At 69.3% G+C, this 55095-nt stretch carries 54 protein-coding genes (1 of these 54 running past the window's edge); 24 read left to right on the plus strand and 30 right to left on the minus strand.

Translation table 11 applies throughout. The features are described from left to right. The 5 genes from AC3A6G_RS10650 to mltG all read right to left on the minus strand — a co-directional run. A partial coding sequence (locus tag AC3A6G_RS10650; protein ID WP_487873613.1) for a TatD family hydrolase occupies positions 1-568 on the minus strand: 568 nt, incomplete at its 3' end. 126 nt (positions 569-694) lie between these two features. Continuing rightward, positions 695-1090: a PilZ domain-containing protein gene (locus tag AC3A6G_RS10655; RefSeq protein WP_487859108.1), complete on the minus strand. Its 396-nt coding sequence runs from the start codon at positions 1088-1090 to the stop codon at positions 695-697. Continuing rightward, entirely contained in the window at positions 1087-2109 is a 1023-nt protein-coding gene (locus AC3A6G_RS10660; protein WP_487859107.1) for a DNA polymerase III subunit delta', read from the minus strand. The genes AC3A6G_RS10655 and AC3A6G_RS10660 overlap by 4 nt, the downstream gene beginning before the upstream one ends. A gap of 73 nt (positions 2110-2182) precedes the next feature. Continuing rightward, positions 2183-2854: a dTMP kinase gene (gene tmk / locus AC3A6G_RS10665; RefSeq protein ID WP_487859106.1), complete on the minus strand. Its 672-nt coding sequence runs from the start codon at positions 2852-2854 to the stop codon at positions 2183-2185. Beyond that, on the minus strand, positions 2851-3888 hold the full coding sequence (mltG, locus tag AC3A6G_RS10670) for an endolytic transglycosylase MltG (protein WP_487859105.1): 1038 nt from the start codon (positions 3886-3888) through the stop codon (positions 2851-2853). The genes tmk and mltG overlap by 4 nt, the downstream gene beginning before the upstream one ends. 131 nt (positions 3889-4019) lie before the next feature. Between mltG and ygfZ the strand changes: the two genes are divergently transcribed. Both ygfZ and AC3A6G_RS10680 read left to right on the plus strand, forming a co-directional pair. Then, on the plus strand, positions 4020-4946 hold the full coding sequence (gene ygfZ / locus AC3A6G_RS10675; RefSeq protein WP_487859104.1) for a CAF17-like 4Fe-4S cluster assembly/insertion protein YgfZ: 927 nt from the start codon (positions 4020-4022) through the stop codon (positions 4944-4946). A gap of 152 nt (positions 4947-5098) precedes the next feature. Beyond that, positions 5099-5950 carry a hypothetical protein gene (locus AC3A6G_RS10680; RefSeq protein WP_487859103.1) on the plus strand — a complete coding sequence of 284 codons (852 nt, stop codon included), beginning with the start codon at positions 5099-5101 and terminating at the stop codon, positions 5948-5950. A 6-nt stretch (positions 5951-5956) separates the two neighbouring features. On the opposite strand, the gene AC3A6G_RS10685 is transcribed toward AC3A6G_RS10680, so the two are convergent. Both AC3A6G_RS10685 and AC3A6G_RS10690 read right to left on the minus strand, forming a co-directional pair. Beyond that, positions 5957-6841: a YbgC/FadM family acyl-CoA thioesterase gene (locus AC3A6G_RS10685; protein WP_487859102.1), complete on the minus strand. Its 885-nt coding sequence runs from the start codon at positions 6839-6841 to the stop codon at positions 5957-5959. Continuing rightward, entirely contained in the window at positions 6838-7812 is a 975-nt protein-coding gene (locus AC3A6G_RS10690; protein ID WP_487859101.1) for an alpha/beta hydrolase, read from the minus strand. Before AC3A6G_RS10690 ends, AC3A6G_RS10685 begins: the two co-directional genes overlap by 4 nt. Positions 7813-7879: 67 nt before the next feature. On the opposite strand from AC3A6G_RS10690, the gene AC3A6G_RS10695 reads away from it, so the two are divergent. The 7 genes from AC3A6G_RS10695 to AC3A6G_RS10725 all read left to right on the plus strand — a co-directional run bounded on the left by AC3A6G_RS10695 (position 7880) and on the right by AC3A6G_RS10725 (position 17161). Continuing rightward, positions 7880-9019: an iron-containing alcohol dehydrogenase gene (locus tag AC3A6G_RS10695; protein ID WP_487859100.1), complete on the plus strand. Its 1140-nt coding sequence runs from the start codon at positions 7880-7882 to the stop codon at positions 9017-9019. A 396-nt stretch (positions 9020-9415) separates the two neighbouring features. After that, positions 9416-11758 carry a type VI secretion system Vgr family protein gene (locus AC3A6G_RS10700; protein ID WP_487859099.1) on the plus strand — a complete coding sequence of 781 codons (2343 nt, stop codon included), beginning with the start codon at positions 9416-9418 and terminating at the stop codon, positions 11756-11758. Between the two features lie 24 nt (positions 11759-11782). Then, the gene (locus tag AC3A6G_RS10705) at positions 11783-12220 is read left to right on the plus strand and encodes a hypothetical protein (RefSeq protein ID WP_487859098.1); all 438 of its coding nucleotides are present in this window, start codon (positions 11783-11785) and stop codon (positions 12218-12220) included. Then, positions 12217-14883, plus strand: coding sequence for a DUF2169 family type VI secretion system accessory protein (locus AC3A6G_RS10710; RefSeq protein ID WP_487859097.1), 2667 nt, complete (start codon positions 12217-12219; stop codon positions 14881-14883). Before AC3A6G_RS10705 ends, AC3A6G_RS10710 begins: the two co-directional genes overlap by 4 nt. Continuing rightward, entirely contained in the window at positions 14880-16031 is a 1152-nt protein-coding gene (locus AC3A6G_RS10715) for a pentapeptide repeat-containing protein (RefSeq protein ID WP_487859096.1), read from the plus strand. Before AC3A6G_RS10710 ends, AC3A6G_RS10715 begins: the two co-directional genes overlap by 4 nt. Beyond that, positions 16028-16744 carry a DUF3540 domain-containing protein gene (locus AC3A6G_RS10720; protein WP_487859095.1) on the plus strand — a complete coding sequence of 239 codons (717 nt, stop codon included), beginning with the start codon at positions 16028-16030 and terminating at the stop codon, positions 16742-16744. Before AC3A6G_RS10715 ends, AC3A6G_RS10720 begins: the two co-directional genes overlap by 4 nt. A 30-nt stretch (positions 16745-16774) precedes the next feature. Continuing rightward, entirely contained in the window at positions 16775-17161 is a 387-nt protein-coding gene (locus AC3A6G_RS10725) for a DUF4150 domain-containing protein (RefSeq protein WP_487859094.1), read from the plus strand. Positions 17162-17171: 10 nt separating this feature from the next. Here AC3A6G_RS10725 and AC3A6G_RS10730 read toward each other — a convergent pair whose 3' ends face one another. From AC3A6G_RS10730 to AC3A6G_RS10745, 4 genes are all read right to left on the minus strand, one after another. After that, positions 17172-18161, minus strand: a complete 990-nt coding sequence (locus AC3A6G_RS10730) for a tripartite tricarboxylate transporter substrate binding protein (RefSeq protein WP_487859093.1) — start codon at positions 18159-18161, stop codon at positions 17172-17174. 100 nt (positions 18162-18261) lie between these two features. Next, positions 18262-19341 (minus strand): patatin-like phospholipase domain-containing protein, encoded by a 1080-nt coding sequence (locus tag AC3A6G_RS10735; RefSeq protein WP_487859092.1) that lies wholly within the window; start codon positions 19339-19341, stop codon positions 18262-18264. Then, on the minus strand, positions 19338-19745 hold the full coding sequence (locus tag AC3A6G_RS10740; protein ID WP_487859091.1) for a PIN domain-containing protein: 408 nt from the start codon (positions 19743-19745) through the stop codon (positions 19338-19340). The genes AC3A6G_RS10735 and AC3A6G_RS10740 overlap by 4 nt, the downstream gene beginning before the upstream one ends. 8 nt (positions 19746-19753) lie before the next feature. Beyond that, on the minus strand, positions 19754-20011 hold the full coding sequence (locus AC3A6G_RS10745) for a type II toxin-antitoxin system Phd/YefM family antitoxin (RefSeq protein ID WP_487859090.1): 258 nt from the start codon (positions 20009-20011) through the stop codon (positions 19754-19756). A 198-nt stretch (positions 20012-20209) separates the two neighbouring features. On the opposite strand from AC3A6G_RS10745, the gene AC3A6G_RS10750 reads away from it, so the two are divergent. Both AC3A6G_RS10750 and msrA read left to right on the plus strand, forming a co-directional pair. Beyond that, positions 20210-21394 (plus strand): hypothetical protein, encoded by a 1185-nt coding sequence (locus AC3A6G_RS10750; protein WP_487859089.1) that lies wholly within the window; start codon positions 20210-20212, stop codon positions 21392-21394. 89 nt (positions 21395-21483) lie between these two features. Continuing rightward, positions 21484-22002: a peptide-methionine (S)-S-oxide reductase MsrA gene (msrA, locus tag AC3A6G_RS10755; RefSeq protein ID WP_487859088.1), complete on the plus strand. Its 519-nt coding sequence runs from the start codon at positions 21484-21486 to the stop codon at positions 22000-22002. A gap of 15 nt (positions 22003-22017) precedes the next feature. On the opposite strand, the gene AC3A6G_RS10760 is transcribed toward msrA, so the two are convergent. Beyond that, entirely contained in the window at positions 22018-24393 is a 2376-nt protein-coding gene (locus AC3A6G_RS10760; protein WP_487859087.1) for a Tex family protein, read from the minus strand. A gap of 155 nt (positions 24394-24548) precedes the next feature. Between AC3A6G_RS10760 and AC3A6G_RS10765 the strand changes: the two genes are divergently transcribed. The 3 genes from AC3A6G_RS10765 to AC3A6G_RS10775 all read left to right on the plus strand — a co-directional run bounded on the left by AC3A6G_RS10765 (position 24549) and on the right by AC3A6G_RS10775 (position 27017). Beyond that, entirely contained in the window at positions 24549-24926 is a 378-nt protein-coding gene (locus AC3A6G_RS10765; RefSeq protein ID WP_487859086.1) for a GIY-YIG nuclease family protein, read from the plus strand. Positions 24927-25023: 97 nt separating this feature from the next. Then, complete coding sequence (locus AC3A6G_RS10770; RefSeq protein ID WP_487859085.1) at positions 25024-25605, plus strand: DUF2239 family protein; 582 nt, start codon at positions 25024-25026, stop codon at positions 25603-25605. Then, positions 25602-27017 carry an MATE family efflux transporter gene (locus AC3A6G_RS10775; RefSeq protein WP_487859084.1) on the plus strand — a complete coding sequence of 472 codons (1416 nt, stop codon included), beginning with the start codon at positions 25602-25604 and terminating at the stop codon, positions 27015-27017. Before AC3A6G_RS10770 ends, AC3A6G_RS10775 begins: the two co-directional genes overlap by 4 nt. Positions 27018-27051: 34 nt before the next feature. Here AC3A6G_RS10775 and AC3A6G_RS10780 read toward each other — a convergent pair whose 3' ends face one another. The 12 genes from AC3A6G_RS10780 to AC3A6G_RS10835 form a co-directional block, all read right to left on the minus strand. After that, on the minus strand, positions 27052-27528 hold the full coding sequence (locus AC3A6G_RS10780; protein ID WP_487859083.1) for a VOC family protein: 477 nt from the start codon (positions 27526-27528) through the stop codon (positions 27052-27054). 64 nt (positions 27529-27592) lie between these two features. Further along, positions 27593-29182 (minus strand): MFS transporter, encoded by a 1590-nt coding sequence (locus AC3A6G_RS10785; RefSeq protein WP_487859082.1) that lies wholly within the window; start codon positions 29180-29182, stop codon positions 27593-27595. Positions 29183-29323: 141 nt separating this feature from the next. Continuing rightward, entirely contained in the window at positions 29324-29974 is a 651-nt protein-coding gene (locus tag AC3A6G_RS10790; protein ID WP_487859081.1) for a PqiC family protein, read from the minus strand. Further along, positions 29974-31623 carry a PqiB family protein gene (locus AC3A6G_RS10795; protein WP_487859080.1) on the minus strand — a complete coding sequence of 550 codons (1650 nt, stop codon included), beginning with the start codon at positions 31621-31623 and terminating at the stop codon, positions 29974-29976. Before AC3A6G_RS10795 ends, AC3A6G_RS10790 begins: the two co-directional genes overlap by 1 nt. After that, positions 31620-32267, minus strand: a complete 648-nt coding sequence (locus AC3A6G_RS10800; protein ID WP_487859351.1) for a paraquat-inducible protein A — start codon at positions 32265-32267, stop codon at positions 31620-31622. Before AC3A6G_RS10800 ends, AC3A6G_RS10795 begins: the two co-directional genes overlap by 4 nt. Before the next feature lie 62 nt (positions 32268-32329). Continuing rightward, positions 32330-32962 carry a paraquat-inducible protein A gene (locus tag AC3A6G_RS10805; RefSeq protein ID WP_487859079.1) on the minus strand — a complete coding sequence of 211 codons (633 nt, stop codon included), beginning with the start codon at positions 32960-32962 and terminating at the stop codon, positions 32330-32332. A 20-nt stretch (positions 32963-32982) separates the two neighbouring features. Then, entirely contained in the window at positions 32983-34338 is a 1356-nt protein-coding gene (locus tag AC3A6G_RS10810; protein ID WP_487859350.1) for an MFS transporter, read from the minus strand. 83 nt (positions 34339-34421) lie between these two features. Further along, complete coding sequence (locus AC3A6G_RS10815) at positions 34422-35612, minus strand: multidrug effflux MFS transporter (protein ID WP_487859349.1); 1191 nt, start codon at positions 35610-35612, stop codon at positions 34422-34424. A gap of 122 nt (positions 35613-35734) precedes the next feature. Then, positions 35735-36325, minus strand: a complete 591-nt coding sequence (locus AC3A6G_RS10820) for a methylated-DNA--[protein]-cysteine S-methyltransferase (RefSeq protein ID WP_487859078.1) — start codon at positions 36323-36325, stop codon at positions 35735-35737. Beyond that, entirely contained in the window at positions 36322-37494 is a 1173-nt protein-coding gene (locus tag AC3A6G_RS10825; RefSeq protein WP_487859348.1) for a YbfB/YjiJ family MFS transporter, read from the minus strand. Before AC3A6G_RS10825 ends, AC3A6G_RS10820 begins: the two co-directional genes overlap by 4 nt. Before the next feature lie 38 nt (positions 37495-37532). Next, positions 37533-40595, minus strand: coding sequence for an FAD-binding and (Fe-S)-binding domain-containing protein (locus AC3A6G_RS10830; RefSeq protein WP_487859077.1), 3063 nt, complete (start codon positions 40593-40595; stop codon positions 37533-37535). 10 nt (positions 40596-40605) lie between these two features. Then, positions 40606-41298 carry a GntR family transcriptional regulator gene (locus AC3A6G_RS10835; protein ID WP_487859076.1) on the minus strand — a complete coding sequence of 231 codons (693 nt, stop codon included), beginning with the start codon at positions 41296-41298 and terminating at the stop codon, positions 40606-40608. Between the two features lie 121 nt (positions 41299-41419). On the opposite strand from AC3A6G_RS10835, the gene AC3A6G_RS10840 reads away from it, so the two are divergent. The 3 genes from AC3A6G_RS10840 to AC3A6G_RS10850 all read left to right on the plus strand — a co-directional run bounded on the left by AC3A6G_RS10840 (position 41420) and on the right by AC3A6G_RS10850 (position 44631). Continuing rightward, complete coding sequence (locus tag AC3A6G_RS10840; RefSeq protein WP_487859075.1) at positions 41420-42667, plus strand: pyridoxal-phosphate-dependent aminotransferase family protein; 1248 nt, start codon at positions 41420-41422, stop codon at positions 42665-42667. Between the two features lie 105 nt (positions 42668-42772). Next, the gene (locus AC3A6G_RS10845) at positions 42773-43750 is read left to right on the plus strand and encodes a Bug family tripartite tricarboxylate transporter substrate binding protein (protein ID WP_487859074.1); all 978 of its coding nucleotides are present in this window, start codon (positions 42773-42775) and stop codon (positions 43748-43750) included. Positions 43751-43860: 110 nt separating this feature from the next. Next, complete coding sequence (locus AC3A6G_RS10850; protein ID WP_487873614.1) at positions 43861-44631, plus strand: fumarylacetoacetate hydrolase family protein; 771 nt, start codon at positions 43861-43863, stop codon at positions 44629-44631. On the opposite strand, the gene AC3A6G_RS10855 is transcribed toward AC3A6G_RS10850, so the two are convergent. Beyond that, positions 44580-45542 (minus strand): LysR family transcriptional regulator, encoded by a 963-nt coding sequence (locus AC3A6G_RS10855; protein ID WP_487859072.1) that lies wholly within the window; start codon positions 45540-45542, stop codon positions 44580-44582. The two genes, AC3A6G_RS10850 and AC3A6G_RS10855, sit on opposite strands and share 52 nt — an antisense overlap. Before the next feature lie 90 nt (positions 45543-45632). On the opposite strand from AC3A6G_RS10855, the gene AC3A6G_RS10860 reads away from it, so the two are divergent. Then, the gene (locus AC3A6G_RS10860; RefSeq protein WP_487859071.1) at positions 45633-46823 is read left to right on the plus strand and encodes an MFS transporter; all 1191 of its coding nucleotides are present in this window, start codon (positions 45633-45635) and stop codon (positions 46821-46823) included. 52 nt (positions 46824-46875) lie between these two features. Beyond that, complete coding sequence (locus AC3A6G_RS10865) at positions 46876-47922, plus strand: aldo/keto reductase (RefSeq protein WP_487859070.1); 1047 nt, start codon at positions 46876-46878, stop codon at positions 47920-47922. A gap of 12 nt (positions 47923-47934) precedes the next feature. On the opposite strand, the gene AC3A6G_RS10870 is transcribed toward AC3A6G_RS10865, so the two are convergent. Further along, complete coding sequence (locus AC3A6G_RS10870) at positions 47935-48651, minus strand: FMN-dependent NADH-azoreductase (protein ID WP_487859069.1); 717 nt, start codon at positions 48649-48651, stop codon at positions 47935-47937. A 100-nt stretch (positions 48652-48751) separates the two neighbouring features. On the opposite strand from AC3A6G_RS10870, the gene AC3A6G_RS10875 reads away from it, so the two are divergent. The 4 genes from AC3A6G_RS10875 to AC3A6G_RS10890 all read left to right on the plus strand — a co-directional run bounded on the left by AC3A6G_RS10875 (position 48752) and on the right by AC3A6G_RS10890 (position 50988). Beyond that, a complete protein-coding gene (locus AC3A6G_RS10875) occupies positions 48752-49678 on the plus strand; it encodes a LysR substrate-binding domain-containing protein (RefSeq protein ID WP_487859068.1) in 927 nt (308 codons plus the stop codon). Between the two features lie 91 nt (positions 49679-49769). After that, positions 49770-50060, plus strand: a complete 291-nt coding sequence (locus AC3A6G_RS10880; RefSeq protein WP_487859347.1) for a nucleotidyltransferase family protein — start codon at positions 49770-49772, stop codon at positions 50058-50060. Next, positions 50057-50443 carry a HepT-like ribonuclease domain-containing protein gene (locus AC3A6G_RS10885; protein WP_487859067.1) on the plus strand — a complete coding sequence of 129 codons (387 nt, stop codon included), beginning with the start codon at positions 50057-50059 and terminating at the stop codon, positions 50441-50443. Before AC3A6G_RS10880 ends, AC3A6G_RS10885 begins: the two co-directional genes overlap by 4 nt. Beyond that, on the plus strand, positions 50440-50988 hold the full coding sequence (locus AC3A6G_RS10890; protein ID WP_487859066.1) for a GNAT family N-acetyltransferase: 549 nt from the start codon (positions 50440-50442) through the stop codon (positions 50986-50988). The genes AC3A6G_RS10885 and AC3A6G_RS10890 overlap by 4 nt, the downstream gene beginning before the upstream one ends. Here the strand turns inward: AC3A6G_RS10890 and AC3A6G_RS10895 are convergent, their stop codons facing one another. Continuing rightward, on the minus strand, positions 50989-51630 hold the full coding sequence (locus tag AC3A6G_RS10895) for an ABC transporter ATP-binding protein (protein WP_487859065.1): 642 nt from the start codon (positions 51628-51630) through the stop codon (positions 50989-50991). A 54-nt stretch (positions 51631-51684) separates the two neighbouring features. Further along, on the minus strand, positions 51685-52590 hold the full coding sequence (gene gcvA, locus AC3A6G_RS10900) for a transcriptional regulator GcvA (RefSeq protein ID WP_487873615.1): 906 nt from the start codon (positions 52588-52590) through the stop codon (positions 51685-51687). Positions 52591-52716: 126 nt separating this feature from the next. Here gcvA and AC3A6G_RS10905 point away from each other — a divergent pair, with 126 nt between their 5' ends. Beyond that, entirely contained in the window at positions 52717-53388 is a 672-nt protein-coding gene (locus tag AC3A6G_RS10905) for an FMN-dependent NADH-azoreductase (RefSeq protein WP_487859063.1), read from the plus strand. A gap of 12 nt (positions 53389-53400) precedes the next feature. Here AC3A6G_RS10905 and AC3A6G_RS10910 read toward each other — a convergent pair whose 3' ends face one another. Together AC3A6G_RS10910 and AC3A6G_RS10915 are read right to left on the minus strand one after the other, a co-directional pair. Further along, positions 53401-54306: an SDR family oxidoreductase gene (locus AC3A6G_RS10910; protein ID WP_487859062.1), complete on the minus strand. Its 906-nt coding sequence runs from the start codon at positions 54304-54306 to the stop codon at positions 53401-53403. A 110-nt stretch (positions 54307-54416) separates the two neighbouring features. Then, positions 54417-55095, minus strand: partial view of a glutathione S-transferase family protein gene (locus AC3A6G_RS10915; RefSeq protein WP_487859061.1) — the 3' portion only. 260 nt of this gene lie beyond the right edge of the window; only the last 679 of its 939 coding nucleotides appear in the window; the start codon falls outside the window, past its right edge; the stop codon is at positions 54417-54419.

Below are 55095 nucleotides of genomic sequence, written 5' to 3' on the forward strand. Positions count from 1 at the left end.
TCAGGATGCCCGAGAACGAAATGTAGAACCCCAGATCGAGTGCCGCGCGAGCGACCTCGGCCGTCTCGGTGAAGCAGTGGAACACGCCGCCCGCCGCCCTGCCGCTGCCGTCCTCGCCCTCCTCCTTGAGGATCGCGAGCGTGTCGACCGACGCCTCGCGCGTGTGGATCACGAGCGGCATGCGCGTCTGCTGCGCGGCCCGGATGTGCACGCGGAAGCGGTCACGCTGCCATTCCATGTCGGCAATGCTGCGACCGCCCTTGCGCGCGTCCATCTGGTAGTAGTCGAGCCCGGTTTCGCCGATGGCCACCACGCGCGGCATGGCGGCGCGCCGCACGAGATCGTCTACCGTGGGCTCGGCGATGTCCTCGTTGTCCGGGTGCACGCCCACGCTGGCCCAGAAGTTGTCATAGCGCGCCGCGAGAGCCTGCACGTCGTCGAATTCCTCGAGCTTGGTGCAGATGCACAGCGCGCGGTCGACCCGCGCTTCGGCCATGGCGGCACGGATCTGCGGCATCTGGTCCGCGAATTCGGGAAAAGTGAGGTGGCAGTGGGAATCGGTGAACATGAAATATCGGAAGCCAAGACGGCCAATGCCAGGAATACCGCGGAACCGGCTCGGCCGGGCCGCTGGTATTGCCCCCGGTAGGGGGAGGGAGAAGCGACACGAAGTGCGCGCAGCCTGGGGGCGAGCCTAAATCGTTTGGGTCGGCCGGTCGGAGGCCATCGAGCCGCCGAGCGCCGCTTCGATGCGGGCCTTGAGCTGGCGCGACTTTTCGTCGGACGGAAAACGGATGCCCACGCCCGGCGCCCGGTTGCCGGCGGCGCGCGGCGGCGTGATCCAGGCGACCTTGCCGGCCACCGGATAGCGCTGCGGATCTTCGGGCAGCGTCAGCAGCACGTAGACGTCGTCGCCGAGCCGGTATTCGCGCGTGGTCGGAATAAAGATCCCACCCTCGGCAAACAGCGGGATGTAGGCCGCATAGAGCGCGCCCTTTTCCTTGATGGCGAGCTGGATCACGCTCGGCCGGGGCGGCATCGCGGCAGCAGCAGGTGCGGCGGGTCCAGCGGGGGCGGCAGGTTGGTTCATGGGCGGCGAGCGGCAGAGTTTAGGGTGGTTCGCGCTTCGCTCACAAGCGCTTCGAGCATGAGCCCCGCGTTGAAGGGGTGTTCGGCGGTACGCGCCGCGCTCGCGAGCGACTTCGACCAGCGCGCGAGCGCCAGGTGCGAAGGCACAGCGGGCGGCAGGTCTACAGCCTCGAAGAACCGAGGCGCGGCGCCGCTGCCGACCGCCATCAGGTCGTGGCACAGCTTCTGCAGTGCGCCGATCGCCTGGGCCGGCGCCTGGTCGGCGAGCGCGGCCACGTCGCCGCGTGCGATGGCCTTGGGCAGCAGCGACCAGGCCTTGGGCGACTGTCCGGCGCGCGCGAGCCGCAGGGCGTCGCTGGGCCGGCCGCCGGCCGCGCGGAGCAGCGCAGGGGCATCGGCGGCGGGCACATCGCGCGCGGCGAGCCAGGCTTCGGCCTCGGCGGTCGCGGGCCACGGCATCGTGAAGCCCAGGCAGCGGCTGCGGATGGTGGGCAGCAACTGCCAGGCCGCCTCGCTCGCGAGCACGAAGCGCACGTCGCCGACGGGTTCCTCGAGCGTCTTGAGCAGCGCGTTGGCCGTGATGTTGTTCATGCGCTCGGCCGGGTACACCAGCACCACCTTGCCGCGGCCGCGCGCACTGGTGCGCTGGGCAAAGCCGACGGCCTCGCGCATCGCCTCGACGCGGATCTCGCGGCTCGGCTTGCGCTTCTTGTCGTCGATGTCGGACTGAGCCTTCTCGTCGAGCGGCCAGCCCAGCTCCTGCATCGCAACTTCCGGCATCAGCACACAGAGGTCGGCATGCGTGCGCACCGCGATCGCATGGCAGCTCGGGCAATGGCCGCAGGCGCTGCCGCCCTCTTCCGCCGGCTGTTCGCAAAGCCAGGCGGCCGCGAGCGCGAGCGCCAGTTCGTACTGGCCCAGCCCCGAAGGGCCCTGCAGCAGCCAGGCATGGCCGCGCTGGCGCAGCAACTCGGCGAGCGGCCGGCGCAGCCAGGGCGACAGTGCGGAGGGAGCGCTCATTGGTGCACCCTTGGCGCTGCGCGCCTTCCCGCCAAGCGGGAGCGAGCTTGCTTGGGGCGGCCCGGCGCAGCGCTCATCGCCCGACCCCCACCGATGCCGGCGCGAACACCCCGCGCGCCACGAGCAACGCCTCGACCTGCTGCCAGACCTGGTCGCGGGTCTGGCTGGCGTCTATGCGGGCAAAGCGCGCCGCATCGGCGGCTGCGCGGGCCGCGTAGCCGGCGGCCACGCGGCGAAAGAACTCGACCGGCTGCGATTCGAACTTGTCGGGCAGCCGCGCGCCCGCGAGACGCTCGGCCGCGATTTCGGGCGCGAGGTCGAACCACAGCGTGATGTGCGGCTGCAGCAGCTGCCCTGCCGCTCCCCTGCCCCCCTGCACCCACTGTTCGAGCGTCGAGAGCACGGCGGCGTCGAAGTCGCGCCCTGCGCCTTGGTAGGCAAAAGTGGCGTCGGTGAAGCGGTCGCACAGCACCACATCGCCGCGCGCGAGCGCCGGCACGATCACCCGCACCACGTGGTCGCGGCGTGCAGCGAACACCAGCAGCGATTCGGTCAGCGGGTCCATCGGCTGTTCGAGCACCAGGCCCCTCAGCGTTTCGGCCAGCGGCGTGCCGCCCGGCTCGCGGGTGCGCACCACCGCGCGACCCTGGGCCCGGAAACGCGCCTCGATGGCGTCGAGGTGGCTCGACTTGCCGGCGCCATCGATGCCCTCGAGCGTGAGAAAAAGTCCTTCCCCGCGGCTCATTGGGGGGCCTTCGGCGGCTTGGGTTCGACACTGTTGCCACCACCCCCGCGCTGGTAGCGGTTGACGGCGCGGTTGTGCTCGTCGAGCGAATGGCTGAACTGGCTGGTGCCGTCGCCGCGCGAGACGAAGTAGAGCGACTTGCTCGACGCCGGCTGCACCGCGGCCAGCAGCGCGGCCTTGCCGGGCATCGCGATCGGCGTCGGCGGCAGGCCGCCGCGGGTGTAGGTGTTCCAGGGCGTGTCGGCCTGCAGGTCTTTCTTGCGCAGGTTGCCGTCGAAGGCGGTGCCCAGGCCGTAGATCACCGTCGGATCGGTCTGCAGCGGCATCCCGACGCGCAGCCGGTTCGCGAACACGGCCGAGATCTCGGCGCGATCCTGGGCCTTGCCTGTCTCCTTTTCGACAATACTGGCCAGAATCAGCGCGTCATCGGGCGATTTCAGCGGCAGGTCGGACGCCCGCGCCGCCCAGGCGGCTTCGAGCTTCTTGTCCATGGCCCGCATCGCGCGCTGCAGCAGCGCGATGTCGGTCGAGCCCTTCGAATAGGTGTAGGTGTCGGGAAAGAAGCGGCCCTCGGGATGCACGCCGGGCCGGCCGAGCCGGGCCATCAGTGCGTCGTCGGGCAGGCCGACGGTCTCGGGCTTGAGCTGTTCGGCCTTGGCGAGCGCGGCGCGCACCTGGCGGATGTTCCAGCCTTCGACGAGCACCACGCTCCGCGTGGCCTCTTCGCCGCGTACCAGCACGCTGAGCAGCGTCTGGGGCGTGATGCCGCGCGCCAGCTCGTAGCTGCCGGCGCGGATCTGCCGGTCTTGCCCCGAAAGACGGAACCAGAGGTAGAGCAGTTGCGGCTCCACGTCGGCGCCCGCATCGGCCACGGCCTGCGCGACGCCGCGCGGCGTGGTACCGGGTTCGACCGACAGGTCGAGGCTGGGCGCGGACAACTTGAGCGGCTGGTGCACCCACCAGAGGCCGGCGGCACCAAGGCCGAGCACGGTGAATGCGGCCAGCAGGAAGAGCGTGAGAAAGAAGCGGCGCACGGGTCCGTTGCAGTAGCGGGAGTTGGAAGAATGGGCGAGCGGATCGGAACCAATGGCCAGTGGCCTTGCGGAAACCGGGGCGGGATTCCCTGCAGGCGCGACGAAACGGCCGCGACCATGATAATTCAGCGATGACCCCTGTCGTTCTCAATGGTGTTACCGCTCTTTCACACCTCGGCGTGATCCGCGCCGAGGGTCCCGATGCCGCGAGCTTCCTGCACGGCCAGCTGACGCAAGACTTCGCGCTGCTCGGCCCCACCGAGGCCCGCCTGGCGGCGCTCTGCACGGCCAAGGGACGCGCGATCGCAAGCTTCATCGGCATCCGGCCGCAGCCCGACCTGGTGCTGCTGGTCTGCAGCCAGGACATCCTGGCGGCCACGCTCAAGCGCTTGTCGATGTACGTGCTGCGCGCCAAGGCCAAGCTCAGCGATGCCACCGGGCAGTTCGCGCTCTACGGCGTGGCGGGCACCGCGTTGGCGGCCAACGGCCTCGACGCTGCAGCCCTGCCCGGCCAACGCTCCGCGGTGGGCGAGGATGCGAGCGCGGTCTCGCTCTACCCGGCCGACGGCGTGCCGCGCGCGCTCTGGATCGCGCCGGTGGACAGCCCCGCGCCCACCGGTGCGCCGCTGGACGCCGCGCTCTGGCTCTGGAGCGAGGTTCGGAGCGGCATCGCGACCCTGACCACGCCGGTGGTCGAGGCCTTCGTGCCGCAGATGATCAATTACGAATCGGTCGGGGGCGTCAATTTCAAGAAGGGCTGCTACCCGGGCCAGGAGGTGGTAGCGCGCAGCCAGTTTCGCGGCACGCTCAAGCGCCGCACCTACATCGTGCGGGCTGATGCGCCGCTCGGCGCGGGCCAGGAAGTGTTCGCCGCAGGCGACGCCGAACAGCCCGTCGGCACCGTCGTGCAGGCCGCCGAGGCGCCCGCCGGCGGCTGGGCGGCGCTGGTGTCGGTCCAGATCTCGGCACTCGAGGCCGGCGGCCTCCGCGCGGGCGGTGCCGACGGGCCGGCACTCACGGTCGAACCGCTGCCCTACCCGCTGCTCGAAGACATCTAACTTCAGGAATGTTCCCGCGCATCCTTGCGCGATGCGATGGCTGGCGCTGCCCCGACAAGGCAGCGCCATTTTTTTTGCCTGCGCCTTGACCCCGTCTCGATCCCCGGCCCGTAGAAGCCGGACCGATCCACTACGGCCCAAGGAAATCCACCATGAAACGCAGACGCCTGCTTCCGATCGCCCTCGCCATTGCCATGGCCCCGCTTGCCGCCTCGGCCGAAAGCCCCCTGTGGCCGTACCCGGCGCCACCGGTTGCCCACCGCCTGGGCGCGCTGATGCAGGTCAGCGTGATCGACCGCGCCAGCGGCCGCGAACTTCCGCTGTACCGCCACCGGGGCGACCACTGGGTCGCCGGCCGGCCCGGCGCGCGCTATGCGATCCGCGTGCGCCATCCAGGCGGCGAACGCATCATGGCCGTGATGTCGGTGGACGGCATCAACATCGTCACCGGCGAAACCGCGGGCGTGCTGCAGAACGGCTACGTCTTTTCGGGCGGCAAACGCAGCGACATCGCGGGCTGGCGCAAGAGCGACTCGCAGATCGCGGCCTTCGAGTTCACCTCGGTCGGTGCGTCGTACGCGAGCCGCACCGGCCGGCCCGACGACGTGGGCGTGATCGGCGTGGCGATGTTCCGCGAGCGCGTGCCGCATCCGCCTGTGCCGGACGAGCCCGTCGTGCCGCAGGCCCGCGCTGCCGACAGCGCGGCGGAAGCCGCAATGCCGGGCGCCTCGGCCAAGGGCGGCCTCGCGCGGCAGGCGGCACCTGCTCCCAGCCTCGGCACGGGGCACGGCCGGCGCGAGGCCTCGCACGTGGGCCACACCACCTTCGAGCGCGCAGGTCCGTCGCCCAACGAGATGGTGCGCATCCGCTACGACAGCCGCGAAAACCTGGTGGCGGCCGGCATCATCCCCGTGCCGCCGCCGCGCTGGCCGCGCCCAGAAGGTCCGTCGGCCTTCCCTAGGTCGGACACGGGCTACGTGCCCGATCCGCCGCCGCGGTACTGAGACTTCTCAGTTCAGCGCCCGCCGCATCTCGATGTGCGGGATGCCGGCTTCCTCGAAGGGCTCGCCATGCACCTGGTAGCCCCGCCGCGCATAGAAGCGCTCGGCGCGGCGCTGCGCATGCAGGCCGATCTCGCGGTCGCCCCGCGCGCGGGCGGCGTCCTCGAGCGCCTGCATGACGGACGCGCCATGGCCGCCGCTGCGCAGCGTGCGGTGCACCGCCATGCGGCCGAGCATCGCGGTGCCGTCGACGGCGTCGAGCAGGCGGCCGGTGGCGATCACCTGGCCGAGCCGGTTGCGCACCACCGCATGCAGCACCACTTCATCGTGCGCGTCCCACTCGAGCTCCTTGGGGATGTTCTGTTCCTCGATGAAGACCGCGCGGCGCAGCGCGCCCGCACCTTCGCCGAGCGTCTTCCAGTCGCCGGTCTCCACCGTGCACATCGGCTCGCCGGCCTCGAAGCCCAGCAGCGTCTCACGCAGCGCCGCGGGCACCGGCTTCGAGGTCTGCGTGGCCGGATCGGCGAACACGTAGACCAGTTCGCAGCCGACCAGGTACTGGTCCTGGCGGAACAGCGCGCCCTCGAACACCATCGACGAATTGCCGACACGCGCGCATTTCATGCCCACGTCGATCACGTCGTCCATGCGCGCCGAGGCGCGGAAGTCGATCGTCGCGCGGCGCACGTACAGGTCGCCGCCCAGCGCCTGCATGGCCTCCTCGTACGGCAGCGCGAGCGCGCGCCAGTAGTCGGCGACGGCGGTGTCGAAATACATCAGGTAGTGCGCGTTGAATACGATCTTCTGCATGTCGACCTCGGCCCAGCGCACGCGCAGCCGATGGAAGAAGCGGAAGTCTTTTCGCTGGGGAAGGGTCGTTGTTGTCTCGGTCATGGTTTCAATGCTTCTCGGAGTGCGCGCGCGGCATCGTCCTGCGCCTGCAGTGCCTCGGGAATGGCACGCCCCATCTTAAGAAATTCGTGGATGACGCCGCGGTAGATCTCGAGGTCGACCGGCACGCCGGCCGCACGCAGCTTGTCGGCATAGGCGATGCCTTCGTCCACCACCGGATCGCATTCGGCCAGCCCGATCCAGGCCGGCGCCACGCCGTCGACGTCGTCGGCCAGCAGCGGTGCGAAGCGCCAGTCGTCGCGCTCGGCCGGTGTGTTCACGTACTGGCCGAAGAAGTAATCGATCATGGCCTTGGTCAAGAGCGGCCCGTCGGCGAAGCGCCGGTGCGAGTCGGTGTCCTGGTGCGCCGTGGTGCCCGGGTAGATCAGCATCTGCAGCGCGAGCGGCAGCCCCGCGTCGCGCGCGAGGATGGCGCACACCGCCGCCAGCGTGCCGCCTGCACTGTCGCCGCCCACGGCGAGGCGGCCGGTGTCGAGGCCGAGCCGCGCGCCCTCCTTCGCCACGAACGCGAAGGCGTCCCAGGCATCGTTCGAGGCGGTCGGAAACTTGTGCGCGGGCGCGAGCCGGTAGTCGACCGACACCACCGCGCAGCCGCTCTTCACGCTCAGCACGCGGCACAGCGTGTCGTGCGTGCGGATGCTGCCCACGGTGAAGCCGCCGCCGTGAAAGTACACCAGCGCCGGGAGCTTCTGCGCCGACGGCATTGAAGGTGCATAGAGCCGCGCCGGCAGTTCGGCGCTGTCGCGCGCGGCAATCGCGAAATCCTCGATGCGCGCCAGCTCGGGCTTGGGCACCTCGAGCACGCCGGCGCCTTTCTCGTAGGCGGCTTTGGCCTCGTCGGGGGCGAGCTGGTCCAGGCTCGGGTGGCCGGCACGCGCCATGCGTTCGACGACGCTGGCCATCTTGGCGGTCAGCGATGTGCCCGACGCGACAGCGCCAAGGGTTTTGTTCATGTGCAAGACTGGCTGCTCTTGATAGATTCGATGGTCGGCAATCGTACTGCCCCACGCACTCACGCCCATGGCCCTGATCCAATACCTCACCCAGATCCAGTTCGAATTCGGCGCGATCAAGCTGCTCGCCAGCGAGTGCGCCCGCATCGGCATCCAGCGCCCGCTGATCGTCACCGACGCCGGTGTGCGCGCGGCCGGCGTGCTGCAGAAGGCGCTCGACGCCCTCACCGACATTGAAGACGTCGCCGTGTTCGACCAGACGCCCTCCAACCCCACCGAGGCCGCGGTGCGCGCTGCGGTCGAGATGTACCGCAGCGCGCGCTGCGACGGGCTCATCGCCGTTGGCGGCGGCTCGGCGATCGACTGCGCCAAGGGCGTGGCGATCGCGGCCACGCACGACGGCCCGCTCAAGACCTACGCCACCATCGAAGGCGGCTCACCGAAGATCACCGAGCGCGTGGTGCCGATCGTCGCGGTGCCCACCACCAGCGGCACCGGCAGCGAAGTGGCGCGCGGCGCGATCGTCATCGTGGACGACCACCGCAAGCTCGGCTTCCACAGCTGGTTCCTGATGCCCAAGGCCGCAATCTGCGACCCCGAGCTCACGCTCGGCCTGCCGCCCCGGCTCACGGCCGCCACCGGCATGGACGCGATCGCGCACTGCATGGAAACCTTCATGTCGGCGGCCTTCAACCCGCCGGCCGACGGCATCGCGCTCGACGGCCTGGAGCGCGCCTGGGGCCACATCGAGCGCGCCACCAACCACGGCAGCGACCGCGAGGCACGCCTCAACCTCATGAGCGCGTCGATGCAGGGCGCCATGGCGTTCCAGAAGGGCCTGGGCTGCGTGCACTCGCTGAGCCACAGCCTGGGTGGCGTCGACCCGCGGTTGCACCACGGCACGCTCAACGCCCTCTTCCTGCCCGCGGTGATCCGCTTCAACGCGGGGGCCGAGTCGGTCCAGAAAGAGCAGCGCTTGCAGCGCATGGCGCAGGCCATGCACCTCGATTCGGCCGGCGACCTGGCCGAGGCGATCCGCGACATGAACGCGCGCCTGGGCATGCCCAAGGGCCTGGCCGAAGTGGGCGTGACGCCCGCGATGTTCGAGAAGATCATCGACGGCGCCATGGCCGACCACTGCCACAAGACCAATCCGCGGCTCGCGTCGCGCGACGACTACACGGCGATGCTCGAAGCGTCGATGTAAGCGTTTTGTAGCTGCGCTGTTCGGGGCGGCTGTTCAGGGCGGCGACCACGCCGACGGGGTACCTTGCTCCGCGAATGTCCCCCGGGCTTCGCCCTCCTCCTTTATTTCGCTGCGCAAGGCACCCCATCGGCGTGATCGTTGCACGGAGCGGGGGTTGATCAGCGATGCACAACGAGCGTGCCCTGTGCCCAGGGTACCGGGTGCTCCCCGCAGCGAAATAAAGGAGGAGCCGAAGGCGGGGGACATTCGCGGAGGGGAGTACCCGGTACCCTGGGCACCCGCCCTGAACGACAGCCATCACCAAAGCCCGCACGTCATCCACATGACATAAGCATTTCCTAGACTGTTTCCGAAGGCCTGCAACCGCAGCAGCCCCAGGTAGCCAGGGAAATCCGAATGACGCGTACCGTCCAGGTCCACACCGCACTGACCGCCGAGCAGCTCAGGTTCCGCGCGATGCGGGGACGGGAAGGCCTCTCGCAGCTGTTCGAGTTCGAGGTCGACATGGTCAGCCCCAGCTTCAACCTCGATTTGAAGAAGCTGCTCGGCACCTCGCTCACCCTCGAGATCACCGATGGCGCCACGCCGCGCCACCTCAACGGCATCGTGGTGCGCTTCGAGCTCGTGGGCCGTGCCAACGAAACCGGCCGCCACTACGTGTACCGCGCGCTGGTGCAGCCGTGGCTCTGGTTCCTCACGCGCACCACCGACTGCCGCATCTTTCAGAACAGGAGCGTGCCCGAGGTGCTCGACGAGGTGCTCGGCAAGTACGGCTTCGAGTTCGAGAAGCGCCTCACGGGCAGCTACCGCCCGTGGGAATATTGCGTGCAGTACCAGGAGAGCGATTTCGCGTTCGTGAGCCGGCTCATGGAGCACGAAGGCATCGCCTACCACTTCGAGCATTCGCGCAACACCCACATGCTGGTGCTGGCCGACGACACCGGCAGCTACGGCAAGCTGCCGGCCTACCCGCGCATCGCCTACCGCTCGCGTGACCGCGTGCTGCATGCGATGGAACCATGCATCGACAAGTGGCGTGTCGCCGAGCAGATCACCGCGGGCCGGGTGATGCTCGACGACTTCGATTTCAGGAAATCGCGCGCCTCGCTGCAGAGCGTGCGCCAGGACCCGAAGGGCCACGACCATTCGAGCTACGAAGTCTATGAATGGCTCGGCGGCTACAGCGAACACCAGCAGGGCGACACCTACGCCAAGATCCGGTTGCAGGAGCTGCAGGGCGCGCACGAACTCGCCGCGGGCCACACCAACGTGGTCGGCATGGCACCGGGCTACCTGTTCGAGATGACGCACTGCCCGCGCGAATCGGACAACCGCGAATACCTCGTCACCGAGACGCGCTACGACCTGCAGGAACCCGACTATTCCACCGGGACCACCGAGTCGATCTGCCAGTTCGACTTCACCGTGCTGCCGTCGAGCGTGCCCTTTCGCCCCGCGCGCAAGACACCGAAGCCGCGCACCAACGGCCCCCAGACCGCCACCGTCGTCGGCCCCGAAGAGATCTGGACCGACCGCTTCGGCCGCGTGAAGCTGCAGTTCCGCTGGGACCGCTACGGCCAGGCCGACGAGAACAGCTCGTGCTGGGTGCGGGTGTCGAGCAGCTGGGCCGGCGCCAACTTCGGCACCATGCACATGCCGCGCGTGGGCCAGGAAGTGATCGTCGATTTCATCGGCGGCGAGCCCGACCGGCCGATCATCACCGGCCGCGTCTACAACAACGACCAGATGCCGCCCTGGGAACTGCCCGCCAACGCCACGGCCAGCGGCATCCTCACGCGCTCCAGCAGCGGCGGCGCGGCCAACCAGGCCAACATGCTGCGTTTCGAGGACCGCACGGGCGCCGAGCAGATCCTGCTGCATGCCGAGCGCAACCTCGACGTCGAGGTCGAGGCCGACGAGACGCACACCACCGGCGGCACGCGCACCACGCGCATCGAGGGCCACGAGTCGTCCACCTACCTGAGCGGCGAAACGCGCGACATCACGGCCGGCGCCAAGGAGACCATCACCGGCGGCGACACCCGCGACGTGACCGGCGGCTTCAGCGAGACGGTGAGCGGCGGCGTCACGCAGAGCATCACGGGCGGCAAGACGCGCACCCTCAGCGGCGGCCTGAACGACACCATCAGCGGCGGCGTGAACCTGGCGATCTCGGGCGGCTTCAACGGCACCATCGACGGCCAGGAAATCCGCTTCGTGAGCGGCGGGCGCAACGACACGGTCAACACGATCAACAACGTGACCGTCAACGGCCCGTCGAACACGGTGGTGACCGGGCCCACGGTGCACACCTCGCCCGACGTGATCTTCAACACCACGAACCACATCCACAACACGACGCAGCACGTCATCAACACCAACGTCTACAACACCACGTCGAGCACCTACAACAACACGACGAACAACTACACCAACAACTCGACTGTCTACAACAACAACTATGCGACCAGCGGCGACTGGCGGCTCCATCGCATGGGTGGCGTGGGCTTCCGGTTGAGCCTGGTCGGCATGTCGCTCGACGTGTGGGGCGCGCGGCTGCAGTACTACGCGGCGCTCAACGCGCAGATCGCCACGGTCAAGATCGATGTCGCGCTGTTCTCGCTCAAGAACGAGCCGCTCGAGGTCACCGCCAGGGGGCTTTCGATCGCGAACAAGGGCATGCTCATCGCTACCGGCGGCCTGGCGGCGAAGTTCAAGGTCCTGACCTTGGTGGCCTGAGAGGCCTGGAGCGAATCGGCAACGATGGAAATCATTCTCTGGATCGTCTTCGCGGTGCTGATGGGATCGATGCTCGCGGTGGCGGCCTCGGTGGTGATCGTGGCCACACACGAGAACCGCATCTATTCGGCCGAGGCAAAGACCTGGGAGCGCCTGGCGCAGACCGGCGTGCCCGCCGAGGCCGTGGTCGAGTCGCTCAAGCGTTCCGAGAACGAGCTGACCCGCGGCGGCACGCAGGGGCAGAAGGTGTGTGCCGTCGAGCTGGCGTTGCGGCTGGTCGACAACGATGCGGCCTGGGCCGAACGGCCCGCCGTCGTGCGCACGCTGATCGACGAGAGCCTGCTGCCGCAGTTCGCGGTGCCCGGCAAGCCGGTGCACCTGCTGCGCGACCCGAACGACGCCTCGATCCTCGCCATCGACCGCTCGCGCACGCCGCTCGAGATTCCCCGCGCCTCCGCGTGAAAAGCGTCAAACCCCTGCGGCTGAGCGTGATCACGCGGCCTTTCCTGCGCTCGGGCCGGCAGCGCCTGGCGCTCACCGTGATGGGCATGATCTCGATGGACGAAAAGCCCGTGCTGCTGCCCGAGACCGAGTTCTGGAAGACGGTCTCCGAGGAGCTCGGCCCGACCGGCGCCATCGATCTCGGCATGCCCAAGCCCTGCGCCGAGTTCCTCGCCACGGGCCATGCCTATACGCACCACCAGGCCGAGAAGACCGCCTGCGCGGTCGAACTCCAGGTGGGCGCGCTGGTGCGGCAGTTCGTGGTCTTCGGCGACCGCTACTGGATCGACGGCCGCGCGAGCGCGCCGCAGCCCTTCGAATCGATGCGGCTGGACTGGACGCGCGCCTTCGGCGGTCCCGCCTGTGCCGACAATCCGTTGGGCATCGGGCACCAACCCGAACTCGTCCAGGGCCTGCAGGTGCAGCGGCTGCCCAACGTGGAGCATCCGAACCGCCGCATCGACCACCCCGGACGCGCCGTCGAACCGGCCTGCCCCGGCGCCATCGACGTGAGCTGGCCCGCACGCATGCGCCTGATCGGCAGCGACTACGGCACGCACTGGCGTGAGAACCTCTTCCCCGGCTTTGCCGAAGACATGGACTGGCGGCTCTTCAACGCCGCCGCGCCCGCGCAGCGCTGGCCGCAGGACGACCGCATCGCCGGCGGCACGCCCTACCAGATCCTCAACATGCATCCCGCCGAGCCCGTGCAGCGCGGGCGGCTGCCCGACTGGCGCGCCCGCGGCTTCATCGCGCGCCGGACCGGCGCGGGCGCAAGTGCAGAGCCCGAGCGCTTCGAGGAGATCGACCTGCGGCTCACCACCGCCTGGTTCTTTCCGCACCGCGAGCAGATCGCGCTGATCTTCCATGGCGAGACCGACATCGCGGAAGACGACGCCGCCGACGTCACGCACGTCATGCCGGCCATCGAACAGGCCGCCGAGCCGCCCCGCCCGCTCGCGCACTACCTCGAAACCCTGCAGCGGCGCAGCAATCCCGAGACGGGCGCGCTCTACACCTTCCGCGACGAGGAGCTGCTGCCGGCCGAATGCATCGGTCCGTGGATCGACCGCACCGAGCAGGACGAAGAAGAATCGCCGCTCATGCGCAACATGCAGGAGCGCGCCCGCCTGCTTCGCGAAGACATCGCACGGCAGGGCATGGCCGCGGGCCACAAGGCGCGCCACTTCAGGGAGCGCCCGGTGCCCGAGCCCTTCACCCGCATGCCCACGCTGAGCGAGCTGCCCGAATTCATGGCGCAGGCCAAGGCCTACGAGCGCGAACAGACGACCAGGCTCGAAGAGGCCCGACGCGAACTCGCCGAGCACGGCAAGGCCAATGCGGTGCAGTCGCGCAAGGTCGGCTTCGACACCGGCGAGATGGTCGAGAACGCCGGCCGCACCCAGGTCAAGGGTCCGCCGGCATTCGACGCGAAGAGCGTGATGAAGGGCATGCTCGGCATCGCGCCCGCCACGCGCAGCGCGCAGATGCCGCCCGAGCAGCAGCACGAACTCGCGCAGGCGGCCGAACGCGGGCGGCGCGGACTGATCGACATGTACCGGCTCGGCGCGCAGCACCAGACCGCGGCCGATGCGCTGGACGGCGAGCGCGCCGCCGAGGTGCGCGAGCGTGTGCGCGACATCATGGCCACCACGCGCGACCTCTCCGGCATGGACCTGACCGGCGCCGACCTCTCGGGCATGGACCTGCGCGGCGCGGTGCTGCGCCGCACCCTGCTCGAAAGCGCCAGGCTCGTGGGCGCGCAGCTCGACGGCGCCGATGCGACCGAAGCCGTGCTGGTGCGCGCCGACCTGTCGCGCGCGTCGCTGGCCGGCTGCGTGCTGCACCAGGCCAACCTGAGCCTCGCGCACTGCGCGCACACCTCGTTCACCGGCGCGGCGCTGCACGAGACCACGATCGAGAAGACCCGCTTCGACCACTGCGACTTCAGCGGCGCGCGGCTCGCGCACCTGAACCTCTTCGGCATGCATTTCGAAGGCTGCCGCTTCGACGCCGCGCAGCTCGACTACGTCACGCTGCTCGAAGGCAGCCGGCTCGTCGACTGCAGTTTTCGCGAGGCGCGGCTGCACAAGTTCGGGCTCATCTCGTGCCACGTCGAGCACCTCGATTTTTCGGGCGCTTCGCTCGAAGCCTGCGCCTGGGCCCACACGCCGGGCGACACCGGCGTGGTGTTTCGCGGCGCCACGCTGCGCACCAGCTGCTTCGTCGGCACCAGCAGCCTGCGCAATGCCGACTTCGAGGGTGCCACGCTGCTGCACTGCAGCCTGCGCGAGATGCCGCTCGATGGCGCGCGCTTCGTCGCCGCCACGCTCGACACCTGCGATCTCTCGTCGTGCGCGCTGGTCGGCGCCGACCTGAGCGCCATCGACGCGCCCGACAGCCTTTTCATCCGCGCCGACTTCACGCACGCCTCGCTCTCTGGCGCCAACCTCATGAATGCGCATCTGCAGAAATCCCGCTTCGTCGGCACCGATCTGCGCGACGCCAACCTGTTCCGCGCCGACGTGTCCCAGTCGGTGATCGACACGGTGACCGAAACCCGCGGCGCCTACCTCGAGCAGTCCAAGACCCTCCCACGCCGCGCGGCGGATCCGGTGCAATGACGCCGGAGACTCTTGCGCAGAAACTCCGCACCGGCGAACACATCCAGGGGCAGGACTTCAAGGGCATGAACTTCGACGGCCTCGACCTGCGCGGGGGCGCGCTGCGCGAATGCGACTTTTCGGGGGCCAGCCTGCGCGGCGCGCGCCTCGGGGAGTCGGCTTTCGACGCCTGCCGGTTCGAGGCCGCGGTGCTCGACGGCGCCGACCTGCAGCGCGCGGCCTTCCACCAGTGCGCATTGTCCGGCGCGCGCCTGCGCGGCGCCGCGATGGGCCGGACCACCTTCAGCGGCTGCGACCTGCGCGAAGCCGATTTCGCCGAGGCCGCGGCCGGGCTCGCCACCTTCCACCAGAGCCAGCTCCAGGCAGCAGACTTCCAGCGCGCGGACCTGACCAAGGCGGTGTTCGGCGAATCGAATCTCGCGGAGACCCGCTTCACAGAGGTGGCGCTGAACACCACCGTGTACTACCGCGCCGAACTGCGCGGCGCGCACTTCGCGGGCGCCAGCTTCCACAACGTCATCTTCAGCGAGGCCGACCTCGCGGGGCAGGATTTCTCGGGACAATCGTTCCACCTGTGCCAGTTCATCGATGCCGACCTGCGCGGCTGCAACTTCGATCGGGCGCAGTTGAGCCAATGCAACTTCAAGGGCGCGAAGCTGGCGCGCGCGGTGCTCACCGGCGTCGAGGCACCGCAGTGCCTCTTTCCCGAGGCCGACCTGCGGCATGCCGACGCGCGCGGCGCGCGGTTCGATCAGAGCCTCTGGGTCGATGCCCTGCTCGACGACGCCGACCTGTCGGATGCGCAGCTCACGCAATGCGTGTTCCACCGCGCGCACTGCCGGCGGACCTCGTTCGCGCGCAGCCATCTGGTGTATGCCGACTTCGCCTATGCCGACCTCAGCGACGCCGACATGCGCGGCGCAATGTTCCAGCGCACCCAGACCCATCGTGCGCTGCAGGCCGGCACGCGATGGAGCGACCGCCTCGGCGTGCTCGACAGCGACCCCGCGCTGTTCGAGGCCGAGCGCTTCTCGGCGGCACGGCGGCTGCGCCCGCAGCGCGCAGGCCGCGACACCTTCGGGCGTCCGCTGCCGCCTGGCGCCGATCCTTCCGGCCCTTCCGGCCCTTCCGAGGAGACCATGCCATGAACCAACGCACCGCTCGGCAGCCCGAAGCCGACCCGGCGCCCGCCGAGGCCATGCCCGACGAGATGCACGTGCTGCTGCGCCGGCCGCTGCCGGCGGCGGCATCGACCGCCTGGAACGGCAGCGCCCTCGGCACCGTCGTCGAGGCGCTCGGCAGCGACGGCTATCGCGTCGCCGCGCAGGCGGGCGGCGAGCGCTGGCGCTGCACCCGCGCCGCGAGCTGCCTGCTGCAGCCGGCCATCGGCGACACCGTGCTCGTAGCGGGGCCGGAGCGCGAGCAGCTCTACCTGATCGCGGTCGTCGCCCAGGCCGATCCGGGCCGCTCGCAGCTCGTGGTGAACGGCGATCTGACGCTGCACGCACGCAGCGGCGGTATCGCGCTGCAGGCCGACACGCAGCTCGACCTTCGCGCGACCGAGTTCAACCTGCAGGCACGGAAGGCGCAGGTCGAACTGACCGACCTGGACTATCGCGGCGCCGAGGTCCGCGTAACGACGCTGGTCGCACGCTTCGTCGGCCGCACGCTCGAGACGGTGCTCGACCGGCTGAGCGTGCTCACGCGCTCCAGCTTCCGCCTGACCGAAGAGGTCGAACAGGTGCGCGCAGGCCAGATCGACATGCAGGCGACGGAGACGATGCGCCTGCACGCGAAGAACACCCTGGTCAGCAGCAAGGCGCTGGTCAAGGTCGACGCCGAGCAGATCCACATGGGCTGAACCCGCCCCGCAACGAAGGAGCAACGACACATGTTCGCCAATGCACAGATGATGGGCGTGGACCTCGCCTTCCCCGACGTCTGCAAGACGCCGCCCGCGCTGCCGATCCCCTACCCCAACTTCGCACTCGGCCCGACCGCGATTCCGAACGCGTGGAACATCCTCTACGGCGGCACCCCGGCGCACAACATGGCCACGGTCACGCCGATCACCAACGGCGACAACGCGGGCGTGCTCATGGGCGTGGTATCGCAGACCGTGATGGGCCCCTCGCGCCACATCACCGGCGCCTTCACCGTGCTGCTCAAGGGCACGCCGTGCACGCGGATGACGAGCCTGTCGGTGCAGAACCGCTGCAACATGGTCGGCATGCGGATCGTGCCGAGCCAGTTCAAGGTCTTGGTTCTCGCCGCATAGCCCGGCGGCGCTACTCGAGCTTCACGCCCGCGCTGCGGATCACCTTGGCCCACTTGGTGGTCTCGGCGACGATGAACGCGTCGAACTCCTCGGGCGTGCTGCCCGCGGGAATGGTGCCCATCGCGTCGAGCTTTGCGCGCGTCTCGTCGCTCTTGATGATGCGCGACACCTCGTCGGACATGCGCTTGACGATCTCACGCGGCGTGCCCGCGGGCGCGATCATGCCTGCCCAGGTGCTGCCGGTGAAGCCCGCGAAGCCCTGCTCGATGAAGGTCGGCACCTCGGGCGCCGCGGCCAGGCGCTTGTCGCCCGCCACGCCGATGAGCCGCACCTTGCCCGCCTTGGCCTGGTTGATCAGGCCGGTGGGCGCGTCGAAGAAGAGCTGGATCTGCCCGCCCATCAGGTCGGTTAGCGCGGGCGCGGCACCGCGGTATGGGATGTGGATCATGTAGGTCTGCGTGAGCGACTTCCAGAGCTCGGTCGTCAGGTGCGCGGCCGAGCCGTTGCCCGACGAGCCGAAGCTCACCTTGCCCGGATTGGCGCGCGCATAGGCGATCAGTTCGCGCGCGGTCTTGAACGGCGCGTCGCTGTTGACTGCGGCCAGCAGCGGCGACACGCCCATGAGCGACACGCCCGTGAGGTCCTTCTGCGGGTCGTAGGGCAGCTTGGGATAGAGCGTGGTGTTGGCGGCATAGGCCGCGATCACCACGCCGAAGGTGCTGCCATCGGGCGCGGCCTTGGCCACCGCGTCGACGCCGATCAGGCTGTTGGCACCGGGCTTGTTGTCGATCAGCACCGGCTGCCCGAGCCGGGCCTGCAGGCCCACCTGCACGAGCCGCGCCATCTGGTCGGTGAAACCGCCCGGCGTGTACGGCACGACGATGCGGACCGGCTTGCTGGGCCAGGCAGATTGGGCGAAGGCAGGAACGGCGAGGCTGCTGCTCGCGGCGGCTGCGGCAGCGAGCGTGAAATGGCGGCGCGAAATTCTGATCGAGGACATGAAGGCGGCTTTCTCTGACGGAAGTAAACATTCATTCTCGAAGCGCAACCACGGCGCCGCGCTCAGGGTTTGCCCGCCGCGCGCAGGCGCGGTTTTCTCTTCAGAGCGGCAGCACGTCGCGCACGCGTTCCGCACCTGCGTCGAGCCAGGCCTCGAACTCGTCCGAAAGCCGTTGGGCCTCGCGCGTGGCCTTGTGCCACGCGGCCACGCGCGCCGGCGTGTCGTGCGCAAAGTGAATGAAGTCCTTGCGGTCGGGCAGCTTGCCGTTGGGCAGCGAGCGCACCCACGCCGGGTCGGGCGCGAGCACCACCATGCGGTCGAGGAAGCCGGTCGCCCGGTGGCGCCAGCGCAGGCCCTTGTCGAGCCAGCCCGGCACCACCGCGCGCTGGAAATGCGGGTACAGCACGATGCCCTCGTCCGCCGGCTGGTAGTCGAGGTGCAGGTGGTAGTCGGTGATGCCGCCGTCCCAGTAGGCGCCGCGCGGCGCGCCCGGAATGTCGTGCACTGCGGACAGCAGGAACGGGATCGAGCACGAGGCCTGCAGCACCAGGTTGAAGTTCGCTTCGCTGAGCGCATGCTGGCGCGTACGGAAGTCGCGCGTGCCGAAAGGCAGCGCAGCGCCCGGCGTCGAGAACACGCAGCGCTCGAGCCATGCGCCCAGGCCCTTGCGGTACACGCTGTTGGTGGCAAAGGCGCCCAGGTAGCCGAAGGGCGTGCGCGCCCTGCCCTCGCGCCCGAGGATGTGGCGCCCGCGCGAGGTCACCACATGGAGCCGGTAGCGCGAATGCCCGAGCACCTCGCCGATGCGTCCGCCATAGAACGTGGTCAGGCTTTCCGCAAAGCGTTCGCTGAGTTGGTGCGGACTGAGCCGCTTCTGCCCCGGCGGAATATCGAACTGCTGGCGCACGTAGTCGTGCTCGAAGCGCTCGAAGGCCGTCTGCGGATCGGCCAGGCAGGCCGTCGCGAGCCGCCAGGCGCCGATCGATGCGCCCACCAGGTCGACCGGCTGGCTCGACCGGGCAAGCCAGCGCCCGAAGATGAAGCGGTCGAGCGGCCCGAGCACCAGCCCCTTGGGCCCGCCCGCCGCGCCGGGGATCGTGCGCACGTCGTTCGGGCGCAGGCCGTGCTGTTCGATGTGCCTGCGGGCCGTGGGACCGGCGTAGATGCGCAGGGCTTTCATCGTTGCGCGAAGGGATCGAGCACCTCGACACCGAAACCCGCGAAGTCGCCGACGTTGCGCGTCACGACGATCAGCGCGTGCTGCTTGGCCGTGGCGGCGATCATCGCGTCCTCGTACAGAGTGTTCGAACTGCGATGCATCAGCTTGGCCCAGAGCCTGAAGGTTTCGGCATCCATCGGCAGCACGTTGTAGGACGCGGCAACCAGCGCGGCCCACTGCTCGATCTCGGTGGCCTTCGCGGAATCCTGTTCGCGGGTGAGTTCGATGCCGGCCTGAATCTCGCCCAGCGTGACCGCCGACAGGTGCAGGTCGGCGTCAGCGATCGGCGTCAGCCATGCGAGCACCGCGCCATGCGGGCGGGCTCTGCGCAGTTCCGAGATGACGTTCGTGTCGAGCAGGTACATGGCCGCTCTCAGCGCATCGGCGCGACCCGGCGCCGGCGCGCGTTGCCGCGCGGCGGCACCAGGAAATCGGTGCGCGCTTCCGCCGAGAGCAGCAGATCCTTGAGCGATGGCTGGGCCGTGGCATGCAGCCGCCGCCATTCCGCCGCAGGAACCAGCACGGCCGCTTCGGCGCCGCGCTTGGTCACCATCTGCGGCCCTTCGGCGAGGCATGCATCGAGAAATTCACTAAAACGCGCCTTGGCGTCTTGTACCGGCCAAGTCTTCATTGCGACCCTTCAGACTAGTTATCTGACTAGTTTAACACGGCCCGTTGTGGGGCCAGCGCCAAGTGCCGGCGTCGCTCCCAGGAAGCGGCACAAATGCACAGTTGCGATGGATGTCGCTCGGCGAAGGCGGCGCGCGCGGAATCGGTCCCGCCACCATGTCGGACCAACCACAAACACCCTCCCAGAGAGTCCATTCCAATGACCCGCTTCAGTCGCTTTCATCAAAAGGTCTATTTCGGCACGGCGAGCCATCGCACCGCCTTGCAGCATCTGCAGGACGAAGGCATCGGCCGCATCTCGCTCATCAGCGACGAAAGCGCGCAGTCCCAGGGCTTGCTCGGTGTGCTCGAGGAAAGCCTTCAGTCGCTGGGCTTGCAGTTCGATACCCACCTGGCCGATCCCACCGCCAAGTACGAAGATATCGTCACGCTGGCCGGGCGCATCAACACCCAGTCCTATGGGTGCTACATGTCGCTCGGCGGCAATTTCCTCAACTTCGTCGCCAAGTTCATCTGGATGCTGGCCGAGGATCCGCAGTTCGACGTCCGGCGGCTGAGTACCGACTTCGTGCAGGCGCAGCACGTGTCGGTGGTCCGCCGCACCGGACGGGCCATCCATGTCGCCATTCCCGCGGCCTACATGCTCGGCGGCGAGTTCGGCCATTTCGTTTTCGCAAGCTTCCGCGACGGCCTCACCAACGCCTACCTCGACGATGCGCTGCTGCCGACGCGCCTCGTGCTGGATCCGGCGCTGCTCACGACCGTAACCGCCGACGACCTGGCCGCCCAGGGCTTCGACTCCTTCACGCACTGCATCGAATGCTTCGCTCACGACGTCGACCTGCCGATCGTCAAGGCCGCGTGCCTGCAGGGCGCCAAGGCCCTGCACGACCACCTGCCCGCCCTGCTCGCCGATCAGGGCGACGTGGCCGCGCGGGCGCAGGTCCAGGCGGGCATCTGGGGCGGTAGCGTGGCGGTCAGCAACCTGTTCTCCGGCATCGTGCATTCGATGACCTCGATGTATTCGGCGAAGCTGGGCGTGCTGCACGGCGCGGCGCACGCCCTTACGCTTCCCGCCGCGATCGAATTCCTGGCCGAAGATCCGGCAACGGCCGCGCGCCTCGGCGAGATGGCGGCCCACCTGGGCATCGCCGCCGCGACGGACCCGCAGGCCGCGCACGAGCTCGCCCGCGCCACCGAGGCCTTCGCGCAGCGCATCGGGCTCGCCACGACGGTCAGCGGCGCGGGCATCGCACTCGACCGGTTCACGCGACTGCTGCCGGAGATGGCACGCGGCGCAGCCGCCTACCAGTCGACGCGGCTGATCTCGCGCCCCGCGGACGCCGCCCAGTTGCAGGCGATCCTCGAGGCTGCCGCCCGATGACGGCATGTGCTTGAATTGGTGCCATCGATCGTCACCTACCCATTCCGGCCGCCTGTGTTACGGCGGCCGGTCACGCAAGGAGCACCACCATGAGTTCGACAGAATCCGCCATCCTCGCAGGAGGCTGCTTTTGGGGCATGCAGGACCTGATCCGCAAGATGCCCGGCGTCCTGCACACCCGCGTCGGCTATACCGGCGGGGACGTGCCCAATGCCACGTACCGCAACCACGGCACGCATGCCGAAGCGATCGAGGTGGTGTTCGACCCGGCGCAGACCAGCTACCGCGCGCTGCTGGAGTTCTTCTTCCAGATCCACGATCCGAGCACCCGCAACCGGCAGGGCAACGACCTGGGCACTTCCTACCGCTCCGCTATCTATTTCACGTCGCCCGAACAGAAGGCGGTGGCGCTGGACATCATCGCCGACGTCGATGCCTCGGGCTTGTGGCCGGGCAAGGTCGTCACCGAACTCGAGCCGGCCGGCCCTTTCTGGGAGGCCGAACCGGAGCACCAGGACTATCTGGAGCGCCTCCCGAACGGCTACACCTGCCACTTCGTGCGGCCCGACTGGAAGCTGCCGCGCCGCGACAAGGCCGCCGCGCGGTAGCCTCACCTCGCCGGCTCAGGGCCTGCGCAACCCCTGCAGCTTGGCGAACGCGCTGGCCATCTGCCCCGCGGGCTGCGGCGAGTTGTCTCGGCGCGGCCCCTGCTGGCCGCGGCCTGCGCCCTCGAAGCGTTTGTCGCGCGGGCCGTCGCGGCGCGCGGGCGCAGCGTCGAGCTTCATCGACAGGCCGATGCGCTTGCGCGCCACGTCCACTTCCATCACCTTGACCTTGACGATGTCGCCGGTCTTCACGACCTCGCGCGCATCGTTCACGAACTTGTGGCTCAGCTGGCTCACATGCACCAGGCCGTCCTGGTGCACGCCCAGGTCGATGAAGGCGCCGAACTGCGCCACGTTGCTCACGGTGCCCTCGAGGATCATGCCTTCGACGAGGTCGGCAATGTCGTCCACGCCGTCGTTGAAGCGCGCCACCTTGAAGTCGGGACGCGGGTCGCGGCCGGGCTTCTCGAGCTCGCCGAGGATGTCCTTGACCGTGATGACGCCGAACTTCTCGTTCGCGAACAGCTCGGGCTTGAGCGTCTTGAGCATGTCGGCGCGGCCCATCAGCTCGGCGATGGGCTTGCCGGTCTTGACGATGATCTGCTCGACCAGCGGATAGGTCTCGGGGTGCACGCCGGTGATATCGAGCGGGTCGGCGCCGCCGCGAATGCGCAAGAAGCCCGCGCTCTGCTCGAAGGCCTTGGGACCGAAGCCCGTCACGTCGAGCAATTGCTTGCGCGTGGAGAACGCGCCGTTCGCCTCGCGCCAGCGCACCACCGCCTTGGCCACGCTGCCCGACAGGCCCGAGACGCGGCTCAAGAGCGGCACGCTCGCGGTGTTGAGGTCGACGCCGACCGAGTTCACGCAATCCTCCACCACCGTCTGCAGCGTGCGCGCAAGCTCGCTCTGGTTCACGTCGTGCTGGTACTGGCCCACGCCGATGCTCTTGGGGTCGATCTTGACCAGCTCGGCCAGCGGGTCCTGCAGCCGGCGCGCGATGCTGGCGGCGCCGCGCAGGCTCACGTCCACGTCCGGCATCTCCTGCGAGGCGAATTCGCTCGCCGAATACACCGAGGCGCCGGCTTCGCTAACCACCACCTTCTCGACTGTCATCTCGGGTGCGCCGGCCTGTGCGGCCATCTTGGCGATCAGCTTGATCAGGTCGGCCGCGAGCTTGTCGGTCTCGCGGCTCGCGGTGCCGTTGCCGATGGCGATCAGGTTCACGCCATGCTTGGCGCAGAGCTTGCCGAGCGTGTGCAGCGAGCCTTCCCAGTCCTTGCGCGGCTCGTGCGGAAACACGGTCGCGGTCTCGACCAGCTTGCCGGTGGCATCGACCACGGCCACCTTCACGCCGGTGCGGATGCCGGGGTCCAGGCCCATCACCACGCGCGGGCCGGCCGGTGCGGCCAGCAGCAGGTCGCGCAGGTTGTCGGCAAACACCTTGATCGCGACCTTTTCGGCCTCTTCGCGCAGCCGCGTGAACAGGTCGCGCTCGGTCGACAGCGCGAGCTTCACGCGCCAGGCCCAGGCCACGCACTTGCGGATCAGGTCGTCCCCCGCGCGGCCGGCATGGCTCCAGCCCAGGTGCAGCGCGATCCGGCCCTCGGCGATGCTGGGCTTGCCCGGCTCGGGCTCGACGGGCAGCGCGAGCTTGGCGTCCAGGATCTCGAGCGAGCGGCCACGGAACACCGCAAGCGCGCGGTGCGAAGGCACGCGCCCGATCGGCTCGTCGTAGTCGAAGTAGTCGCGGAACTTGGCGACGTCGGGGTTGTTTTCGTCCTTGCCGGCCATCAGGCTCGACTTGAGCAGGCCTTCGCTCCAGAGCCATTCGCGCAGGCGCTGCACCAGCACCGCATCCTCGGCCCAGCGCTCCGACAGGATGTCGCGCACGCCGTCGAGCACCGCCGGCACCGTCGAGAAATCGGGTCCGGGCTTGCCGTCGTCGAGCGTGGTGGCGGGCTGCAGGAAGGCCTTGGCCTCGGCGGCGGGATCGAGCGTCGGGTCGGCCATGAGCTTGTCCGCGAGCGGCTCGATGCCGAACTCGCGCGCGATCTGGCCCTTGGTGCGGCGCTTCTGCTTGAACGGCAGGTACAGGTCCTCGAGCTCCTGCTTGGTCGGCGCGAACTCGATCGCGGCGCGCAGTTCGGGCGTGAGCTTGCCCTGCTCGTCGATGGCCTTGATCACCGCGGCGCGGCGGTCCTCGAGCTCGCGCAGGTACGAAAGCCGGGCTTCGAGTTCGCGCAGCTGGGTGTCGTCGAGGCCGTCGGTCGCCTCCTTGCGGTAGCGCGCGATGAATGGAACCGTGGCGCCCCCGTCGAGCAGCTCGACGGCGGCCTTCACCTGATGCTCTCCCACCTTGATCTCGGCGGCGAGCTGGCGAATGATTTTCTGCATTGCTGAGTGGCGTCCCTGTCGCTGCGATCGGCCGGGCCGGTCGCGTTGGTCGAATGAAGCGCGGGAGTTTGCCATAGCGAAAAACGGCGACCCCAGCATTTTGATTTTTACCCGGGTATATTGACTGCGTAGTTTTACCCGGGCAAAATTTCGGAATGATGCTTTCACACGACTCCCGGCGCGCGCTGACGCGCCAGTACAAGGAAACGGTGCGCCCCGCCGGCGTGTTCGCCATCCGCAACCTCGAGAGCGGCCGCGTGCTCGTGCTGGCGAGCCTCGACCTGACCAGCATGATGAACCGCCAGCGCTTCCAGCTCGACCAGGGCAAGCACCCCAACCGCGCGCTGCAGCAGGACTGGACCGCACTCGGATCCGGCGCCTTCCGCTTCGAGGAATTCGCGCGCGTGAAGGAGCGGGACGATCCCACGTTCGACCGCGCGGCGGAACTCGAAGCGCTGTTCGCGCTGTGGTGCGAGGAATGCGACTGCCACGGCACGCAGGGCTACAACGGCCCCGCCAAGCGCAAGCCCTGACCGCATGCCCGCCGCGCCCATTGCGCTGTTTTTCCTGTCGCCCCGCGAGAAGCGCGGTCGGCGAAATTGTTCCCGGGTAAATTACCTCGCCACCGCCATGATTTCCAAGACCCCCGATCCTTCGACCGCCGCCTTGCCGGCCACCTTCACCGCCTTCTGCGGCTTCGAGCGCATTGCCCGCGGTTCGCGCGCCGAGGTGATCGCCGCGCTGCGCACCCGCGGCGACGCTGCAACCTGCCTCGTGTTCGACGACCACACCGGCATGCAGGTCGACCTCGACCTGCGCGACGCTGCACAGCCGCCCGAGGCCGTCATGACGGGCGAGCCGCCGCGCGGCGTGGGCCGGCCGAAGCTCGGCGTGGTCGCGCGCGAGGTCACGCTGCTGCCGCGCCAGTGGGAATGGCTCGCGCGCCAGCCCGGCGGCGCCTCGGTCGCGCTGCGCCGGCTGGTCGACGACGCGCGCCGCGTGCATGCCGGGCGCGATGCCGCCCGCGGCGCGCGCGAAGCCGCCTACGGCGTGATGACCGGCCTGGCGGGCAACCTGCCGGGTTTCGAGGAAGCCACCCGCGCGCTCTTCGCGGGCGACCGCGCCGGCTTCGAAGCGCACCTGGCCGCCTGGCCCGACGACCTGCGCACCCACCTGCACGAACTGTCCGGCCCGAGCTGGCCCCAAGAATGAACGACAAGACCGAGAACGCCCCGTCCAACCCCAGCGGCCTGCAGGGCACACCGGTGGCACCCGTCGGTGCGCCGCGCGCGCTCTGGAAGACCTTCCTGTTCTTCCTGGCGCCGATGCTGCTCAGCAACATCCTGCAGTCCCTTTCGGGCACGCTCAACAACATCTACATCGGCCAGATGATCGGCGTCGGTGCGCTGGCCGCGGTCTCGAGCTTCTTTCCGGTGATGTTCTTCTTCATCGCCTTCGTCATCGGCCTGGGCGCCGGCGCCTCGGTGCTGATCGGCCAGGCCTGGGGCGCACGCGATGCGGCCAAAGCCAAGGCCATTGCCGGCACCACCCTCACTGTCGGCGTCCTCATGGGGTTGGTGATCGCGGTGTTCGGCGGCGCTTTCACCACACCGATGCTCGCCGCCCTGGGCACGCCGCCCGACGTGCTGGCCGACGCCACGAGCTATGCCCGCATCATGCTGATCGCGATGCCGGGGCTGTTCGTCTTCCTGCTGTCCACCGCCATGCTGCGCGGCGTCGGCGACACGGTCACGCCGCTGCTCACGCTGATCATCTCGACGGCGATCGGGCTCGTCGTCACGCCCGCACTGATCCGCGGCTGGGGCGGGCTGCCGCAGCTCGGCGTGGCGAGTGCCGCCTGGGCCAGCGTGCTCGCCTTCATGCTCGCGACGCTGTGGATGGGCTGGCGCCTGCACCGGCGCAAGAGCCCTCTCGCGCCCGACCTGGCCTTCCTGCACAGCATGCGCATCGATCCGAAGCTGCTCAAGGCAGTGCTCAAGGTGGGCGTGCCCACGGGCGTGCAGATGATCGTGGTGGCGCTGTCCGAACTGGTGCTGCTCTCGCTGGTCAACAGCCACGGCTCGAGCGCGACGGCGGCCTACGGCGCGGTCAACCAGGTGGTGGCGTACGTACAGTTCCCGGCCATCTCGATCGCGATCACCGCGTCGATCCTCGGCGCGCAGGCCATCGGCGCGGGCCGGGCCGACCGACTCGGCGCCATCGCCAAGACCGCGATGCTGATGAACCTGGCGCTGACGGGCGGGCTGGTGCTGCTGGGCTACCTGTTCTCGCGCCACCTCATGGGCTTCTTCATCACGAGCGCGCCCGTGATCGAGATCGCGCAGACGCTGCTGCACATCATGCTGTGGAGCCTGGTGATCTTCGGCATGGCGTCGGCCCTGTCGGGCATCATGCGCGCGAGCGGCTCGGTGCTGGTGCCCACGCTGATCTCGATCGTCTGCCTGCTCGGCCTCGAGGTGCCGGTTGCCTGGTTCCTCAGCGACCGCATCGGGCTCAACGGCATCTGGTACGCGTACCCGGTGACCTTTAGCGCAATGCTGCTGCTGCAGACGGCCTACTACCGCTTGGTGTGGCGCAAAAAGGCGATCGCGCGGCTGGTGTAGCTGCCCCGCCCTGCCGCTCACGGGCCGCGGCGGCTCAGTCGCCGTCGAAGGCGCGCTGCACCTCGGCGATGTCGAGCTTGACCATCTTCATCATGGCCCGCATCGCGCGCGCGGCCTTGGCCGAGTCCTTGTCCTGGAACATCCGGATCATCGGCATGGGCACGGTCTGCCACGACACGCCGAAGCGGTCGGTGAGCCAGCCGCATTGCACCGGCTGGCCGCCGCCCTCGAGCAGCTTCTCCCAGTAGTGGTCGACCTCGGCCTGGGTCTCGCAATGCACGGCCATCGAGATCGCCGGCGTGAACTTGTACTCCGGCCCGCCGTTGAGCACCATGAACGACTGCCCGTCGAGCTCGAAGGTTGCCGTCAGCAGCGTTCCCTGGCGCTCGGGGTTGGTCTCGCCCCAGAGCAGCGTGTCGGTCACCCGCGAGTTCGGAAAGATCGCGCTGTAGAACTTCAGCGCGTCTTCGCCGTTGCGGTCGAACCAGAGGCAGGGAACGATCTTCTGCATGGGAATCTCCTGGACTGTTGATGATGAACCGATGAGTTCAGTATCAACAGCCTACGCGCGCTTGTCAAGCGCGGTCGCCGCGTGCGCCTTCGATCATGCGCCACGCACTCAGCGCACTGAGCACCGCGAGCCCGGCGCTCAGCAGCATCACCCAGCGAAAGCCGGCGACGAAGGATTCGGCCACCAACCGCTTGAGCGCGGCCGCGGTGTCGGCGTCGATGCCGGGCGGCAGCGCAGCGCCCGCAAGCTTGCTGCGCTCGGCCTCGAGGAAGGCCGACACCTCGGCCGAGGCGCCCATGCCGCGCAGCCCCTCGGTCAGGGTGGCATCGAAGGCCCAGGCCATGACCACGCCGAACACCGCAATGGCCAGCACCGCGGCCGCGCGCGACACCGCGTTGTTCACGCCCGAGGCTACGCCCGCCTGCTCGGGGCCGACCGCGTTCATCACCGTGGTGGTGAGCGGCGCCACGGTCACTGTCATGCCGAAGCCCAGCACCACCACGGCGGGAAAGAACCCTTGCCAATAGCTCGCGCCGACCCCGGGCAGCGCGAACAGCGCAAAGCCCACCGCCGCGATGGCGGGGCCGACGACCAGCGGCAGGCGCGGCCCGAAGCGGTCGACGAGCTGCCCGGCCCAGCCCGAGAGCGCGAACATGATGAGGATGAACGGCAGCAGCGCCGCGCCTGCCGCGGTGGCCGAGTAGCCCTGCACCTGGATCAGGTTGAGCGGAAAGAAATACAGCCCGCCGCCGAGTGCGGCGTACAGCAGCAGCGTCAGCAGGTTGGCGCCGCTGAAATTGCCGATGCGAAACAGGCCGAGCGGCAGCATCGGCGTGCGCGTCCTGTGCTCCACCACGACGAAGCCCGCGCTCGCGGCCAGGCCGATGCCCAGTGCCGCCAGCACCATGGGCGAATCCCAGTGCTGCGTCGGCGCTTCGATGAAGGCGTAGACGATGCCGCCGAGCCCGGCGGTCGCGAGCAGTGCACCGGCCATGTCCAGCCCGCCGCCGGCCGCGGCACCGCGGCTTTCGGGCACGTGGCGCCAGGCGATCCACAGCACCAGCAGCGCCATCGGCAGGTTGATGAGAAACGCCCAGGTCCACGAGAAGTGGTCGACCAGGAAGCCGCCGAGCACCGGGCCGGCGGCGGCCGTGACGCCACTGAAGCCCGACCAGATGCCGATCGCGCGGCCGCGCTCCTTCTCGGGGAAGGCAGCGCTGATCAGCGCCAGGCTCCCCGGCACCAGCAAGGCGCCGCCGATGCCCTGCACCGCGCGCGCCGCGATGAGCTGCTGCACGGTGCCCGCGAGGGCGCAGCCGACCGAGGCGAGCGCGAAGATCGCGACGCCCACGGCGAAGATGCGGCGCCGTCCGAAGCGGTCGCCGAGCGCGCCGCCCACGAGCAGCAGCGCGGCCAGCAGCAAGGCATAGGACTCGACCACCCACTGCGCCTGGAACGCGGTGGCGCGCAGATCGGCCTGGATCGCCGGCAGTGCGACGTTGACGACGGTACCGTCGATGAAGGCCATGCTCGAACCGACGATGGCCGCGGCGAGCACCCAGGGCTTCGACGCCTCGGGACAGGCGTCTTCGCGCGCGGCGGCGCCGTGCAGGATCAGCGCGTGGTCGCAGGGTGGCTTGCCGATCTGGGCCATGGGGAGAGCCTCTGCTTTACTCCTTCCCCCTCTGGGGGAAGGTTGGGATGGGAGCTCCCTGCTTGCCACCGCGCGCCGCGCCTCGATGACCGCCGCCATGCCGCCCCCCCTGCCCTCCCCCGGAGGGGGAGGGAGAAAGACTCAAGCCGGGCATGCGGTGGCGGCCGGATTCGACCGTGCCGCGTTCACGCTGCGCGCCATCGCCGCCGCCGCGGCCGCGGTCAGGCGCTGTGCGCCCTGCGCCACCGCGTCGATACCGCTGGCGACCCCCTCGCCCACCTCGAACTGGCAGGACATCGAGCGCGCCTCGTCGGAGCGGCGCAGCGTCCAGCTGAAGGCCGCGTCGACGCGGCCGCCGTCGACCGCATCGAAGCGGCGCACCTGCACCGCGATGCGCCACGCGGGCTGTGCATTCGGCCGCCCGCCCTTGGTGACGTCGACCGCGCCGAGCCGGTCGGCAATGCCGCTCGCCAGCGCATCGCGCAATTCGTTCTCGAACGACGAGGCCCAGCGGTGCTGCTCGAGCACGTCGACCTGAACGCTGCCGGCCGAGCGCCCCACCACCATCTGCGGCCGGGCGAGCCGCTCGGGCACGGCAACGGGCGCGAGCTCGACATAGATCGGCGCGGCGGTGCCGAGCGTCGAGGGCGCGGCCTCCGCGGCCGGCACCGGGCTCGCCAGCGTGTAGTAGCTGTCGGACTTGCTCGCGCAGCCGGCAAGGGCAAGCAGCGCGGCGGCCGCCGCCAGGGCGGCGCGCGAGGCGAAGGGTCGGCCTGGTTTGCTGTTCTTCATCATTTCTTCTTGTCGTCCGGTTTGCCGCGCAAAAGCGATTCGGGATGGCGTTCGAGGTAGTCGGTCAGCACGCGCACCGAGCCCGCGGCGCGCGTCAGTTCGCGCAGCGTCTGGCGCATGTCCTGCTGCAGCGGCGAGTCGTCGGCCAGCGTGCGCTCGGCCGTGTTGACGGTCTTGCGCACGTCCTTCATGGCGGCCGCGAGCTCGGGCGTGACGTCGTTGTTGATGCGGCTCACCGCCTGCTCGGCCGTGGTCAGCGTCTTGTTGAGCGTGTTCAGCGTGGTGCGCAGGTCGGCCGCGATCTGCTCGTACGGCACCTTGTTGAGCTTGCTCGCGATCTCCTGCACCTGCGACTGAATCTCGTCCAGGCTGTTGGGCACGGTGGCGAGCTCGATCGGGCTCTTCTCGAGGTCGATCTTCGCGGGCGGCGCCTTGGGGAAGAAGTCGAGCGCCACATACACCTGCCCGGTCAGCAGGTTGCCGTTGCGCAGCTGGGCGCGCAGCCCCTTCTCGGCCAGGAAGCGCAGGCGCTCCTGCTGCGAGAAGCGTGACTCGGTGCCGCGTTCGCCGGCCCGGCGCCGCAGCCGGTCGGGGTAGACCTGCACCAGCACCGGCATGCGGAACTCGCGCGCATTGCGGTCGAACTCCACGCCGATCGACTTGACCTCGCCGATCACCACGCCGCGGAAGTCGACCGGCGCCCCCGGTGTCAGGCCGCGCAGCGACTGGTTGAAGTACATCAGCAGCGTCTGCGACGGGCCATCGGGCTCCTTCATCGCGGTGGTCTCGTCGCTCGCGAGCGCGAAGGCCGCGTTCTCCTCGGCGCGCGGCCCCATGGCGTCCTCGGGCGCGCTGAAGGCAATGCCGCCGAGCAGGATCGTGGCAAGCGATTGCGTGCGCAGCGTGAAGCCGCTCGCACTGAGCTGCGCGTCGATGCCGCTGGCCTGCCAGAAGCGGGTGTTGACGCCCACGAACTTGTCGTATGGCGCATTGACGAACACGCGCATCGTCACGCCGCGGCCATCGCCATCGAGTTCGTAGGTCGCGACCTGGCCCACCTTGATGCGCCTGAAATACACCGGCGATCCCACGTCGAGCGAACCCACGTCGGCGGCACGCAACAGGAACTGCCGGCCCGTGGCGTCGCGCGTCACGATGGGCGGGTCTTCCAGGCCCTTGAATTCGCTCGCGGTCTCTTCCGACACGCCCGCATCGGCACCGATGTAGGCACCCGACAGCAGCGTGCCCAGGCCCGAGATGCCCGAGGTGTCGAGCCGCGGCCGCACCACCCAGTAGCGCGAATCCTCGGCGGTGAAGCTCTCGGCGTCCTTGCCGAGCTGCACCGTGACCCGCACGTGCGAGCGGTCGCGTGCGAGCCGCAGGCTCTGCACGGTGCCGATCTGCACGTCCTTGTACTTGACGGCCGTCTTGTTGGCCTCGAGGCCTTCGGCGGTCTCGAAGGTGAGCACGATCTCGGGTCCGCGCTCCATGATGATGCGCACCACCAGCATCACGCCCACCAGCGCGGCGACGATGGGTATCAGCCAGATCAACGATGGCAGCCATTCGCGCCGGCGCACCACGCGCGGCGGCGGAAGGCCCGGCGGCGTCGTCTGGTCGTTGGCTCTGGCTTGGTCTTCGTCACTCATGCTGTTCTTGCTTCCCGGTCGTCACTGGTTGGTTCACGTCGTTCCCGATCGGCCTGCTGCTGCTGTCGGCTGTCCCAGGTGAGCCTCGGATCGAAGCTCAGTGAGGCCAGCATGGTCAGCACCACCACCGACCCGAAGGCCGCGATGCCCACGCCCGCGTGGATCACCGCAAAGCCCTGGATCTGCACCAGTCCGGCCAGCAACGAGACGACGAACACGTCGAGCATCGACCAGCGGCCGATGATCTCGACGATGTGATAGAGCTTGGCGCGCTCGGGCCGGCGCCAGTCGCTGCCGCGCTGGGCCAGCACGGTCAGCAGGAGCAGCACCGTCAGCTTGAACAGCGGCACCAGAAAGCTCGCGATGAAGATGATCGCCGCGAGCCCGTAGGAGCCCGAGATCCAGAAGTAGATCACGCCGCTCAGGATGGTGTCGTACTGCGCGCCGAACAGCGAGCGCGTGATCATCACCGGCAGCAGATTGGCCGGGATGTACATGATGCAGGCCGCAATGAGGAAGGCCCAGGTGCGGCTCAGGCTGTAGGGCTTGCGCCGGTACAGGTGCGTGCCGCAGCGCTCGCAGCGCTCGCCTTCGGCCGCATCGCGCCACACGGCGTCGCAGTGCGGGCAGGCCAGCAGTCCCATCGAGGCGGCGGTCGCGAGCGGCGTGTCTTCGCTGTCGTCGGGTACTTCGCGGTAGAAACCCTTCACGCGCCCTCCTCCCGCGGCTCGCCGGGCGGGCGAAAGGTCATTTCCCAGAAGGCGTTGGGGTTGAACGACAGCACCGCCGTGAGCATGACCGTGAGCGCCATGAAGGCCCAGAGCGCCGGCCCGGCCACCACCGTGGCCATGCTCGAGAGCTTGACGATCGCCACCAGCACGCCGAGCAGGAACACCTCGACCATGCCCCACGGTCGCAGCATCTGCATGGCGCGCACCAGCATCGCGAAACCCGCGGGCCGGCGCTGATGCCGCAGCGGCACAAGCAGGTAGGCCAGGATGCACAGCTGCAGCAGCGGAAAGAGCAGCGTGGTGGCCAGCACCAGCAGCGCCACGATCGACATGCCCTCGCTGCTCAGCACCACCACCGCGCCGGCCAGCGTGGTCTGGCTGCGCAGGCCCTGCAGTTCGATCTCGACGATCGGGAACAGGTTGGCGATGGCGAACATGATCAGGCTTGCGAGCGTCAGCGGCAGGATGCTGCGCTGCAGGTCGCCCGGGTGCCGGTAGAGCTCGGTGCCGCAGCGCGCGCAGCACGACACCTCCCGCCGCGCGAGGCGCGCGCGCTGGAAGACCGCGTCGCAGCCCGGGCACACCACGGTTTCAGGTACTTCCGTCATGGGGTCGTACCCTAACCGATTCAGCCCGCGTGCCCCGTCGTCTTTAACCGCAGAGTGCTGAAAACTGCCGCTGCGCCGGCAAAACAGGCGGCCAGCACCAGCGCCACCACCGGCCCATGGCCGCCGTGCGGGCTCCAGATGCTGAAAACGCCGGCCAGCACCACGGCGCCGAGCGTCTGGCCGGTGAGCCGTGCGGTCCCGAGCATGCCGCTGGCCGCACCGCTTCGGTGCGCGGGCGGCGAGGTCACGATCGTGTGGTTGTTCGGCGACTGGAACAGGCCGAAGCCCAGGCCGCAGACCGCCATGCGCCAGGCGATGTCGACGTTGCCGGGATCCGCGGGCAAGGCGGCCAACAGCGCCAGGCCGAGCGCGAGCAGGCCCAGGCCGATGCCGCCGAGCAGCCCGTCGGGATAGCGCCCGATCAGCCGCCCCGCGAACGGCGCCATGGCCACGATCGCGAGCGGCCAGGCGGTGATCAGCAGGCCGGCCTCGAGGTGGCTGCGGTCATAGGCCTCGAGCAGCAGGAAAGGCAGCGCGATGTAGGCCAGCATCTGGGCGCAGAAGGCGGCCACCGAAGTGCCCATCGACAGCGCGAACACCGGGATGCGCAGCAGGTCGATCGGAAACAGCGGCACCGCGAGCCGGCGCTGCCGCCGCAGGTAGACGAAGCCGACCGCCACGCCGGCCAGCAGGATCGCCCAGGCCGACCAGTGCGCGCCGCCGCCTGCCGCTGCCGGGTCGCGCACGCCGAGCCGGTCGACGCCGAGGAACACCAGCGCGAACATCAGCACGTTGAGCGCCACGTCGATGGGCGAAAAACGCAGCCCGGCCGCCGGCGGCACGCGGTTGAACGGCAGCGACTTCAGGCCCAGCGCGAAGACCAGCACCCCGAGCGGCACGTTGAGCGCGAACAGCCACGGCCACGAGGCCACCGACAGGATCGCCGCCGCCACCGACGGCCCCGCCACCGAGGACGTGGCGACCACCATCGAGTTGATCGCCATGCCGCGACCGAGCAGCGCAGCAGGAAACACCAGCCGCACCAGCGCCGCATTCACGCTCATGATCCCCGCAGCACCGAGGCCCTGGAAGGTGCGCGCCGCGATCAGCGTGGCTAGCGAATTCGCGAACATGGCGCCGACCGAGGCCACGGCAAACACTGCCATGCCCACCAGGTAGACGCGCCGGTAGCCGACCAGGTCGCCGAGCGAGGCCAGCGGCAGCAGCATCACGAGCGTCGCGATCTGGTACGCGTTGACCACCCAGATCGCATGCGAGGCGCTGGTCTGCAGCTCGTGTGCGATGCCCGGCAGCGCGAGGTTGACGATGGTGCCGTCGAGCACCGCCACCATGATGCCGAGGATGATGACCAGCATCGCGTTGCGGCGCGCCGGCTGGGGCAGCCCGTCGACGACCTGCGGCGCCTCGCCGGCCGGTGCTTGCGTGCCTGCGGTGCCCCTCACGCCCCCTGCACCCTGCGTCCGGGCTCGGAGCGCACGCGGCCCAGCGTGAGCCAGGTGAGCACCAGCGAAACGAAGGCGCCGGTCGCCATGCCGGTGACCATCGGCAGCGGCCGTCCGTCGCTGAACAGGCCCACCACGGCCATGGCCAGTGCGCCGGTCAGCATCTGCAGCGTACCGAGCAGCGCCGAGGCCGTGCCGGCGATGGCGCCGTGCATCTCGAGCGCGAGCACCCCGGTGGTCGGGATCACCAGGCCCATGAAGCCCGAGGCGATGAAGTACAGCACGATCAGCACCCAGAGGCTGTCGCCGCCGGCCGCGAAGTAGACGAACATCGCGAGCATGGTGACGCTCGACGCCACCACGCCGAACTTCACCAGCGCCACGAGGCCATGGCGCTCGCCCAGCGGGCCGGTGAGCTGCGAGGCGCCGATGAAGGCCGCCGCATTCACGCCGAAAGCCACGCTGTACATTGCGGGCGAGAGGCCGTAATGGTCGATCATCACGAACGACGAATTGGCCAGGTAGGTGAAGAAGCCCGCCATCGCGAAGCCGCCGATGAACACCAGGCCGAGATAGTGCCGGTCGCGCAGCAGCAGCCAGTACGCGGCAAGCGCGCTGCCAATGCTGCTCTCGACGCGCTGCGACGGCGGCCGTGTTTCCTCGAGCTGCGCGGCCGTCATCGCGAGGCCCGCGACCGCCGCGATCGTCACCGCCCAGAACACGCCGCGCCAGCCTGCGACCGCGATCACCGCGCTGCCCACGAGCGGCGCAAGGATCGGCGAGACGCTGAACACCAGGATCAGCAACGACATGAGCCGCGCGGCGTCGGTGCCGGTGTGCAGGTCGCGCACCACCGCACGCGGAATCGCCATGCCCGCTGCCGCGCCCAGGCCCTGCAGGAGGCGCAGCACGATCAGCGTCTGGATGTCGGTGGCGAGCGCGCAGCCGATGCTCGCCAGCGCGAACAGCGCCAGCCCCGCATAGAGCGGCGGCTTGCGCCCGACCATGTCCGAGACCGGCCCGAACAGCAGTTGGCCCGCGCCGAGCGAGAGGAAGAACGCCGTGAGGCTCATCTGCACCGCACCGATGTCGGCGCCGAGCGTCTGGCCGATGGCCGGCAGCGCCGGCAGGTACATGTCGATGGCGAAGGGGCCGATGGCGGACAGCAGGCCCAGCAGCAGAGCCATCTTGAAGAACGGAGAAGAAGGAGAACGAGAACGCATCGCGGCAATTGTCGCCAAGCGCGGCGATCGCTGCAGGCGTGGGGTCGTCGCCGGCGCGTTCAGCTTTTTTCAGTACAGCGTGGCGCTCAGAACAACGGCAGCGTCCCGTTCGGCGTGGCGCCCTCGATGTCGAGCATCTTCAGCTTGGTCAATGCCCCGCCGCCGGCCGAGAAGCCGCCCGGCCTGTTGCCGGCCGCGAGCACGCGGTGGCACGGCACCACGGGCGCGAACGGGTTGAGGCCCATGGCCTGCCCCACCGCGCGTGAAAGGCCAAGGTCACCGAGCTCGGCCGCGATCTCGCCGTAGGTGCGGGTCTGGCCCGGCGGAATGCGGCGCGCGATCTCGTAGACGCGGCGATGAAAATCCGACACGCCGGCCATGTCGAGTTCGATGTGGCGCAGGTCGTCGTGCGTGCCGTCGAGCAGTGCCTGCACCGCAGCGATGGCGCGCAGTGCGCTCGCGGGCGGCGCGGCCTCGGCCAGCGCGGGAAAGCGCTGCCGCATGCGCCGCCGCGTGGCCTCGGCGCCGGAGTCATCCTGCGGCAATTGCACGCCGACGATCAGCCCGCGCGGTCCCCAAGCGAGGCCGCAGGCGCCGATCGCCGTGTCGAACACGGCAAAGCCCGGCGCGTTCGCGTCGTCGATCGGCAAGGCGGTGTCGTCGATGGCAGCGGTCATGGGCGCCATTCTCCGCCCTCGCGCAGCGGACGCTGGCGCGCGGCCAGCAGCGCCCCTCCCCACAGCACGATCGCCGACGCCACGAGGCCGCGCGCCAGTCCGCCCGGCCCATCGGAGATCCAGCCCGTCACGGTCGGCCCGACGATCTGGCCGAGCGCGAAAACGACCGTGAAGGCGCTGATGCCCTGCGCCCACTGCGCGTGCGGCAGGTTGTGGCGCACCAGCGCGGTGGTCGAAGCCACCACCGACAGGAACACCGCGCCGAACAACAGTCCCGAGGCCAGCGCCACCGGCACCGACGCGCTGAGCACCGGCAGCAGCGTCGCGATGCCGAGCAGCCCGTTGAGCAGCGCCTGCGGCCGCCCGCCGCGGTGGCGCTCCAGAAGCCCGGCCCAGAGCCGCGAGGACGCGATGCAGGCCAGGCCGAGCAAGGCATAGAACAGGGTCACGAACGCGGTGCCCGCACCTTGCTCGCGCAGCAGCGCAATCACGAAGGTCATGTAGCCGATGTAGCCCACGCCGAACATCCCGTAGCCCGCAAGCGCCCAGCCGAAGCGGCGCAGCGTGGCGGCGTCGCTGGCCGAACCCGGATGCGACGCAGCCGCTGCGGGTGCCGCAGGCCGGACCGGCATCGCACGCGCCGCCCAGCCCAGCAGCCCGGTGCCCGCCGCACAGGCCAGCGCCAGCGCCCACCACGCCCAGGCCCAGCCGTGCGGCTGGTCGGCGGCAGCACGCAGCACCTGCGGCACCAAGAGCGCCGACAGCACGATGCCGAAGCCGGTGCCGCCGTAATAAATGCCCAGCAGCAGCCCGCCGCGCGCGGAGCCAGCCTCGCCGAGCCGCGCGGCCATCAGCCCGCCGGCCACGAAGACCCAGGCGCTCGCGATGCCGGCCAAGAGCCGCTGCAGCAGCAGCGCGGGCGCCGCGCTCACGAAGCCGCTGCCCGCCATGAACAGGCTCGTGAGCACGGCCCCCACCATCAGCAGCCGCACCGTGCCGAAGCGGCGCATCAGCGCTGGCGTGGCGAGTGCCCCGAGCAGGTAGCCGATCGCGTTGGCGGTGTTCATGCCGCCCGCCAGCGCATAGGTCCAGCCCAGGTCGTCACGCATCGGCGGCAGCAAGAGCGCATACGAGAAGCGCGCGATGCCCAGCGAGACGGCCGCGCCCATCGAGAGCGCGAACGCGAGCCGCAGCGTTGGCGGGTCGTTCACCCCGCGTCCGGCAGCAGATGCCGCTCCAGCAGCACCGCCACATGCACCGCCTCGCGGGCCGCGCCATCGGCGATCTGGTGCCGGCAGCTCGTGCCGTCGGCCACCACGATGGCCTCGGGCCGCGCGCGGATCGCCGGCAGCAGGCTGGCCTCGGCCATCCGCATCGAGACGTCGATGTGGCGCGCCTCGTAGCCAAAGCTGCCGGCCATGCCGCAGCACGAGCTCTCGATCAGCTCGGGTTCTGCGCCGGGGATGAGCCGCAGCACCTCGAGCACCGGGCTCACCGCGCCGAAGGCCTTCTGGTGACAATGGCCATGCAGCAGGATCGGGGCGGTGGCGGGCGTGAGTGCGAGCTGGAAGCGGCCGGCCTTCAGCTCGCGCGCAATGAACTCCTCGAACAGCAAAGCCTGCTTCGCCACGGTTTCGGCCTTCTTGCCGAAGCCCATCACCAGGGCTTCGTCGCGCAGCGTGAGCAGGCACGAGGGCTCGAGGCCGACGATGGGAACGCCGGCCTCGGCCAGCGGCCTGAGCGCGTCGAGCAGTGCTTCGGCACGGCGCTTGGCCTCGCTCACCATGCCGCTGGCCAGGAAAGTGCGGCCGCAGCAATGGTGCCCGCCGCGCTTCTCGACCGTGTGCAGCGTGTAGCCGGCGGCCTTGAGCACGCGGGCCGCCGCCAGCGCGTTCTCGCTTTCGAAGGTGCCGTTGAAGGTGTCGACGAAGAGCACCGCCGCCCGGCCGCCGTTCGCCTGCACCGACAGCACGGCCTCGCGGCTGGCGAACATGCCGTGCAGGTCGGCCTTGGCGCGCCAGAAGGTGTCGGAGCGCCATTCGGGCAGCGAGCGGCGGGCCGAAAAGCCCAGCAGTTTCTCGCCGAGCCAGGCCGCGCCGGGCACCGTGTTGCGCAGGTTCATGAGCCACGGCACGCGGCTCGCGCGGTGCGCGTAGTCGGGCATGCGGGCCACCAGCCGGTCCTTGAGCGTGTGGCCATGGCGTTGTTTGTAGTGGTCGAGGAACTCGATCTTCATCTTCGCCATGTCGACGCCGGTCGGACAGTCGCGCTTGCAGCCCTTGCAGCCAACGCACAGGTCCATGGTCTCGTGCATCTCCTCGCTGGTAAAGGCGTCGGGTCCGAGCTGGCCCGAGAGCGCGAGCCGCAGCGTGTTGGCGCGGCCGCGCGTCAGATGCTGCTCGTCGCGCGTCACGCGGTAGCTCGGGCACATGGTGCCGGCATCGAACTTGCGGCAATGGCCGTTGTTGTTGCACATCTCCACGGCCTTGGCCAAACCGCCGGTGCTGTCGCCACCGGTGCCGGGCGCGGTGGTTTCCTCGGTCACCGGGTCGGCGTTCACGTTCCAGGCCGACCAGTCGAGCACCGGCTTGAGTTCGATGCGGCGGTAGGGCCTGGGTGCCGTGGGCGGCGCGAAGCGGAACAGCGAACCGTCGTCCATGCGCGGCGGATCGACGATCTTGCCGGGGTTGAAGAGGCCGATCGGGTCGAGCGCCTGCTTGATCGCGCGGAAGGCCTCGTTGATCGCCGGGCCGAACTGCCACTCGATCCATTCGCCGCGGCACAGGCCGTCGCCATGCTCGCCGCTGAAGGCGCCCTTGTACTTGCGCACCAGCGCCGCGGCCTCCTCGGCGATTGCGCGCATCTTGGCGGCGCCATCGACGCGCATGTCGAGGATCGGCCGCACATGCAGCGTGCCGACCGACGCATGCGCATACCAGGTGCCGCGGCTGCCGTGGCGCGCGAACACCTCGGTCAGCGCATCGGTGTATTCGGCCAGGTGCGCGAGCGGCACCGCGCAGTCCTCGATGAAGCTCACCGGCTTGCCGTCGCCCTTGAGGCTCATCATGATGTTGAGGCCGGCCTTGCGCACTTCCCACAGGTTCTTCTGGCGCGCCTCGTCGGGCATCTCGACCACGCTGCCGGGCAGGCCCAGGTCGCCCATGAGCTCGACCAGCCGCGCGAGCTGCGGCAAGAGCGGCGCCTTCTCGGCGCCCGAGAACTCCACCAGCAAAATCGCCGCGGGCCGGCCGATCAGCGCGGTTTCGACCGTGGGCTTGAAGGCCGGGTTGGCAAGGCTCAGCTCGATCATCGTGCGGTCGACCAGCTCGACCGCCGTGGGGCCGAGCTTCACGATGTGCTGGGCCGCGTCCATGGCCGCATGGAAGGTCGGAAAGTTGACGACGCCGAGCACCTTGGCGCGCGGCAGCGGTGCGAGCTGGAGCTTGAGGCTCTTGGTGTAGGCCAGCGTGCCCTCGGCGCCGATCAGCAGGTGCGCGAGATTGACGCTGCCGTCGGCGGTGTAGGGCCGCTCGCTCTGGTTGTCGAAGATGTCGAGGTTGTAGCCCGCCACGCGGCGCATCACCTTGGGCCAGTGCTGCGCCATGGCGTCGTGGTGCTTGCGCGCGAGCCCGTGCACGAATTCGGCAATGCCCGCCGCGCGCGCACCGAGCGTGCGCTGCGGACCGAACTCGACCAGCTCGCCGTTCGACAGCCAGGCGCTCGCGCCCAGCACGTTGTGCACCATGTTGCCGTAGGCGATCGAGCGCGAGCCGCACGAGTTGTTGCCGGCCATGCCGCCCAGCGTGGCCTGCGCGCTGGTCGACACGTCCACCGGATACCAGAGGCCGTGCGGCTTGAGCTGCGCATTCAGGTGGTCGAGCACCAGGCCGGGCTCGACGGTGGCGGTGCCCTCTTCCACGTTCAGCTCGAGCACGCGCCGGAAATGCTTGCTGTTGTCGATCACCAGCGCGGCGCCGGTGGTCTGGCCGCACTGGCTGGTGCCGCCGCCGCGCGCGAGCACCGGCACCTTCAGCTCGCGCGCGATGTCGATCGCGCAGGCGACGTCGGTGTCGTTGGTCGGCACGAACGCGCCGACTGGCGCGATCTGGTAGATCGAGGCGTCGGTGGCGTAGCGGCCGCGCGAGCCGCTGTCGAACAGCACCTCGCCCTGCGTCTCGGCGCGCAGCCGGCGGGCCAGCGCTTCGCAGGTCTCGTTGGGCGGCAGGACGGTTCCGGCTGGCTGCATGTGGCTGGCGGGATCGATGCGCATGAAGGGGGTCTCAGCTTGAAGTGGTTCGTGGATAGATTTCGCCGGCGCGCATGAGCTCGAGCACCGTGTCGCGCTTGCGCATCAGGTGCGAGACCAGCACCCGGCGCATTGCGGCCGCGTCGCGCGCGGCCAGGGCCGCGATCATCTGTTCGTGCTCTTCGACGGCGTGCTTCCACTTCGCGTCATCCTGGTTGGTGCGAAAGCGCAGCGACTGCACGCGGGCATTGATCGAGCGGTAGGTGCCCGCGAGCACCGGGTTGCCGGCGGCCTCGTTGATGGCGGTATGGATGCGCGCGTTGAGCCGGTAGTAGCCCGATAGGTCGCGCCGTGCGAAGCAAGCCATCATTTCGTAGTGCAGCGCACGCACCTCGGCGAGTTCTTCCTCGGTGATGCGCTTGGCCGCGAGCTCGCCCGACATGCCCTCGAGCATCGCGAGCACCTCGAAGGTGTTGAGCACGTCGGCCTCGGTGAGCTTCACCGCCACCGCCCCGCGGTTCGGCAGCAGATCGACCAGCCCCTCGGCCGCGAGCAGCTTGATGGCCTCGCGCAGCGGCGTGCGCGAGACGTGCAGCTGCAGGCAGAGCTCGCGCTCGTTGAGCTTGGCGCCCGGCGCGATGTGGCCTTCGACCAGCATCGTGCGAAGGCGCGAAGCAACCTGGTCGTGCAACGCGAGGCGCGAGATCTCGATGATGTCTGCGGTCATGTGTGTTTCCCTTGAATGCATTTTGAATGCAAAAAACAACAGCAACAAGCCCGACGTTTAAGGGTAAACCACAACGTCAAATCATATTTTGAATGCAAAACTTGCGGCGAAAGGACCGCCCATGCTGCAACTCGACATCCATCCCACCGGCCGCCACTTCCTTCAGATTCCTGGCCCAAGCCCAGTGCCCGACCGCATCCTGCGGGCCATGAGCCTGCCCACCATCGACCACCGCGGCCCCGAGTTCGGCGTGCTCGGCCTGAAGGTGCTGGGCGGCATCCAGCAGATCTTCAAGACCCGGCATCCGGTGGCGATCTATCCCGCCTCGGGCACCGGCGCCTGGGAGGCCGCGCTCTGCAACACGCTGAGCCCGGGCGACCATGTGCTGATGTACGAGACCGGCCACTTCGCATCGCTGTGGCAGAAGATGGCCGCGCGGCTCGGCGTCTCGACCGAGTTCCTCGCCTGGTCGGGCAAGGACGAGCAGTTGCCCACGGCCCCGAGCTGGCGCCGCGGCGTGCAGGCCGAGCTGATCGAGGCGCGCTTGCAGAAGGACACGGAGAAGAAGATCAAGGCCGTCTGCGTGGTGCACAACGAGACCTCCACCGGCGTCACCTCCGACATCGCCGCGGTGCGCCGCGCCATCGATGCGGCGGGCCACCCCGCGCTGCTGATGGTCGACAGCATCTCGGGCCTCGCGAGCGCCGATTTCCGGCACGACGAATGGGGCGTGGACGTGACCGTGAGCGGTTCGCAGAAGGGCCTCATGCTGCCGCCGGGCATCAGCTTCAACGCGCTGTCGCCGCGCGCGCTCGAGGCTTCCAAGACCGCGAAGCTGCCGCGCGCGTTCTGGGCCTGGGACGAGATCGTGGCCATGAACAAGGACGGCTACTGGCCCTACACGCCCAACACCAACCTGCTCTACGGCCTGTCGGAATCACTCGACATGCTGCTTGGCGAAGGGCTCGACAACGTGTTCGCGCGCCACCAGCGCTGGGGCGCCGGCGTGCGCGCGGCAGTCAATGCCTGGGGCCTGCCGATCCAGTGCGCCGACCCGGCCGTGTACTCGCCCGTGCTGACCGGCGTGATCACGCCCGAGGGCGTCGATGCCGATGCGCTGCGCCGGCTGATCCACGAGCGCTTCGACCTGTCGCTCGGCACCGGCCTGGGCAAGCTCAAGGGCCGCATGTTCCGCATGGGCCACCTCGGCGACAGCAACGACCTCACGCTGGTGGCGATGGTCGCGGGCGTCGAGATGGGCATGAAGCTCACCGGCATCCAGCTCGCGGGCAGCGGCGTGCAGGCCGCGATGGACCATTTCGCCAGCCATCCGGCGCCCACCGCCCAGACGATGAAGAAGGCCGCCTAGCGTCGGCGGCGCCACAGGGACCCTGGCCGGCCGCAGCGCATCGCTCGAACGATGCGGCGGCCACCACGCATCGACGACACCCAACCCCCAACGGAGACAAAGATGATGCAGAGACGTTCCCTGATCCAGGTCGCAGGTGCCGCGGCCGCGACGCTCGGCGTGCCGCGGCTTTTTGCGCAGGAGTGGCCTACCGCGCCGGTGCGCATCGTGGTGGGCTTTCCGCCCGGCGGCGGCACCGATGCGCTGGCGCGCGTGGTGGCGCAGAAGCTCGGGACGATGTGGAACCACCAGGTGGTGGTCGAGAACAAGGCGGGCGTGGCCGGCGTGCTGGCGGCCGAGTACGTGTCGCAGCAGCCCAGCGACGGCAGCACGCTGCTCATGGCGCACATCAACAGCCACGCGCTGGCGCCGAGCCTGCAACCCAGGCTGCGCTACAGCGTGGAGCGCGACTTCGTGCCGATCGTGCTGGTCGGGGTCACGCCCAATCTGCTGATCGCGAGTCCGGCGCAGAAGGCGCTCTCGGCCAAGGACATCGTGGCGTTGTGCAAGGCGTCGCCGGGCAACGTGAGCTTCGGCTCGGCGGGCGCGGGCTCGGCGCAGCACCTGGCGCTGGAAATGTTCAAGCTGCAGGCCGGCGTGGATGCGATGCACGTGCCCTACAAGGGCAGCGGGCCATTGCTCGCCGACCTGATGGGCGGACAGATCCAGTACAGCTTCGAGACCATGACCGCGGCCACGCCGCATGTGAAGAGCGGCCGCGTGCTGGCCGTGGCGCAGACGCGCGCCAAGCGCGCCAAGGGCCACCCGAACGTGCCGACGATGCAGGAACAAGGCTTCGCGGGTTTCGAGGCAACCACCTGGTATGGCCTTGCGGGCCCAGGCAAGCTGCCGCAGCATGTGGCCGACAAGGTCAACCGCGACGTCAACACGGTGCTCGCGATGCCTGACGTGCAGGAGAAGCTCGACACCTATGGCGCGGAAGACGGTGGCGGGTCGCAGGACAAGTTCAAGCAGTTCATCTCGACCGAGATCACGAAATGGGCGAAGGTAGTGAAGGACGGGAAGGTTCAGGTGAACACATGAACGCCCCCCGAAGCGCCTGCGGCGCCTCCCCCCACTGGGGGGCGCACCCGGCGGCCCGGCAAAGCCGGTTCCACGGGTGCCTGGGTTAAGAAGCTGAGAAGATCGACGACATGAACCACTCTCCCACTGCCCTCGCCGAGGCGCTCACCAATGCGCGCCGCTCCGACCAGACCCTCGACGCCACGCCCTGGCTCGACACGCTGGAAAACGCCACAGAGGCCTATGAAGTGCAGGACGCCGTCGCCGCAGCGCTCGGATGGTTCGCCGACGAGGCCGCACCTCGCGCCTGGAAATCGGGCGGCGCCTCGCGCAGCGCGACCCTCACGCATGCGCCGCTGCCACCCGCCGGCGTGCGCACCGCCCCGGCCGATTTCGGCGACATCCACTTCCATGCGCCCGGCATCGAGGCCGAGATCGCGCTGCGCCTCGGCCGCGACGTCACGCCAGCGATGGCCGCCTCGCTCGATGCCGCCGGTGCCACCGCGCTCGTCGATGCCATGGCGGTCTCGGTCGAGATCGTCGATTCGCGCTGGCAGGACCTGGCTGCCACGCCCGCGCTGCTGCGCCTGGCCGATTCGCAGGTGCACGGCGCACTCGCGCTCGGCGAATGGAAGCCCTTCGCCGCCGTCGACTGGGCCTCGCAGCGCTGCGAGACCACCGTCGGCAGTGCCGAACCCGTGGCGCGCCAAGGCACGCATCCCCTCGGCGACCCGGCCTGGCTGCTGCCGGCCTGGCTGCGCCACCTCACGCGCCACGGCCGCACCGTGCCGGCCGGCAGCATCGTCACCACCGGCTCGTGGGTCGGCATCCTGCCGTGCGGTCGCGGCGATCAGGTCACGGTGGCGTTCGACGGCATCGGCGCGCTGCGCCTGAGCGTGTAGCGCCCACCGCCCACGCTCGCATTCGCCACCAGGAAGTCGAGCACCGCACGCACGCGCGCCGGCAGCGTGCCCGCCTTGCCGATGTAGACCGCATGGATCGGCTCGACCTCGCCGGGGTTGAATTCCTCCAGCAGCGGCACGAGCCGGCCCGCTTCGATGTCGTGCTGGACGTGATACAGCGACAACCGCGCCACGCCCGCGCCCGCGATCGCCAGCTGGCGCAGCGTCTCGCCGTCGCCCGCGCGCACCGGGCCGGCCACGGGCAGCGCGATCGCGCGCCCGTCCACGCGCAGCGGCCAGTCGGGTGTGTTGCGCCGGTAGCTCCAGCCCAGGCGGTTGTGCGCCTCGAGCTCCTGCGGCGTGCGCGGCGTGCCATACCTTTCCAGGTAAGCGGGCGCGGCCACGATCGACTGGCTGGTCTCGCCCAGGCGCCGCGCCACCAGGTCGGACGGCGGCAGCTGGCCCCAGCGGATCGCGATGTCGGCGCGCTCGTCCATCAGGTCGACGATGCGGTCGGTGAGCGCGATGTCGAGCGTGATCTGCGGATGCTGCTCGAGCAGGCGCGGCACCAGCGGCACCAGCTTGTGGTGCCCGAAGGACACGCTCGCATTGATGCTCACGCGCCCGCGCGGCGCGGCGCCCGCGGCGGCGCAGCGCTCGGCCTCCTCGAGGTCGGCCAGCACGCGCGTGCTGCGCTCGTAGAAGTGCAGCCCCTCGGGCGTGAGCTGCAGCTTGCGCGTGGAACGATGCACCAGCTGCACCCCGAGGCGCTGCTCGAGCCGCGCCACCAGCTTGCTCACGGCCGAGGGCGTCATGTCGAGCAGCCGCGCGGCGGCCGAGAAGCCGCCGGCCTCGACCACCTGCACGAAAGCTTCCATTTCGCCGGAGCGGTTGACGTCGATGCGAGGCATGGCGGGCTCTTTCTGTGAATTCAGTTCACAAGTGCGTGTAGCAGCGGCATTCTAGTCACAAGCGGGAGATGGCCGCACAGTACGTGCATCATGCCCATCGCCCTTCTCGCCCTCACCGCCGGTGCCTTCGGAATAGGCACCACCGAATTCGTCATCATGGGCCTGCTGCTGCAGGTCTCGAGCGACCTCCACGTCTCCATCACGGCCGCCGGCCTGCTGATCTCGGGCTATGCGCTCGGCGTCGCAGTGGGCGCGCCGCTGCTCACCATCGCCACGCGGCGGCTGCCGCGCAAGACCGTGCTGCTCGCGCTGATGGCGATCTTCACGCTCGGCAACCTGGCCTGTGCGCTGGCGCCGAACTACGAGATGCTCATGGCCGCGCGCGTGGTCACCTCGCTCGCGCACGGCACCTTCTTCGGCGTCGGCGCGGTGGTGGCGACCGGGCTGGTCGCGCCCGAGCGCCGCGCCTCGGCCATCGCGATCATGTTCACCGGCCTCACGGCCGCCATGCTGCTCGGCGTGCCGGCGGGCGCCTGGCTCGGGCTGCACCACGGCTGGCGCGCCACCTTCTGGGCCGTCGCGCTGATCGGCGTGCTGGCCTTCACGGTGCTCGCGCTGTTCGTGCCGCGCGTCAAGGCCGAGGCCGCGCCGGCCAGCGTGCGCGACGAACTCGCGGTGCTCGCGCGCGGCCAGGTGCTGCTCGGGCTTGCGATGACGGTGCTCGGCTATGCGGGCGTGTTCGTCGTGTTCACCTACATCCAGCCGCTGCTGACCCAGGTGACGGGCGTTGCCGAATCGGCCGTGTCGCCGATCCTGCTGGTGTTCGGCGCGGGCCTGGCGGCCGGCAACCTGCTCGGCGGCCGGCTGGCCGACCGGGCGACCATGCCCGCGGTGCTCGGCACGCTGGTGGCGCTGGCCGCGGTGCTCGGTGCGATGCAGTTCGCCATCGGCACGCCGGTCGCCGCGGTGGTGTTCGTCGGCCTGCTCGGCCTCGCCGCGTTCGCCACGGTGGCGCCGATGCAATTGCGCGTGCTCGAAAAGGCCACGGGCGCCGGCCAGAACCTGGCATCGAGCCTCAACATCGCGGCCTTCAACCTCGGCAATGCGCTCGGCGCCTGGATCGGCGGCGTGGTCATCGACCACGGGCCGGGGCTGCGCGCGCTCGGCTGGGTGGCCGCGCTGCTGACGCTCGCGGGGCTGGCGATCGCACTCTGGAGCCGCGCGCTCGACCGCCGCGAGAGCGATGGCACGACGGCGGACTGCGCCTCGGCGCGGGCCTGACGAATCCTTTTCCCTTTTTCTTCTCTCTTCCAACCACTCGAAAGCCAACACCATGGAACAACGTTTTCTCGGCCGCTCGGGCTTCAAGGTGCCCGCACTCGGCTTCGGCGCCGGCACCTTCGGCGGCCAGGGTCCGCTCTTCAGCGCCTGGGGCAACACCGACGTCGAAGGTGCGCGCAGCATCGTCGACCTCGCGCTCGGCGCTGGTGTCACCTTGTTCGACACCGCCGACGTGTATTCGAACGGCGCGTCCGAATCGATCCTCGGCGCGGCGCTCAAGGGGCGGCGCGACAAGGCCATCATCTCGACCAAGCTCTCGCTGCGCGCGGGCGACGGGCCGAACGACGTGGGCGCCTCGCGCCACCATCTGATCGCCGCGACCGAGGCCGCGCTCAAGCGGCTCGGCACCGACTACATCGACATCCTGCAGCTGCACGCCTTCGACGCGATGACGCCGGTCGAGATGGTGCTCGACACGCTCGACGACCTGGTGCGCGTCGGCAAGGTGCGGCTCATCGGCGCCTCGAACTTCTCGGGCTGGCAGCTCATGAAGTCGCTGGCCGCCTCCGACCGGCTCGGGCTGCAGCGCTTCGTGGCCAACCAGACCTACTACTCGCTGATTGGCCGCGACTACGAATTCGAGCTCATGCCGCTGGGCGTCGACCAGGGCCTGGGTGCGATCGTCTGGAGCCCGCTGGGCTGGGGCCGGTTGACGGGCAAGGTCCGCCGCGGCCAGCCGCTGCCCGAAGGCAGCCGCCTGCACGAGACCGCCGGCTTCGCGCCGCCGATCGACGACGAGCGCCTGTACCGCGTGGTCGATGCGATGGACCAGGTGGCCGAGGAAACCGGCAAGACGCTGCCGCAGATCGCGCTCAACTGGCTGCTGCAGCGGCCCACGGTGTCGAGCGTGCTGATCGGCGCGCGCAACGAGGCGCAGCTTGAACAGAACCTCGGCGCGCTCGGCTGGCAGCTCAGCGACGACCAGCGCCGGCGGCTCGACGCGGCGAGCGCGGTGCCGCCGCCCTACCCCTACTACCCGTACTGGAACGGGCAGTTCGCCGAACGCAGCCCGGTGGCGGTGCAGCAGTTGCCGGGCTGAGCGGCTCGGCCCTCAAGCGGCGACGGGCTCCGGCGCCGGCATCGCCGCCGCAGCCGCGAGTTCGTCCACCAGCCGGTCGACCGCGGCTTCGGCCTTGGCGAGCGACTGCGCCAGTTGCTCGCCGCCGAACTCGTCGCATTCGACCGCGGCCTCGTGCATGTCGGTGACGCCGATGTAGCCGAACACCGAACGCACGCTGCTTTCAGTGTGGTTGAGGTGCGCGATGCGCCCGCCGGGGTCGTAGCCGTGGTCGCCGCGCGCGCCCAGCAGGACCATGCGCTTGCCCATGTCCGCGAGCATCGGCCAATACGGCACCGCACCGCGCGCGCGGTCGAAGCCGAAGGTGCGGCCCACGCGCACGATGTTGTCGATCCAGGCCTTGAACTGCGCGGGCACGCTGAAGTTGTACATCGGCAGGCCGACCACGATCAGGTCGGCCGCGACGAGCTGGTCGACGAGCCGATCGCTTTCGGCCAGCACCTCGGCCATCCACGATTCGCGCGCCTCGGGCGGCGTGAAGGCCGCGTGGATCCAGCGCGCATCGACATGCGCGGGCGGATGCTGCCCGACGTCGAGGTAGTCGACACGGTCGCCGGGGCGCACGGCTTGCCAGCGCTCGACGAAGCGTGCGGACAGGCGGCGCGTGTGCGAGCCATGCGGATCGATGCCCGAGCGGCCCGGACGGGCGCTGGCGTCGATGTGGAGGAGGTTCAGGTGGTCGGATTTCATGGATGAGGTTCCTTGGTGCATGGGGCGCTGCCACAATGGCGACGCAGGCCTTGAATCTAGGGACGAAGTCCTTCCGCCACAAACGATCGTTTTTCCACCTATGCAAGAGATCAGCTCACCTGTTCGGCCCGGCCGCCGGTTGCCGCCGCTGCTGTCGCTGCGCGCCTTCGAAGCCGCTGCCGCACACCGGAGTTTCCAGCGCGCCGCGCAGGAGCTGTCGGTCACGCCGTCCGCCATCAGCCACCAGGTGCGCGCGCTCGAAGACTCGCTGGGCCAGCCGCTGTTCCGTCGCCTCACGCGGCAGCTGGTGCTGACGCCCGCCGGCGAACGGCTGTTCGACGACCTGCGCATGGGCTTCGACCTGCTCGAGGCCGGCATCGACAGGCTGCGCCGGCCCGCGGCCTCGCCGGCCGTCACGCTGACCACCAACACCGCGTTCGCGGCGCGCTGGGTGCTGCCGCGCATGGAGGCCTTCCGCAAGGCCTGCCCCGATGTCGAGCTGCGCCTGCACGCGAGCGACAGGCTGGTCGACCTTGCACGCGGCGATGCCGACATCGCGATCCGCTCGGGCCGCGGCAACTGGCCTGGGCTGGTGGCGCGCGAACTCATGCACGAGCGCTACGCGCCGCTGTGCAGCCCGATGCTGAAGCTCCGGCGCGTCGCCGACCTGCCGAAGCACCAGCTCATCCATTGCGACTGGCAGCCGCATGCGCTCGCGCCTGCGGTGTGGCCGCGCTGGTTCCGCGAGGCTGGCATCGCCCCGCCGCGCGGCCGCGCGATGAAGTCGCCGGGCCTGTCGTTCTCCGACGAGACGCATGCCATGCTCGCCGCGCTCGGCGGCCACGGCGTGGCGCTCCTGAGCCTCACGCTCGCCGCCGAAGAGATCGCGAGCGGCGCGCTGGTGCAGCCCTTTGGCCCCGCGCTCGACACCGGGAGCTATTTCCTTGCGGTGGCTGAAGGGCGGGAGAACGAAGCGCCGGTGCGCGCGGTATGGGACTGGATTGCGGCCCAGGCTGCGGAAGGATGAGGCTGGCTGGCGAGACGCGGTGCGCGAGAACAGCGCCAGACGCTATATTCTGGCCGCACCTCGCTTTCGCGAGGCGCGAGAAAGGATGCCCGTGCTACCGTCCGTTGTGCTCGAATTGAAACGAAGTGCGGTGCGCGAAGCGGTCGGCCGCTTCCGCACGGCGAATCCGCGCGTCTTCGGTTCGGTGCTGCATGGCACCGACCAGGAAGGCAGCGACCTCGACCTGTTGGTCGACGCGCTGCCCGGTGCCACATTGCTGGACCTGGGCGATCTGGAGGAAGAGTTGAAATCGATGCTCGGCGTCGACGTCGACTTGCTGACACCCGGCGACCTGCCGCCGAAATTCCGCGCCAAGGTGCTCGCGGAGGCACAGCCAATATGAGCGAGAGCCGCCTGCCCGACTACCTCGATCACATACAACAAGCTGCAGCCGATGCACGCAGCTTTGTACAGGGAATGGCCAAGGACGATTTCCTGACCGACAGACGCACCCAGCAGGCCGTCATCATGAGCCTCATCATCATCGGAGAAGCGGCCACGAAGGTGATGGACAGCCACGCCGAGTTCACCATTGCCCACGCCGAAGTGCCGTGGCGCAGCATGCGCAACATGCGCAATCGCATGGCTCACGGATACTTCGACGTCAATCTCGAGGTGGTCTGGGAGACGGTGCAAAAATGGCTGCCGGCTTTGCTCGAGCAGTTGGCCGCGGTGCGGCAGAAAGCCGGCACCACAGACGGCGACGGCAAAGGCGCGCAGCCGTGACCGACAGGCGCCGCACGTTGATTCGCCCGCCTTTCACCGTTCGCCCCGCCACCGCAGCCGACGCGCACGCGCTCGCCGCGCTGGCAATCCAGGTGTGGCTCGACACCTACGCGACCGACGGTGTGAACGACTTGCTCGGGCGCTATGTGCTCTCGACCTTCACGCCCGCAGCGTTCGCTGCGTGGTCGGAAGCTTCCGATGTCGAACTGCGGGTCGCGCAGGCCAATGGCCATCTCGTGGGCTATGCGCTGCTGCAGTTCGGCGCGGTGCAGCCGCTGGCACCGGCCCGTGAAACCGAACTGCGCACGCTCTACGTGCAGTCGCCGTTCGCTCGCAGCGGTGTCGGGTCGATGCTGCTGCGCGAAGCGCGCAGCGCCGCCCACGAACGCACGGGCAACGACGGCCTGTGGCTCACGGTGAACGTGAAGAACCTGCGCGCCCGCGCGTTCTACGAAAAGCACAGGCTGGCCGTGACGGGGCTGACACAGTTCGTGCTCGGCGACGAGCGGCACGACAACCACGTGATGGCCACGCCGACCCACTGATCAGCCCAGCGGCAGTTCGATGCACGCCGCCAGCGGCACCGCCGTGATGCGCTCGCTGCTGGCCACGACCACGGCCCGCCCCGGTTGCGCGACACGCCGCTCGATCGCCTGCCACAGGCCGTGGATCGAACGCGCGTCGAGCGCGGCGACCGGATCGTCCAGCAGCACCACGGGCCGCCCCGACGCGAGCGCGGCAGCCAGGCCGACCTTGCGACGGGAGCCGGTCGACAGCATGAACATCTGCTTCTCCAGGTGCGGCACGAGCGAGAAGGCCTCGGCAAGGCGCTGCCACTCGGCCTGGTCGAAACCCGCATCGCCCTCGCCCAGCAAGGCCGTGCAGGCCTGCACGCCGAGCGGGTCGAAGGCTTCCGACGCCGGCTCGCAGAAGAAGACCTGGCGCCGGTAGGCCTCGGGTTCGGCGTCGAGTGCCACGCTGTTCACGCACAGTTGACCGGCCGATGCAGGCAGCGCACCCGCCAGCACGCGCAGCAAGGTCGACTTGCCGCTGCCGGTGTCTCCGTAGAGCTGCGTGACGCCATCGCCGACGGCGATTGACCAGCCGTCGGCCAGCGCGGGCTGGTCGGGGTAGGCGAAGTGCAGGTCCTGGATCTGCAGCATGGAAGAAGTCGGGGAAAGTCTCATGGGGAACAGCGGCATCGAAAACGGCATTGAACGCGATTGTGTCGCCGCCGTCGCTCAGCGCACGCCGCCGTCCAGCGGCGACAGCCCCTTCACCCACTCGAACACCGCCGCCACGTTGGGATCGTCGCGCCGCGCCTGCGGGCACACGAGGTAGAACGGCGAGCCCTGCAGCACCGGCCCGAAGGGCTGCACCAGGTTGCCCGCGCGCAGCTCGTCGGCGATGAGTGCCAGGCCCATCAGCGCCACGCCCTGCCCCTGCAGCGCGGCCGAGACGGTGTGGGTTTCGTCGGAGAACACGGGACCGGCCGTCACGTCGAGTCCCGGCACCTGGGCCACCTGCTGCCAGGCGGCCCAGGTGCCCGGCTGGTTCCTGCTGTTCGGAACCGCGAAATGCAGCAGCGTGTGCTTCGCGAGGTCGGCCGGACGGCGCAGCTTGAGCGTCGGGCTGCAGGCCGGCGCGAAGACGGTGTCGAAGAGCTTCTCGGCCACGAGGCCCGGCCACTGGCCCTTGCCGTAGCGGATGGCGACGTCGGCCGTGAGCCCGTCGAGCGGCACCGCATCGTGCGAGGCATGGATGCGCAGGTCGAGCCGCGGGTGCGCCGCGCGCAGCGCACCCACGCGCGGCAGCAGCCAACGCGCGGCGACCGCGGGCGTGGTCGACAAGGTGATCGCGCTGCGCTCCGGCGGCGCCCGCAGCCGCGCCACGGCCTGTGCCATGGCGGCGAACGAATCGCTCAGCACCGCCTGCAGCTCGCGGCCCTGCGGCGTCAGCACCAGCTGGCGCGGCTGGCGGATGAAGAGCGCCACGCCGAGTGACTCTTCGAGCTGCCGCACCTGATGGCTGATGGCCGTGGGCGTGACCGAGAGCTCGTTCGCGGCGAGCTTGGCGCTGCAGTGCCGCGCGGCAGCCTCGAAGGCGCGCAGCGAAGCCAGGGGCGGGAGTGAGTGCAGTCGGTTCATGGATGAATTGATTTTTTAGCAGCGCAAATAAATCGTCGTTTGTCGCGCTTTTTATGCTTGGATAAATTGCAAAGCATGTCAAGAGACAGCTGAATTTCCTTCATCCACCTAGACCGGAGAACCACCATGACCACCACCCTGCTCCACATCGACGCCAGCGCCCGTCCCGGGCGTTGGGGCACCCACCTGCACGGCTCGCATTCGCGCCGGCTCGGCCACCACTTCGTGAGCGCATGGCGCGCGGCACGCCCGGACGACGAAGTGATCTACCGCGACATCGGCGCCGCGCCGCCCGCGAGCATCACGGGCGAATGGATCGCCGCGGGCTACACGCCGGCGGACCAGCGCGAACCATGGATGCATGCGGTGCTGGTGGAAAGCGATGTGCTCATCGACGAGATCCGCCGTGCGGACGTGCTGGTGATCGGCGTGCCGATGTACAACTTCGGCATGCCGGCGCCGCTCAAGTCATGGATCGACAACGTGGTGCGCATCGGCGCCACCTTCGACTACGACCGCGAGCGCGAGAACCCGTACGTGCCGCTGCTGGCCGAGCGCCACCGCCGCACGGTGCTGTTGACATCGTGCGGCAGCAGCGGCTACGGCCCGGGCGGCTGGCAGGCGCACCGCGATCTGCTGACGCCCGGCATCGCGAGCCCGCTCGCGCTGCTCGGGCTCACCGAGGTCCACAGCGTGGCGATCGAGCATGCCGAGGACCGCGACGAGGAGCTTGCGCGCTCGATGAACGCAGCGCTCACGCGCATCGAGACGCTGGTGAGCACGCTGCAGGCGCCGTGACGTGACGCGCGCTCAGCCCGCGCGCAACTGCTCGCGCAGCTTTTGCCCGATCTCGGGCCGCTCGAGGAAGGGATCGGCGGGGTTGGTGATCGACACGATGTTCTCCATGCGGCTCTTCACGTTGCCGAGCGCCTTGGGATGGCTGAACACGTAGAACTGGTTGGCGCTGATGGCGTCGAACACCTTTGCCGCCACCTCGGCCGCGCTGATCTTGCCGCTGCTCACGGCCTTGTTGCTCATGGCCTGGCCGATGAGCTGGCTCTTGGTGAGCTCGCTCTCCTTGGGCGCGTTGGGACGGTTGCGCTCGCTCGTCGTGATGCCGGTGGGCACGAAGTACGGGCACAGCAGGCTGGCGCCGATCTGGTCGGTCACGAGGTTCAGGTCCTGGTAGAGCGTCTCGGTCAGGCTCACCACGGCGGCCTTGGCGGCGTTGTAGATGCCCATGTTGGGCGGCGTGAGCAGGCCGGCCATGCTGGCGGTGTTGGTGATGTGGCCGCGCCAGGCCGGGTCTTTGGCGGCGGCTTCGAGCATCATGGGCGTGAACAGGCGCACGCCGTGTATCACGCCCCAGAGATCGACGCCGAGCACCCATTCCCAGTCGGCCACGGTGTTCTCCCACACCAGGCCACCCGCGCCCACGCCGGCATTGTTGAAGACGAAATGCGGCGCGCCGAAGCGCTCTTTCACGGCGGCGGCCAGGGCCTCCATCTGGGCGGCGTCCGAGACGTCGACCTTGCGCGCGAGCACCTGCGCGCCGGCAGCCTCGGCCTCGGCGCGGGCCTTGTCGAGCGCGTCCTGCTGCACGTCGACCAAGACGAGGTTCATGCCGCGTGCGGCGCCGATGCGTGCGCATTCGAGCCCGAAGCCCGATCCCGCACCGGTGAGAACGGCGGTCTTGCCCTTGAAGTCCTGAATCATTGCCGGTGTCCTTCTTGCGTTGAATGTCTCTGAAGCTGGAGGCGCTATTGAAATACGGAACGCGCACCGGCGCAGTCACGAAGGTGCCCGCGGATGTCCCTCGCTGCGCTTCAGGCCTCGGCCTTCTTCAGCACATAGCCGATGCGCGGAAAGTGCACATGCACCGTGCCGACGCGCTCGCTGCTGCGCGCGAGCGTGTAGTGCGTGCGCGTGGCCGCCACCAGCGTGCCCGGGGTTTCCTCGAGGCCGAAGCTCTCGGCGCGCACGGTGACGGCGCTGCCGAGCGGAATGCCATGGTCGTCCTGGAAGGTGCTGTCGGTCAGCAGCGTGTGCGGCACTGCCGCCTTGGCCGCGGCGATGGCCTCGTCGGCGGTGGACTTCTCGGGCGCGCCATGGCCGATGGCGGCCATGCGGTCCATCCAGTCGACCACCGCGGGCGTCAGGTCGAGGATGCCGCGCACCGCGTCGATGCGCCGGGTGTACCAGAGCGGGTGGTAGGCCGAGAAATCGGCGATGCACGGAACCTCGCCGAGCAGAAAGGGCTTGTCGTCGAACATGTCCGACAGGCGGCGCAGGTACGACTTGTAGGCGCTGGTGGCATCGGCCGGGCGCAGCCGAGTCATGTTGCCGGCGCTCATCTTGCCGCGGTCTTCGCCGAAGGCCTTGGCCGCTTCGGGCGGCGCCTTGGCGAACACCTCGGCCACGCCGCGGGGCTGCATGTTCCAGGCCATCGCGGCCCAGAACAGCGTGCTGTCGGCCCACTGCGCGAGGATGCGCGACATGCCCTTC

This window comes from Variovorax sp. Soil_C_26, assembly GCF_057657075.1.

Bases quoted from the DNA above. Each gene is read 5' to 3' on its own strand.
- AC3A6G_RS10690 (WP_487859101.1), bottom strand. From the start codon at position 7,812: ATGAACAAAACCCTTGGCGCTGTCGCGTCGGGCACATCGCTGACCGCC.
- AC3A6G_RS10850 (WP_487873614.1), top strand. From the start codon at position 43,861: ATGAACCACTCTCCCACTGCCCTCGCCGAGGCGCTCACCAATGCGCGC.
- AC3A6G_RS10660 (WP_487859107.1), bottom strand. From the start codon at position 2,109: ATGAGCGCTCCCTCCGCACTGTCGCCCTGGCTGCGCCGGCCGCTCGCC.
- AC3A6G_RS10815 (WP_487859349.1), bottom strand. From the start codon at position 35,612: ATGGCTCTGCTGCTGGGCCTGCTGTCCGCCATCGGCCCCTTCGCCATC.
- gcvA (WP_487873615.1), bottom strand. From the start codon at position 52,590: ATGAACCGACTGCACTCACTCCCGCCCCTGGCTTCGCTGCGCGCCTTC.
- AC3A6G_RS10700 (WP_487859099.1), top strand. From the start codon at position 9,416: ATGACGCGTACCGTCCAGGTCCACACCGCACTGACCGCCGAGCAGCTC.
- AC3A6G_RS10695 (WP_487859100.1), top strand. From the start codon at position 7,880: ATGGCCCTGATCCAATACCTCACCCAGATCCAGTTCGAATTCGGCGCG.
- AC3A6G_RS10760 (WP_487859087.1), bottom strand. From the start codon at position 24,393: ATGCAGAAAATCATTCGCCAGCTCGCCGCCGAGATCAAGGTGGGAGAG.
- AC3A6G_RS10830 (WP_487859077.1), bottom strand. From the start codon at position 40,595: ATGCGCATCGATCCCGCCAGCCACATGCAGCCAGCCGGAACCGTCCTG.
- AC3A6G_RS10810 (WP_487859350.1), bottom strand. From the start codon at position 34,338: ATGCTGGTCATCATCCTCGGCATCATGGTGGCGGTGCTCGACGGCACC.
- tmk (WP_487859106.1), bottom strand. From the start codon at position 2,854: ATGAGCCGCGGGGAAGGACTTTTTCTCACGCTCGAGGGCATCGATGGC.
- ygfZ (WP_487859104.1), top strand. From the start codon at position 4,020: ATGACCCCTGTCGTTCTCAATGGTGTTACCGCTCTTTCACACCTCGGC.
- AC3A6G_RS10870 (WP_487859069.1), bottom strand. From the start codon at position 48,651: ATGAAATCCGACCACCTGAACCTCCTCCACATCGACGCCAGCGCCCGT.
- AC3A6G_RS10750 (WP_487859089.1), top strand. From the start codon at position 20,210: ATGACCCGCTTCAGTCGCTTTCATCAAAAGGTCTATTTCGGCACGGCG.
- AC3A6G_RS10655 (WP_487859108.1), bottom strand. From the start codon at position 1,090: ATGAACCAACCTGCCGCCCCCGCTGGACCCGCCGCACCTGCTGCTGCC.
- AC3A6G_RS10785 (WP_487859082.1), bottom strand. From the start codon at position 29,182: ATGGCCCAGATCGGCAAGCCACCCTGCGACCACGCGCTGATCCTGCAC.
- AC3A6G_RS10735 (WP_487859092.1), bottom strand. From the start codon at position 19,341: ATGAAAGCCCTGCGCATCTACGCCGGTCCCACGGCCCGCAGGCACATC.
- AC3A6G_RS10845 (WP_487859074.1), top strand. From the start codon at position 42,773: ATGCAGAGACGTTCCCTGATCCAGGTCGCAGGTGCCGCGGCCGCGACG.
- AC3A6G_RS10770 (WP_487859085.1), top strand. From the start codon at position 25,024: ATGATTTCCAAGACCCCCGATCCTTCGACCGCCGCCTTGCCGGCCACC.
- AC3A6G_RS10905 (WP_487859063.1), top strand. From the start codon at position 52,717: ATGACCACCACCCTGCTCCACATCGACGCCAGCGCCCGTCCCGGGCGT.
- AC3A6G_RS10745 (WP_487859090.1), bottom strand. From the start codon at position 20,011: ATGAAGACTTGGCCGGTACAAGACGCCAAGGCGCGTTTTAGTGAATTT.
- AC3A6G_RS10820 (WP_487859078.1), bottom strand. From the start codon at position 36,325: ATGACCGCTGCCATCGACGACACCGCCTTGCCGATCGACGACGCGAAC.
- AC3A6G_RS10795 (WP_487859080.1), bottom strand. From the start codon at position 31,623: ATGAGTGACGAAGACCAAGCCAGAGCCAACGACCAGACGACGCCGCCG.
- AC3A6G_RS10910 (WP_487859062.1), bottom strand. From the start codon at position 54,306: ATGATTCAGGACTTCAAGGGCAAGACCGCCGTTCTCACCGGTGCGGGA.
- AC3A6G_RS10725 (WP_487859094.1), top strand. From the start codon at position 16,775: ATGTTCGCCAATGCACAGATGATGGGCGTGGACCTCGCCTTCCCCGAC.
- AC3A6G_RS10825 (WP_487859348.1), bottom strand. From the start codon at position 37,494: ATGGGCGCGGCCGTCTCGCTGGGCATCGCGCGCTTCTCGTATGCGCTC.
- AC3A6G_RS10865 (WP_487859070.1), top strand. From the start codon at position 46,876: ATGGAACAACGTTTTCTCGGCCGCTCGGGCTTCAAGGTGCCCGCACTC.
- AC3A6G_RS10720 (WP_487859095.1), top strand. From the start codon at position 16,028: ATGAACCAACGCACCGCTCGGCAGCCCGAAGCCGACCCGGCGCCCGCC.
- AC3A6G_RS10780 (WP_487859083.1), bottom strand. From the start codon at position 27,528: ATGCAGAAGATCGTTCCCTGCCTCTGGTTCGACCGCAACGGCGAAGAC.
- AC3A6G_RS10705 (WP_487859098.1), top strand. From the start codon at position 11,783: ATGGAAATCATTCTCTGGATCGTCTTCGCGGTGCTGATGGGATCGATG.
- AC3A6G_RS10895 (WP_487859065.1), bottom strand. From the start codon at position 51,630: ATGAGACTTTCCCCGACTTCTTCCATGCTGCAGATCCAGGACCTGCAC.
- AC3A6G_RS10805 (WP_487859079.1), bottom strand. From the start codon at position 32,962: ATGACGGAAGTACCTGAAACCGTGGTGTGCCCGGGCTGCGACGCGGTC.
- AC3A6G_RS10855 (WP_487859072.1), bottom strand. From the start codon at position 45,542: ATGCCTCGCATCGACGTCAACCGCTCCGGCGAAATGGAAGCTTTCGTG.
- AC3A6G_RS10835 (WP_487859076.1), bottom strand. From the start codon at position 41,298: ATGACCGCAGACATCATCGAGATCTCGCGCCTCGCGTTGCACGACCAG.
- AC3A6G_RS10800 (WP_487859351.1), bottom strand. From the start codon at position 32,267: ATGGGACTGCTGGCCTGCCCGCACTGCGACGCCGTGTGGCGCGATGCG.
- AC3A6G_RS10885 (WP_487859067.1), top strand. From the start codon at position 50,057: ATGAGCGAGAGCCGCCTGCCCGACTACCTCGATCACATACAACAAGCT.
- AC3A6G_RS10680 (WP_487859103.1), top strand. From the start codon at position 5,099: ATGAAACGCAGACGCCTGCTTCCGATCGCCCTCGCCATTGCCATGGCC.
- msrA (WP_487859088.1), top strand. From the start codon at position 21,484: ATGAGTTCGACAGAATCCGCCATCCTCGCAGGAGGCTGCTTTTGGGGC.
- AC3A6G_RS10775 (WP_487859084.1), top strand. From the start codon at position 25,602: ATGAACGACAAGACCGAGAACGCCCCGTCCAACCCCAGCGGCCTGCAG.
- AC3A6G_RS10685 (WP_487859102.1), bottom strand. From the start codon at position 6,841: ATGACCGAGACAACAACGACCCTTCCCCAGCGAAAAGACTTCCGCTTC.
- AC3A6G_RS10790 (WP_487859081.1), bottom strand. From the start codon at position 29,974: ATGAAGAACAGCAAACCAGGCCGACCCTTCGCCTCGCGCGCCGCCCTG.
- AC3A6G_RS10875 (WP_487859068.1), top strand. From the start codon at position 48,752: ATGCAAGAGATCAGCTCACCTGTTCGGCCCGGCCGCCGGTTGCCGCCG.
- AC3A6G_RS10765 (WP_487859086.1), top strand. From the start codon at position 24,549: ATGATGCTTTCACACGACTCCCGGCGCGCGCTGACGCGCCAGTACAAG.
- AC3A6G_RS10860 (WP_487859071.1), top strand. From the start codon at position 45,633: ATGCCCATCGCCCTTCTCGCCCTCACCGCCGGTGCCTTCGGAATAGGC.
- AC3A6G_RS10715 (WP_487859096.1), top strand. From the start codon at position 14,880: ATGACGCCGGAGACTCTTGCGCAGAAACTCCGCACCGGCGAACACATC.
- AC3A6G_RS10730 (WP_487859093.1), bottom strand. From the start codon at position 18,161: ATGTCCTCGATCAGAATTTCGCGCCGCCATTTCACGCTCGCTGCCGCA.
- AC3A6G_RS10740 (WP_487859091.1), bottom strand. From the start codon at position 19,745: ATGTACCTGCTCGACACGAACGTCATCTCGGAACTGCGCAGAGCCCGC.
- AC3A6G_RS10840 (WP_487859075.1), top strand. From the start codon at position 41,420: ATGCTGCAACTCGACATCCATCCCACCGGCCGCCACTTCCTTCAGATT.